The organism is Alteribacter salitolerans, assembly GCF_016901055.1.
Taxonomy (GTDB): Bacteria; Bacillota; Bacilli; order Bacillales; family Salisediminibacteriaceae; genus Alteribacter; species Alteribacter keqinensis.
The window spans coordinates 1-57,671 of record NZ_JAFEUX010000016.1 but is presented as its reverse complement, the minus strand read 5'-3'; the positions used below and the strand labels follow the sequence as shown (position 1 = coordinate 57,671).

Genomic DNA, 57,671 nt, shown 5'->3' with positions numbered 1-57,671 from the left:
GAAATCCCCTGGTCAATATAGCGCTGACGTGCGGCGTTCTGCCGGATGCTCCAATGCTGATCGATCTCGTGTGCCGCTTTATAAAACCACGTCGTTTCACTGGACAAATCCGGTGCCGTAACGGGAATACGGTAGTTTTTCTTTTCCTCGGCGTATTCTTTCCGGTAGATCGGGTCGATCGATGCAGTCGTACCAGCAAGAATTGCTGTTGACGAGTTGGGGGCAACGGCCATTAAATAGCCGTTTCTCAGGCCCCACTGTTTCACCGTGTTCATTGTGCTTTTCCAGTGCCGGCCAAGGCCGCGTTTGGTAAAGTACAGCCCGTTTTCCCAATCAGATCCATTGTAAGCCGGGTAGCTCCCTTTTTCTTTGGCAAGCTCTGCACTTGCCTGAACGGTAAGGCGAGCAATGTTTTCATAAAGTTCATCTGCAAAGGCAACAGCCTCATCACTTTCCCAGCGGATCCCCTTCAGGGCGAGAAGGTGATGCCAACCGTAGGTGCCGAGACCGATTCCACGGTACTTCTCGTTTGTGAGCTTCGCCTGGGGCACTTCCAGCCTGTTCACATCAATGACGTTATCGAGCATGCGAACCTGAATCGGGATGAGGCGCTTCAGAACATCGTCAGGGATTGCTTTGGCAAGATTAATCGAGCTTAAATTGCAGACCACATAGTCACCGGCCGTTTTTGTAATAAGGATTGTGCCGTCTTCCGTTTTTTCTTCCGTAACGGTGGTTTCACTCATGTTCTGCATGATTTCGGTACAAAGGTTCGAGCCGTAAATCATCCCTCTGTGGCTGTTCGGGTTCATCCGGTTGGCTTCATCCCGGTAAAACATGTAAGGTGTGCCGGTCTCCAGCTGGGAGATCATGATCCGCTTCATAATATCGATGGCTGGTACTTCCTCCCGGGAAAGCTGAGGATTATTTATACAGGCCTCGTATTTCTCCCTGAAGCTGCCTGCCCCTTTTTCCTCGTCGTAGCAGTCCTCCAGTGAAAAGCCCATCGTCTGTCTGACTTCATGTGGATCGAACAAGCACCAGGCTTCTCTTGCTTCGACTTTTTCCATAAACAGATCAGGCAGGCTGACTCCCGTAAAAAGGTCGTGAGTCCGTTTTCGCTCGTCACCGTTGTTCAGCTTTGCATCGAGAAAAGAAAAGATATCTTTATGCCATACGTCCAGGTAAACAGCGATGGCTCCCTGCCTCTGGCCGAGCTGATCGACGCTTACCGCAGTGTTGTTAAGCTGTTTCATCCACGGAAGAACACCGGATGAATTTCCTTTGAATCCTTTGATCGATGATCCTTTTGAACGGACCTTTCCAAGATAAATACCGATTCCTCCTCCGTTTTTGCTTAGAGTTGCCGCGTCGGTTGTGGAGTCAAAAATGCCTCGCAGGCTGTCATCCATCGTGTCAATAAAACAGCTGGACAGCTGGCCGTGGGTTTTCCCCGCATTAGCGAGGGTTGGCGTTGCTACAGTCATATACAGATTAGCCATGGCCCAATAGGCTTCTTTTACAAGGGTCAGGCGGACATTCTTTGGCTCATGCTGCATAAGAACCATGGCGATGATCATAAAACGTTCCTGGGGCAGTTCTACCGTTTTATTGTCATGGCTTTTAGCCAGATAGCGGTCGATGAACGTATGTAACCCCAGGAAGGTAAATTGTTTATCGAGGTCCGGGTCCAGTGTTTTCGCCAGCTCACGCTGTTCTTCCTCGCTGTAGCCTGCTTCGAGTTCATGGGAGTAAATGTTCTCGTTCGTAAGATATCTGAGCGTTTCCGGAAAACGTTCATAGGCCTCTCGAACCTCGCAAAAACGTTCTGCTGCAATGGTTTCATAGAGTTCCTTAAGGCGGTATCTTCCTGCCACATAGGTCCAGTCGGGCTCCTCGGGATGCATCCGGTCCAGTGCCTGCTGCTGCAGGTCCTTCAACGTTGCTGTTGTGTTCCCTGTTTCTTGCGGCCAGTTTGTCCACGTAAGGTTTGGAAACTCAGCGATAAGCTGGTATGTCAGTTCGGAATGGCGGGTGATTGTTTTTGTCATTGATGGAACCCCTCTCTTTTTGGCAAAATAAAAAGCTCTTTCCACGAGGGGAAAGAGCTGGTTTTAATGGTAGACGGCAGGTAACGGTTGAGGCTGAGGTAAATAACGGTCTCATCTCCATTTGAAAAATTAAGTACCTTTTTCAAAAAGGTGAGTTTACCTGATCCTCTATTGACCTGCCGCTCCATACACTCAATCCCCGAAGGTATGAAACTGTCGAAATTCAGGCAGGTCTCCTGACTCATGCGTCGTCCTACTTTGAGCCTTCCCATACCTCTCGCGCTCAATCGAGCGGCTGCTGGTACAGTGGATCTCATTTCGTCGGCATTCACAGTTGCGGGGACAGTTCCGGTTTCGGACCGGATTCCCTATTAAGTCTGCATGACACCTGAATTTCAGCGTTAATACTATATATTGTGTTTTAGTGATGATCGCTGTTGCTTATTTAGTATTTTAGTAGACGGTGATCATGTTTGCAAGGAATATTTTTATAGGGAGGGATATTTGAGTCTTTTGTGCCAAAAAAGAGGACAGCCTTTCCGGAACGGCCCGTTGTGCGGAAAGGCTTGGTTTACTGGCTTGTGGTGTGGGAGGGTTTTGATTGTAGAACGAGCGCTTAATCCTGAAGACCCGCTCCTGCCTTACGAGAGTGACTCCTACGTCAACTCTCCAAACGACTGCTGGCGGAGCGCCTCATAGACGAGGATGGCTGCAGTGTTGGACAGGTTCAGGGACCTGACTTTATCCGTCTGCGGTATTCGGAAACAGCGGTCGGCATACTTTTCTGTAATGCTTTCAGGCAGGCCCGTTGTCTCGCGGCCGAAAACAAAGAAATAGTCTTTGTCTGTTTCACTGTAGTCAAATTCGTGATAGTACTTCTTCCCGATCGTTTCAATAAAGAAGAATTCCCCTTCTTCATAGGAGTCGATCAGCTCTTCCAATGAATCATAATAATGAATCTTAACGCTTGGCCAGTAGTCACACCCGGCACGTTTCAGCATCCGGTCGTCTGTTGAAAATCCGAGCGGACGGATCAGGTGGAGCGATGTATTCGTACCTGCACACGTTCGGGCAATATTCCCCGTGTTTGCAGGGATTTCCGGTTGATACAAAACAACATGAATTCCCATAACTGATTCTTCACCTCAAAAAAATCTCTGCTTTCCACCAAGTATTATACCACGAAAAAGTTCAGGGGTCTGTCCCCGCACAATATCCGGTTTTCCATTGACAGAAGCTCTCGCATCTGACGTGCGCCGTGTTCACGGCTGGTGGTCCTGTCAATAGGATAAGCAAAAAGTTCAGGGGACAGACCCCTGAATTTTTCCCGAGCTTTTTTGTGACTTCAAAAGGTGTCCGGCAATGGCTCCGCTCGCTACTCGCCCAACACGAGAAACCCGTTCGTGCCGGGCTTTTAAAAGAGGGTAGCGGCTTGCCTCATTGCTTCAGAGGGGGAGCCATAAGGTATAATGCCACCTTATGGCTCCCCCTCTTTTAGTCTTTGACGTGGAAGAATTTATATTTGATGTTTGGGGTCCAGGCAGTGGAGTCTTCGTATGCCCAGTAGCGCATCCGGCTGTTCGTGGTGTTGGCGTTTACAAGGGGCATGTTTTTATCATCCTTGGCTACAACAATGGTGGTGTGCTGCCAGTGACCGTCACCGGTGAAATCGTAGCAGATCACATCTCCTCTTATGAGGTCTTCCGGTGAAGACACTTCTCTTGCACGGATGGTGGATTTCACTCCGCTCATGTACCACCTGAAGGCATTGGCCACGGTCCAGCTGTAGCTCCACGATTTGCCGCTGTACCACCACCCTTTTGAACGGTTCCCGGCCCCTGTCATGGGGATCCCCCCGGCCTTCAGGCACTGCGAAAGATAATTCGTACAGTTATTCTCAAATTTCTTATAGGCCGGGTTTGACGTATTCCAGTATCGTTCTGCGTATTTGACAACCTCAAGCCTGTTATATCCTCTGTATGAGGCAGGCTCCTCAGTTTCCACACCGAAACTCTGATTTTCCCGGTCGCCTTTTTCTTCCATCCCGTCCCCCTCTTCCATTAGCAGATAATCATCAGCAAGATCATCGTCAATGATCACAGCGCGGCGGTACTGAACCTGCTCTTCAAAATAGAAGCGCTTCCCGTGACGAACGAGATGCTGGAAAACGAGAACGTAATCGATCATTTCATGATCTCCGTAGTTTTGCTGGCTGATCACCTGACCGTCTACGATGTTTTTCACAATCTCGGCACCACGCTTATGGTACTGATCCATTTTCCTTTCGTAGGCTTCGCTCTCGTGATTTCTCAGATAAGGCGGGTCTTTATGGCTTGATACATAGCATTCATGACAATGCTTCACATATTCCTTTAATCGTCTGAGTCCCCTGTTCATCGCTACGCCCCCTTGTAATGCTCTACCACCATCCTATGCATTAACCTGCGTCACTCATGCTAAAGCCGGAGCTGAATGGTAAAGGGACAAGGCTGTCGGTGAAAAGGAAGACGGGCTCTGATTCTGATTTTACGCCTTTCAAACAAAAAGAGCCCCTGCATGATGCAGAAGGCCCGAAAGTCATTATGATATTTTCTCTATGGCACCTTCCATCCTAAGAAGGTGTTCTTTTTTATCCAGTCCGCCTCCGTATCCGACCATGGATCCGTTATTTCCGATCACACGGTGACAGGGTACGATAATGGGAACGGGATTTTTGTTGTTGGACCCTCCGATTGCACGAACGGCCTTTGGTGCACCAATCTCCATCGCAATCTGCTTATAGGACTTCGTCTGCCCGTAAGGAATTTGATTGACCTGTTGCCAGACGAGGCATTGGAATTTCGTGCCTACCAGGTCCAGTTCGACATCAAATGTGGTACGTGTGCCGGCAAAGTATTCATTTAACTGCTCTACAACCGGCGCAAGCTTTTCTCTGTTTTCTTTCAGCTCGGTATTCATGTAATGTTTCTTTGTCCATGTAGTAATGCTTGAACACGTTTCTTTTACCGGACCGAATTCGATTAAGCATACACCAATATCTGTGCTTGCAATCGTTAAGGCTCCGATCGGACTATCCATTTCCGTATAGTAAATGAATGACCGTTTCGACATAACTAACCCCTCATTTCAGTCCTATCTAATCATTCTTTCCAATGCCACTCAGAAAGTGATATCCCTATCCTACTGGACAAGGCCACTACTTTCCAAGGTTATAATTGCTCATTTAACAGGATCTCAAGCCCTTTATGAATCTCAGCTTGCACATCCGTGTCCTTTTCTCTTTCTTTCGCCTGTTTAAGGGCATTTTCTGACTGTTCACCGCCGCCTATCGTTCCGATGGCCCACGCTGCTGTTCCACGGATAACCGGACGCGGATCCTCTTTCAGAAGAGCATAGAGTGCCGGCAGTGACGATTCTTCTTTAAAGTGGGCTAAAGCAATAATCGCATTGCGCTGAATCGGCTTCTTCCCTCTCCATGAACCGGAAATGCGGCCGTACGTGTTCTTAAACTCACGGTTACTGATTGTAAGGAGAGGTTCGAGCTTCGGTTTTACCACCTCCGGGTCCGGCTCCATTTCATCGTGATGGTGGAAATCCTTCCCTTTGTTCTCCGGGCAGACAACCTGGCACGTATCGCACCCATACAGACGATTCCCCAGCTTTTTACGAAAGCGGTCAGGAAGAAATCCCTTGGTCTGTGTCAGGTAGGCAATGCATTTGCCGGAATCAAGCTGTCCTCCTTGAACAAGAGCGCCTGTCGGGCAGGCGTCCACACATTTGTTGCATGTGCCGCACTGGTCTTCAATGGGTTGATCCGGTTCCAATGACACTGTTGTAACCATCTCACCTAAATACATATACGACCCGAACTCCGGAGATATGATAGCACAATTCTTTCCGCTCCAGCCGATTCCCGCCCGTTCAGCTACAGCCCTGTCAGACAGCTCTCCCGTGTCTACCATTGATACACTTTTGGCATCAGGGACCTTTTCCCCAATAAACGCTTCCAGCTTCTCAAGCTTCCGGCGAAGGATATGGTGGTAATCCTCTCCCCAGGATGCTCTGCAGAAAATACCGCGCCGGTCCCCTTTTTTGGAAACCGGGGCGTTTTTCATTTTTGATGGATAGGCCAGCGCGATGGCAATAATGGTTTTTGCTTCAGGCAGAAGTCGTGATGGTTCGGTGCGCTTATCAAGATCCGGCTCTTCAAACCCGGATTCGTAGCCCAGCTCTCTGTGAGTAATGAGTCGTTCTTTGAGCGTCAGAAAAGGATCGGTTGACGCAAATCCGATTTGATCAATGCCTATGGTCTTACTATATGCAATGATTTCTTCCTTTAAATGGGCTGATGTCACTGTTTCCACCACCTTCCTGAAAAATAAACCTTTTTGCCCGCGCCTGCAGACTTTAGTCTTTTTATTTTTTTTACACAAGGAAAAAGCAGTATTTCATTTAAAAACGAAATACTACTTTGAATTAACATCGTATTTGGAGCGGGTGATGGGAATCGAACCCACATCATCAGCTTGGAAGGCTGAGGTTTTACCACTAAACTACACCCGCATATTCGTGACTTGTTACGTATTTTACTACCTGCCATCCTCAATGTCAAATTTATGGGTGACAGGTTTAATGGGGGGAAAAGAAGGTAATATTCTCCATGAACCCAAATACATAGGGAGGTATGAAAATGAGTTTTGATTTCACTGTAAAATCGGAAAAGAGTCCTGTGCAGCTCGTCAATGACCTTGAAATGACCTTGAAAGATGAATCATTCGGTGTTCTCTGGTCTTTTAATGTAAAAGAAAAACTGGAAGAGAAGGGGCTTGGATATGAGGATGATTACTTCATCCTTGAAGTCTGCAACCCGAAAGATGCCAAGCAGGTACTGGAGCTTTCAAAAATGACCGGCTATTTCCTCCCGTGTAAAGTCGTTGTTTATACGGAAAACGGCGAGACATATGCGGGAATGCCTAAACCGACGACCCTCATGGATCATGTCGACCATTCTGAAGTAAGACACGTGGCCAATGATGTTGAACAGAGAATGATGGCCTGCATTGAAAAAGCAGTATAGGGTCTGTTCCTTATATTAAAGGAAGCTGGGTCAAACGTGTTTTAGTCAACGAGAATCCGAACGAATAACATGCAGTGCAAATCGCTCCTGAAATATACTCCGCTATGTTATCACATCGTTCAGATTCTCACCTACACACTTTCTTTATGTCCCAGCTTCTTTATTTTCAATTCGATCTATTCAGCAAAAGAAACGCTCTTCACAAACAAAGCTTTTAAAGAGGCAGCCCCCAAAATGGGAGGCTGCCTCGTTTACATATGATGCCTTTATCTATAAGTCTTTTCATCCACAATGTCGTTGTGATGGTTGTAGATAATCAGGCGCGCGGGACGATTGTCGTCCGCTGCTTTTTCCGCATGACGGATCGCTTCATCCATCTTCGGATAGGACTTTTCGGGGGAAACGTCTTCGATTTTCACAAACCATTCATCCGCATCTTTGTTTGGTCTAACCGTATATTCTTTCATTTATGCCGACCTCCTTCTAGACGAGTTGTCCTTGTTGCCAACGAGCTCGTACTGTGCTATTTCCGTAAAAGTGAAACATTAAACCTGATTACTCAAAAGAGGCCCAAAGAAGGAGAAAATCAATAGCCGGTTTATGATTTGGGAAAACTGGAAATGGAAAAAGAATACTGACTTAATAAGGAGAGTGACAGAATATGAAATATGAAGAAGTAAAAAACATGCAGGCAAAAGGCCAGCCCAAACAGATGCAGCAAAAGCAGCCCGGAATTGAATCGGAAATGGATCCAATGCCGATTTTCGATGATCCTGACTATATTGGCAGCGGCAAGCTGAAGGATAAAGCGGTCCTTATTACCGGTGGCGACAGCGGAATTGGCAGAGCAGTGGCTATTGCCTTTGCAAAAGAAGGAGCAAATGTAGCCATCGTTTATAAGGACGAGCATGACGATGCAGAAACAACAAAAAAGCTCGTGGAAGATAAAGGTGTCAGATGCGTACTTTACGCTGGCGATATCGGTGATGAACAGTTTTGCCGGGACGCTGTTGAAAAAACTGCAGGTGAATTCGGGAAGCTGGACTGCCTTATCAACAATGCCGCAGAGCAGCATTATGCGGAGGATCTCCGTGATATTTCCAGCGATCAGCTGCACCGGACGTTTCAGACGAACATTTTCTCGGCCTTTTACTTCACCCAGGCTGCTTTAGACCATTTAAAAGAAGGAAGCACTATTATCAATTCCGTTTCCGTCGTAGCCTACCGGGGCCAGCCGGTACTTATGGATTACGCCGCAACAAAAGGCGCACTCGTTGCCCTTACCCGCTCTCTTTCAGAGAATCTCGTATCAAAAGGGATCCGAGTGAACGGTGTTGCACCTGGACCAATCTGGACACCTCTTATTCCTGCTTCCTTCCCCGAAGAACAGGTGGCCAAATTCGGTACAGACAGTCCGATGGGACGCCCGGGACAGCCGGCAGAGCTGGCACCAAGCTATGTGTATCTCGCTTCAGGGGATTCCACATACGTTTCCGGTCAGGTGATTCACGTAAACGGCGGGGATGTTGTTAACGGATAGGTGACTATGTAGTATTCCAGTTTAATGGAAGCAGGTCTCCATTTTTAACTACCACACCGCAACCTTAATCATCACGTCTTTTCTCAAGCAGCCAAATAGAAACGTTCTTTTTGTACAGGTTGTTGTTTTGACATAAACACAGGTATTGCAGATGAAGCCTGTATACCCTTCGCGTTGCGGGGTCTCACCCTGGTTCCCACTCCCGCATGAGTCTTCGGGTACTCCCGCTTCTTCATACGTTTACGAAAAGCCACAATTTTTCCCCAAAGCAGCTAACAAAAAAACGCTCCCAATAAAAAGAGCCCGGAGGAATTATTCCCCCGGGCTCTTCTTACACTCTAAGACGCTACATCAATTACTTCAGCATCTTTCTTTTTCTTTCTCGTAAACAAACGTTTTACTCCTCTGCCAACATCTTCAAACAGAAGATACACGGACGGAATCAAAACGAGGGTAATGAAGGTGGCAAACAACAGGCCGCCGATGATCACAGTTGCCAGCGGTGCCTGATACGCGCTTGCACTTCCGGTAGCAAGGGCAAGAGGAAGCATGCCTCCTACTGTGGTGAGCGTGGTCATAAAGATCGGACGGATACGGTTTTTTCCTGCTTCTTTAACCGCTTCATGCACCTCAAGCCCTTCCGTCCGCAGCTGCTTCGTGCGGTCAATCAGAAGAATCGCATTGTTTAAAACAACCCCGATAAGCATGAGAAGACCGAGAGCCGAGAGTACGCTTAGTTCCCTTTGCGTAATGAGAAGAGCCAGAATCGATCCAATGACCGTCATCGGGATCACACTCATTACAATAATCGGGTGAACAAGACTGTTAAACTGAACAGCCATCACAAGGTACACAAGAAAAATGGAGATGGCAATTACCACAAGAAGCTCCATCATCATTTCCTGCTGGGTTTCCAGATCTCCGGCAGTTGAAACCGTGTAACCGACAGGCGTTTCAAAGTCACCCACAACCTGCTGTACGTCTCTTGAAACAGACCCGAGATCCCTTCCCTCAATTTCAGCTGAGACTGTCACGTACCGGTCACCGTTATCCCGGCTGATCATCAACGGTGAGTCGATGGTTTCCAGACTCACGTATGAAGATAACGGTTCAACTCCGGCTGCTGTAACGAGTTCATACTCGTTCAGGGCTTCCTGGTTGTCTATGACAATATCGGATTTTGCCATCACCGGAATCGTCACACCATTTTCCGTCATTTCACCAACAGGTGTACTGGAGAACGACCCCTGAAGCTGCCCGAAAATCTCGGTAGTAGTCAGTCCGCCTTCTTCAAGGGCTTCCTCATCAAAAACAAACTGTAGTTCTTCACTCGTTTTTTCCATGGAAGCAGACACGTTTACGAGGCCATCGATCCCTTCAAGTTCACCCGAAAGACGGTTGCCGATTTCCTGAATCTGATCCAGACTGTCCCCTTTGATCATGAGCTGGATCGGTGCGCCTCCCATCGGGCCTGTGATCATCCCTACACTTTTCACCGGATACTCCTCTTCCAGTTCACGCAGTGCCTCATTGATGGCTGTGTTCACTTCATCCTGCGGGGTCGTGATTTCATCCCCTCTTGTCATATTAATAAGAGTAAACAGGTACTGGGGGTCATCAATAATGACGTTCGATACCACATCCGGCACCTGAGACAGCTTTTCATTTGCAGCCTGGACAATCTCATCACGCTCAGACGGCGTCAGCCCGCTTTCAAGCTCAACCCCGATTTCCGCGTATCTGTCGTACACGTCAGGTATTAAGGTAAGGGGAACCTTCGTTGTGAGTGCAATTGAGCCTGCAAACACAAGGAAAAACACAAAGATCAATGAATAACGGCGGCGCTTTTTACCGCTCAGCCAGCTGATCATATTTCCGTAACCTTCAATAATACGACTGTCTTTTTTCTTTTTCCGGTCCCTATCCCTCAGCTTCAGGAAGTTCTCCGCCAGGGCCGGAATGAGGGTAAACGACACGACGACCGAACTCACCAGGGTGATTACGACAACCACACTGAGAATAAGGATAAATGCGCCCATTTCCCCGCCGAACAATCCGACCGGAACAAATACAACGACGGTCGTCAGCATGGAGGCGATAACGGCGGTAGCCACTTCACGAACACCTTTGGTTACAGCTTCCATCCCCTGATATCCATGCTCTTTCTTCCGGTAAATGGACTCCAGAATAACAATGGACGCATCCACCATCATACCGATTCCAAGCCCGAGACCGACAAGGGTCAGGATATTCAGGCTGTAGTCAAACATCCACATCGTGGCAAAGGTCAGTAATATTGAAACCGGAATCGTAAGACCGATGATCACTGTCGCCCGGAGGTTTCGTAAAAACAGCATGAGAATAACGAGGGCAAGCATCCCTCCAATAAGAATGTTCTGGGTCACCCCATCGAGAGCGCTGCTCACATAGTCAGCCTGTGTAACCAGTTCGCTGAAAGAAAAGCCGATCCCCGCTTCATGGATACGGTCCACTTCCGCCCGGACTGCTTCTGCCATATCAAGCTGGGTGTACCCGCTCGCCCTCCCGATTTCAACAAGAATGAAATCCCGGCTCCCGTCTTTCCAGGCAATCGAAGATTGCTGATTGTTCTGAACCGCAACCTCAGCCAGATCACTGAGAACAACGGGACCATTCATCGTTGGTACTGCTGTATTTTCAATATCTTCAATGGATTTAAACGCAGTATCCCAGCGGATCGACGGTTCGTTCTCTTCCTGAACCAGCTCTCCGAGAGACATATTCATGTTTGTCTGCTGAAGGATCCCTACGACCTGCCCCATATCAAGCCCGTTTTCCATGAGCGCATCCCGGTCAAATTCGATCACATATTCGTTCTCTTCCAATCCGCTCAGCCGGACTTCCCTAACGGACGACAACCCTTCAAGGCGCGGCTTTACTTCATTTCTTGCAAAGGCACTCATCTCTTCCATTGATCCGCCTGAGATTTCCATGTAAAACTCAAAGCCCTGATCCGTACTTATGGGGAAAACATCAATGAAATTTACTCCGCTCACCTGCGATTCAAGGCTGCTCAGGCTGGCCTCTATTTCCCGGGTCGCTTCTTTCATCCGGTCTTCTTCAAACTCAACAAAAATCGAACTGCTTCCCACAGTCGAAGAGGACTGGTAGGACTTAACCCCGTCCGTGGCGCTTAACACCTGCTCAATCGGTTTCGTGAGCCTTTCCTCCACGTCCAGCACCGGCATATCACCGGCATTGGCTGTCACGAGCGCCATATCAAAATCAATGGATGGTATCAGCTCCCGATCAAGCTTATTAATCGAATACAGCCCTACCATCAAAACCAGTACAACCATAAGTCCAATCACAATTTTTCGTTCCAGCAGTTTTTGCAGCAACCCCATCTTAATCCCTCTCTCTATTCAGTTTTACTTCCTTTTTTACGTACGATTTACCTCCGGCACAGGTTTCCATAAAATGTTTAATTTTCACAATTATAGTGTACTTCATAGAAAAGACCTACACGACATGCTGAAGGCTGTTTTTATCTCAGCCCCAGGACTGATATGAGTAGCACCTCCCGCCATTCCATGGTTAAATAAAAAGAGTAGTCTCACATACATACAATAAGGAGTGCTGATGATGGAACGCATTACATTAACAAATGACCTTTCCTTTTCCCGCATCGTCCACGGTGCGTGGCGGTTAAATGACTGGAATTATACAACGGAGCAGACCACTTCTTTAATTGAACACTGTATCGAGCAGGGAATTACAACCTTTGATCACGCCGACATTTACGGCGGCTATACGTGTGAGGAGCTGTTCGGCCGCGCCCTTCAGGCAAAGCCCGGACTCCGTGATAAAATGGAGCTCGTCACAAAGTGCGGCATTGTCCTTGAATCACCAAACCGTCCCGAGCACAAATCCCACCATTACAATACGTCTAAAGAACATATCATCCGCTCTGTGGAAAACTCATTGAGCTCCCTGAAAACCGATTACATTGATACGCTCCTCATTCATCGTCCCGATCCGATGATGAATCCCGAAGAAGTGGCAGAGGCGTTCTCGGAATTGAAGGATTCGGGAAAAGTACGGACTTTTGGGGTGAGCAACTTCAAGCGTCATCAGCTGAATATGCTCCAGTCCTATTTAGATGATAAGCTCATCACCAATCAGGTGGAGGTGTCTGCCTACGAGCTTGAAAACATCCATGACGGCACACTTGATTTATGTATGGAACACCGGATGCCTGTGATGGCCTGGTCACCGCTTGCAGGAGGGGCTGTTTTCTCGGGCAACGGCGAAAAAGCCGTACGTTTAAGAGATACGCTTACTAAAGTCGGTGCAGAACTCGGTACTGAAGATATTTCCGAGGTGTTGTATGCGTGGATTCTGAAGCATCCGGCAACCATCATGCCGATCGTCGGGTCCGGTAAAACAGCCCGTATTGATTCCGCTGTCCGGGCACTAGGTCATAAGCTTTCGTTGGACCAATGGTTTGAAATTCTGCACGCATCAATGGGGCATGACGTCCCTTAAGTTTTTTCAGGCTCTTTGAAGGATAAATCCTTTGAAGGGCTTTTTTAATGGAGTGGTTTTCCATGTGAGGATATTGGAGTTCTTCGAAACAACCGAGGGTGACGGAAGAGGATTATTCTATCAAAAACCAACTTAATTCTATCAATAATGAATTTTATTCTGTCAAAAAAGCAATTTATTCTATCAATAGCCCAATTTATTCTGCCCAAAAGAAGTGCAGCATGCCAGCGGGAAGATATTATATTAAATACCAACTTCATTAAGGAATTCTTAACATTCAGGCGGTCATTATTCATATAAAAGCGTCAATCCTTAACAATACCAGGTGAATTTTTAACACAAATCCGAAAATCACTTTCACCTGCGGCCTTAAAAGCTTGTAACTTTTTCCAACCCTCCTCGTCTCATAGGTAAAAGACCATAGGGGGTCAAAAAATGAATAGAAAAATTGTGGTACTGCTAGGCGCACTTCTTCTCCTCTTTACCGCGTGCAGCAACAGGGCTCAGGATGAAAGCATGGACAGCTACACTGAGTCAGATATGGCGGCTCAGGATGACAGTGCAGGATTCTCAGGTGAAGCCGGCTATGATGGTGCTGAAGAAATGGACATGGAAGAGATGGAAACCGCCCAGAACAGCGAATCATCTCAGATGATTATTTACAACGGGGACCTTTCCATTGAAGTAAGCAACTTCGACACTGCCCAGGCAGCCATCCAGGAGGAAGCAGAAAGCCTCGGGGGATTTGTGGTTCAGTCTTCCGTTCATCAGCGGGGAACGACGGATGACCGCTCAGGAAACATGACGATCCGCATTCCCCAGGAACATTTCTTTCCGTTTATGAACAACATCGAATCTTCAAGTACACGTGTGCTGGAAAAAACGTCAAACGGAAATGACGTCACAGAAGAGTTCGTGGACCTCGAATCACGTCTTCGCTCTCAGGAAATTCTTGAAGAACGCCTCCTTTCCTTTCTGGATGGGGCGGAAAACACAGAGGATCTTCTTGAAATCTCGAGAGACCTGTCTGAGGTCCAGGCTGAAATTGAACACCTGCAGGGACGGATCAACTACCTGGAAAACCACGTGGCACTTTCTTCCGTGTACATTCACATTCAGGAACGGGCCGTCCCTTCCATTCAGGACCGTGAAACACTGAATACATTCGAGCGGGCGCAGAGTCTGTTTATGGATACCGTCAATGTGATCATTTCCATCTTTTCCGGCCTGATTGTGTTTCTTATCGGTCTCTCACCGGTCATTGTTCCCCTTGTTATCGGAGCCGGCGCAATTTACCTCTTCATCATAAAAAAATCATCAGATACTTCGGCATAACCAAACTTACCAGGCATGAACCTCATGCCTGGTATTTTTAGAATATTCTTTTATTTCAAATTCTGGAAAGCGGACAACCAGCCCCTCATATAGTTTATTAATTTTCAAATTATGGGGGAATGTCATCATGAGGAAACTGCTTCTGTGCTACATACTGGTCGGGCTGGTTTTTCTGGCATGGCAAGTGCCATCAGCTTCCGCTTCCAGTAGTGCCGACCAATTAATTATTATTAACAAGTCGAACAATCAGCTCGCATTCTATGAAAACAACAAACACGTCAAAACGTTCAGTGTGGCAACGGGAAGATCAGCCAGCATGACACCTGAAGGAACATTTAAGGTTGTTAATAAAATTACCAACCGCCCTTATTATACCGGCAATATTCCAGGCGGTGACCCAAGAAATCCTCTCGGCAACCGGTGGATCGGCTTAAATGCCAATGGAACATGGGGAACGACCTATGCGATCCACGGAAACAATAACCCTTCTTCAATCGGCACCTATGCAAGCGCCGGCTGTATTCGCATGCACAACGAAGAAGTAAAGTGGCTTTATGACAAAGTGAAAGTCAATACACCGGTTGTTATCGTCTCATCCAGCAGCTCTTTCAATACGATTGCAAAAGCAAACGGCTACAACCTTGACGGCAAAAATGTCTCCGTTCCTGTGAACAGTTCCACTCCTACTCTCCAGCGGGGAAGCCGAGGTGCCGCAGTAACCGACCTTCAAAGACAGCTTACACAAAAAGGCTACGACACAAAAGGAGTAGACGGGATATTCGGACCTCTCACAGAGTCTGCCGTTAAAAAGTTCCAGAAAGACAATAAAATCACCTCTAACGGTGTAGTGGGATCCCAGACATGGAACGCCTTGAAAAACGCCAAAGCGACCGCTCCATCCAATTCAACAGCACCCAAAAAAACAACGTCCACCACAGCCCCTGCTACGAGCCAGGCTACAGTCAGACAAGGGAGCCGTGGATCCGCTGTCACTAACCTGCAGACCAAGCTCAGACAGCAAGGCTACAGCATCTCTGTTGACGGTGTATTCGGGCCCCAGACACGCAGCGCCGTCATCAGCTTCCAGCGTAAAAAAGGCCTGACCCAGGACGGCATCGTCGGACCAAAGACATGGGGAGTGTTGAACTAGAACGGATTAACATGGTGTTATAATGCTTCTGGTAAAATTTCTTTCATTAAGAAAACCCATTCCTTTTTAGAACAGGAATGGGTTTTCTATGATTTGCTCTTTGTAAATATGCTCTGTGAAACTCGGATGTTGATTTCCGCTCATTGCACTCTCTTTCCGCGGGGGCGCCGGTGAGCCACCAAGAGGTTTATGCCTGCTTCTTCCTCTACTAGTAACGCTACGCAGATACGTATGTCGAAGCAACTCGCAGCTTATTCGTGGTGTGACCGCTCGCTGCTCCCGCAGGAGTGTCGCGCATTCGCTGCAATCAACATTTCTTTCTAAATCAAAAATGATATTTTACACAGCCAATAAATAAAGGCCTCAAACCTAAATTGTGTTAATAAGAAGGTTACCTATCATTAAACCTTAGTTTGCCTGGACCCAAAAAGCGATATTTCCAAATAGAAACAATATGCTTAAACAGCCCACACTCCGTCCCCGACTTCCACGTCTTTCTTATCTACAAATTTGCGCTTATGTTTTCTCATCTTACAGACTCCTTTTTGGTGTGGAGCTATAGAACAAGGGAAAAAGGTAAATAAAGGTTTTCAAACAAAAGAAAAGTCGAATGTGGTGAAATGTTAGAAGGCATATAACCCGTTCATCTGTTCTATTAAGTATAGGCTCACACCGTTTAAAAAGATTCTACAAAAACAGAGAGGCCATCAAACTATTGTATGTTTGATGGCCCCTTGCTATTTTACGTTAACATAAACATCTATACTATTTTGTCCATCTGTCAGACACTTATCCAGCAATGTTTTATCAACCTTGAACCCACCTGTCCGGTAACGGTTTGATAAACCCTCTGTACTTGTTGCTTCTCCATTAATGAATACTTCTTCTGTTCCTTTATTTATATGATAAATAAAGGTAACCGGCAGTTCTTTAAATGTGTAGTCAAACCTCAATCCATCAAGGTGTGCCGGCAATACCGGGTCAATGATCAAATCACCTGATTCAACACGCACTCCTAAACAGTTGGAGATTAATTGATTCATGTAAATGCCGGGGCCGCTGGAGTATATACGCCACCCGCCTTTAACCTGAACATCTCCATCACGGAGTTCACTGAACCTCTCTTCTGCTTCATAGCGAGTCTTAAAATCTCCATCCGAACTGCTGAAATAAGCATTACTTTGACGCCGCTTTGCATTCGGTACAGCTTTTTGAATTTGAACCGGATTAATAACCTCAAGTCCGCGCCACACTTCATCATTTTTCCCCAGCTTTGCCATTGCTTCTATAAACCGAATGTGAGCATGAACATATTGCAGACCTATTTCTCTTCCAAAGTTCGCAGCCTGTTCTGCTCTCTTAAAGTGTCTGCTTACTCCCCCGGAGTAATTTGCAGGTTTATTCATCAGACGAACACCATCAGGACAATACAGATTTTCTTTAATGATCTTAAAATGGGATTCTGCTTGTTCTTTTGAAAGAAGTTCACTTATCATACTTCTTGTCATCGGCAGCAGTCTGTATTTAATCCCCGTTTTTTTGTCCTCTGGGTGGACCATTAATTCCGGCTTTTCCTGGTCCTCCATATAAACAAATCCAGGGATCACATCTGTATTGAGCATATAACGATTAAAATCCCTCTCAATACCATTGACCAATTGTGATAATTCACTGGCATCACTTTTCGATACATTTTCCAAAGCTGATGAAAACTGCTTAAGAACCTGATAGGTCAATGACACTGTCCAGCTGCTGACCATGTACTGTTTTAAGCGGGCATTGGCAGGCTGAAGCGTATCATCCCAGTCCCCATCACCATAGGAAGACAGATGAGTATCATGGAGGAAATGTTCTTTAATGTAGTTAATCTGTTTCTTTACATGTTCATGGAGTGAAACTGTTTCTTCAGTCAGAGTAAAGTCGCAGCGCCTTGTATATGGAACCTGCTCCTGCAGAATGCTGTAATCACTTGTTACAGAAAGATAGTCTCCAAGTACTTTCAGCGGCCAGACTATGATATCACCGTGGCTTTCACCGGACTGAATTTGTGAATACTTATCGAACATAAACCACTGCGGCCAATTGCCGTCATCGTCAAATTGATGTGTATAGACTTTTTTAATAATCTGTTTCACAGAATCATAGTTTTGGGTGGCCATAAAGAATTCTGCCGGACCCTGGCAAACGTCCCGTGTTCCCCATGCTGCCCCGCCATACTGCTCAAGTCCGTGGGGGGCGGAGAAATGGACAAGCATATTGTGGGTGTACCACCAAGCCAGTGTATTGACTTTAGTCAATTCCTTTGTTTCATGATTACCATTCGATAATTTAAAGCCATTCATTACTTTTCTCAGGTAATCACGGTAACGAGTTACTTCTGTTTTTTCTTCTTTATTTAAAAACGGGGCGTGTTCACCATCCAGGGATCCTTTAACAAGCATCGTCCACTTGTCTGAAGGAGTAAATTCTAAAACGATAAGGGAAGCAGAGCCAGGTTCCACACCGGAAACAAGCTTGCTTTCATTATGGATATCATAGGATACACCTTCTACTTTAAGCTGATAGTTCAACTTTGGGTAAACCTGAGCACTGTCAGATGACGGATCTGCGAAGAATGATAACTTCTCACCATCTGTCTTTACAGAATAGGCGACGTCCATTTCGTGATTGTTCAATGCCACTTGATTGGTAATAAGACACCTGTAGGATTTCCCGTTTTCTGAGCGGAAATTAAGCTGTACATCCTGATCATCGACAGTTGTAAAGTTTGTAATGATCACAACGTCATCGTCCAGTTTGTAGTACCATCGTGTATAGTTAAATCCGATTTCATAAAGAGATGGGAGTGTTAAAAGGCGATAGCTGCCCCCATTTTCTATATAAATACGCTGACCGGAGGTTTTCATCACATTCAAAGCGTTTCTGGCATTTGTGAGCATTTTATTAAATGATGTATTGCCCACTACCAGCTGAGAATTGAATATCCCGTACATAAATGATGTAGTTGACAGTGTTTGATCAGTAAGTTTATCATTTTGCCCGCTCATTAAAATATGACCGTGAGGACGTTCGGTAACGAGCTCTTTTTCCTTCAAAACCACATGCTCGTAAGTGTCGGTAAAGAACGATAATAACGTATTTCCATCCCACTCCTCCTGGTGGCGTTCAGGAAAATAGGCATCAATCTCTTCTTTTGTCATAGCAGAACCCAAAAGCGGATCACCTATTTCAGAAGATCTCCTGACTTTATCAACTTTTTCAACATCACTTTTTTCCTCGGCCTGCACTTCCTCCCAAGCCTCAAGCACGTTTACCTTGCCTTTTAGCTCAGTCAGCGCTTCTTCTTGATTTTCGCTGACAAAACCATAAAATACGAGACGCTCTTGTTTTTTTAACACTACCTGCCCTGTTTGAAGTCCTGTATAAGCAAACTCATATTGATAGATATCATTTGGCAAACTCTTCTCGGTAAGTGCTTCCGGGCGGTTGGATTCCTTATAGGAGGTTCCAAAAAATTGAAAACCGTCTGTTGAATATCCTCTGCTTCCCGTGAGTGATCCTTGCTGTATATATGGGTAACCTCCGGGCTGAGGCTGATTTTGACGGGAACAGACTACGTATCCGAAATCCTCATCCTCAAATACGGAATGGTCAATATATTGAGCAACGTAGGCTTCATTATTTCTTACAAAGCCTTTGCTTCCAAGTCCGAGATCCTGGCCGTAAATCACATCTACCGTTTCACCATTTCCATTGATCAAAATGTCCCAAAACCAAATATTCTCCTCAGAAAGGTGGAAGGTCACTTCGTAAGAAACACCTTCTGCTGTCCCCTTCCAGACAACCTTTGTCTGTGAATAATAAACCTCACTGTCAGATTGAATACCGAGTAACGGGAAGGAACTGATTTCTTCTTCATGATGGATCCGCAGATACAGGTTATTCAAACTTCCATCAACAGGGTTTGCCACCCACTGGTTTATCATGATGTTTTTAAATTTCGCTTCAAGTATATCGCCGCTTGATAAGAATCTGAATTCAGAATCTCCATTTTTTATGGAAAACGGCGCTTGCATTGCTACTTCATTCATATATGCAACCTCTTTTCGTTATATTTCACTGCTGTCATTCGTCTTAATTAAGACAATGCGTATGAATCTATCCTGACTTTCCTCACCTGACACTTCTCCACATTATCAAACACGCTGGAAGGAAGACGTCAAAGAAAAGTTCAGCGGTTCACCAGTATTACTGTCAGGGCCTATAAATGCCACAAATTCTCCCGGATCACTTTTAAATGTTAAGTCCGAATGATGATACCTGAGCATTTCTTCCGAAACCGTAAAGCTGACTTTCTCTGATTGTCCCGGCTCTAAATACATCTTCTTAAATCCTTTTAATTCCTTTAACGGCCTTACCACTTCTCCTGTTACATCCCTTACGTAAAACTGGACAACTTCCTCACCGGGAACATCCCCTGTATTGGTCACTGTTACGGATGCAGACAGCGTTTCCTGACTATTGAATGCGTCAGCAGAAATCTGAGGCTCATTATAGGAAAAAGTTGTGTAGCTCAGGCCAAAACCAAACGGCAAAAGAGGCTCATTTGGAATATCAAGATACTTGGACACATATTCCGTAACAGGCTCCAGTTTAGGGCGTCCGGTATTATAGGCATTGTAATAAACCGGCACCTGCCCTACGGAATACGGAAATGACATGGATAATTTACCTGAAGGGTTTTTATCACCATAAACGAGATCCGCAATGGCATGTCCCCCTTCTGTTCCCGGATACCATGCTTCAAGAACGGCATCAGCTTCATCAATGACACCGTGCAGGTCAAGAGGGCGTCCGTTAAACAAAATCACCGAGACGGGTTTGCCGAGTTCCTTCAGCTTTTTAATCAATTCAAGCTGTACTTCAGGCAGACGGATATCTGCCCGGCACTTTGCCTCGCCGCTCATTTTTGAATGTTCTCCCAGTGCAAGTACAATGACGTCAGCTTTTCGGGCTGTCTCTACTGCCTCTTCAAATTCTCCTTCAAGAGCCGTTACGATATCACAGCCACGGGAAATAAACAGGTTCTCACCTTTTGTTTTTGTTTTGAATCCATCAGACAGCTTCACTGCGTCCTCTTTCGATCCCTGCCATGACCAGGGCCCGAGTAGATCTCCGCTTTCTGCAAAAGGTCCGATTAACGCCACCTTCTGCTCTTTATGTAACGGCAATACGCTTTCATTTTTAAGCAATACACACGATTTCACCGCAAGTTCACGTGCACTTTGGCGATGGCTCTCACAAAGTATCAGTTCTTTTTCCTTCTCTTCATCTGCTCCACGGTAAGGGTTTTCAAACAGACCGAGCTTTTCTTTCAGTTTCAGAATGCGGAGAACGGAATCGTCTAGAAGGTGCTCATCCACCTTTCCTTCTTCCACAAGACGTTTCAGATGTTTTACATAACAGGTTGTCATCATCTCAATGTCGACACCGGCTTCGATCGCTTTTTGCGCCGCTTCTGCTTCATCAGCTGCCACTCCATGAGCAATCGTTTCTTTCACTGCGCCCCAGTCGGAAATGATGACTCCGTCAAATCCCCATTCATCACGGAGCAAATGTCTCATTAATTTTTTGTTTGCTGATGCCGGAATGCTGTCAACTGTATTAAAAGCGGTCATGACCATTTCGCAGCCTTCATCCAAAGCCGCCTTGTAAGCAGGCAGAAAGGATTCGCGAAGCTCCCTTTCTGACATGTCAACAGTATTATAATCCCGTCCGCCTGCCGGGGCACCGTAAGCAGCAAAATGTTTTACACAAGCTGCCACCCGGTCCATGTCCGTTTCCAGGTTCTCCCCTTGAAATCCTCTGACAAAAGCCTTTGCAAATGATGCATTTAAAAAGGAGTCTTCACCAGTTGACTCCATTACCCGCCCCCACCTTGGGTCACGAACCAAATCAACCATCGGAGCAAAGGTTACATGTACTCCTGAGACAGATGCCTCTTTTGCAGCAATTTCTGCACTCATTTCGGCAAGATCTGTATCCCATGAACAGCCAATCGCTAACGGAACGGGAAAAATTGTCTTAAATCCATGAATAATATCTGCCATCATTAACAGAGGAATGCCGAGCCGGTTCTTTTCCAAGTGTGCTTTTTGAATACTTTTTACTTCTTCAGCACCAGCGCCACCCAGAACTGAGCCACTGTTATGAACGGTATTCAATTCAATGCCCATCTCTTCCATCGGACCTGTGATTTTCCCCTTTTGTCTGGAGCCTTCATAAAATAAGGTCGCTAACTGCATTAGCTGATCCACTTTTTCTTCCCGAGTCATTTCTTCAAGAATGGCTTCCACTTTATTTTTAGTCACTTAGCTTCCTCCTCTGTATTTTCACATGTGTATCTTTATTGAAACGTTACAATAAAAGAACAAAAAAAGAGTTTTGTCTTTCCGGTAGTTAAGACCACACCTTTATTGAAACGTTTCAATACATTTATTATATGCTTCATTGTAAACGATTTCAATATTATTTTGATAATTCTTGAAATAGTTATCCTAGAGGGTTGGCGGCAACCTGTCCGCCGCCAACGTCAAGGTAGTAAAAACGGATTTCTCTACTTTACTTCTTTCTGCTTATAACGTTGTTCCAGTCTGTCTGCAGCCGCAAGTCTGTTTTCTTTACGCAGCTTTTTTAGGTAAGATTCAAGAGTCATATCATCCCTTGTATGGAAAGGGCCGCCTTCGTGTATGACGTTCCACATCGGGTCAACCGGTAAATCGGATACTTCCATCTGACGGGCATACCATTGGTCAAGTAAATACAGCCCTTTGCCTGTAACCTCCGGCTTTTCCTCTGCCAGGTTTGTTGTTTCATGTGGGTCATTTTCAATGTCAAACAACATGTACTCAGGGAATTCCTTTAAGCCGTCATGGTAGGTTCGAATGAACATCCAATTATCAAACCGTACGCCTCTCTGGCAGCTCCAGGCACACTGACTTACGACAAGATAGGGACGTCCAGCTGACTTTCCTTCTGTAAGTGACGGAAGAAAGCTGACGCCATCCCACTTTTTACGCCTTTTCTCTCCCAATAACTCTACTAATGTAGGGCCTAAGTCAATCTGGTAGTGAAAATCCTCGTCTACGTGGCCTTCCTGCACTCCCGGACCTGCTATTATACAGGGAATCCGGCAGGTGATATGGTCTGCTGTCTGGTGATCACCATAGACATTCAGCTCACCTTGATTTTCCCCGTGATCAGATGACAGGATAATGATGGTCTCTTCAAGAATTCCCTGTTCTTCAAGAGTTTCGATGATCTTCCCAACGTGATCATCCACATAACGGATTGCGGTATCGTAGCCATCAACCCATTTTTTAAAATCTTCCCGGCTTTTTATTTCATCCGGCAGATCACCCCATTGCTTGACCCGGGGGATGTCCCTCGCACTGTATGGTCCGTAACTTTCCCCGTGTTCAGTAATCATTTCATCCGTCAGCCATTCCGGGGCAGGATCGTGTTTGAACGGATTTCCGAATTCTTCCGGGGTCCGGTATGGGGTATGCGGGTCCCAAAAATTTAAGTACAGGAACCAGTCATTCTTTTCTGTTCCACGGTCTTTAATCCATCGTAAAGCCTCTTTTGATACATCATCAGCTGTTTCAGCCGCGTGTTTTCCTGTATCCTGTACTTCAAGGAATCCTTGCAGTACGTGCCAGGCTCCATGTCTGTCCGGGAAGGGACTGATAATGGCTGTATGATGCTTCTTTGACCGGAATACATCCACCCAAGCCTGATGCTCCGTATGATGAAAATTAAACGGACGCCCCTGTCCTACCGGTCTTTTATCAGCCTGCAGACCTCCGTGATTGACCACGCCATTATGAATTCCGTATTGTGAACTGAACATCGCTGTTCTGGATGGGGCACATGGTACGTCAGAGGCATAGTAATTCGTAAAACGCGTGCCTCTCTCAGCAATACTGTCGATATTGGGTGACGTGTTCCGGTGATATCCATAGCATCCAAGATGGTCAGGTCGTAACGCATCAATATCAATATAAAGTATTTTCATAGACGATCATTCCTTTCTATAATTCTACTGTCGAAATAACAGGGTAGTGATCGGAAGGATAGATACCATCAATTGAAGACCTGTCTACTTCTGTTTTTATCACTCTTGCATTCTTACCACTGAAGATATAATCAATCGGTTTACCTGAGCTGCCCCCTTCAAAGTTGTGTAGGGTTGTTCCGGGTTCGCTTCCCATTTCGGTAAAGCAATCAACCATTTCCGCCGTTTCACCATAGAGAAGCTCCTCGCCCCGTAAAAACCGGATAACCGGATTATCAGGCCTACTGTTAAAATCACCAGTCAAAACAAAAGGAATGTTCCTTTGAACCGCTGCTTCATTTATCTTTTTAACGATTAACTGAATCCCTCTCTGTCTGGCTTCCTGACTGATATGGTCGAGATGGGTATTATATACCGCAAACACCGAGCCGCTGCTTTTAACACGAAGTACGGCCCAGGTACATATCCTCGGGTAGTCGCTTTCCCAGCTGACACTGTTTGGCTTTTTTGGAGTCTCAGACAGCCAGAATTGACCTGATTCGGCCACTTCAAGCGTGTGGTGATTATAAAAGATAGCACAGAACTCGTCCTTTTCCCCGCCCTGTCTGCCTTGTCCGATCCAGCTGTAATCAGACAGCTGCCCCGCTATATCCTCAACCATTCTCTTTAGGCCTTCCTGGGTACCTATGACTGCCGGCTGATGTTTCCCGATGATGTGCGGTACTACGGGTGCACGCGAGGACCAGGCGTTTTTTCCGTCCTGGGGAATATCCACCCGCAAATTAAATGACATCACTTTTACTTCCATCGTTACGCCTCCAATACGAAGGTATCTTTATTTGTTAACTACCACTGCCTCAGGCATTCCTGCTGCTTCTCTTCAGACGGTCAGTAAAGAAAGACATCCCCCGTTTAAAAGCTGTGAGGCCGTAAAGCATCGAGCTCCAGTCAATAAGCGTAACCTTTGTGGGATACCAGCGTTCAGGCTGTTCCAAGTGCCACCATGAATACCTGTGAAGTCCGTACCGGTAAGCAGCACGGAACTTGTTTTCATCCTTTACGTCACCTCTGTTTACATAGGTATCATAAGGAATTTGGAGACGATACAAGGCGTACAGGTCGTGAATACCTGCCGGGTAAACCGGGAGAAATCCAGCAACAATGTAAGCGGATGCAACATTTCCCGGAGATTGATTAATTTTATCCGCATGATATCCTCCGTGGAGACCGTCATTTGGTCCTGCCCCATATCCCCATACGTAGGAAGGAACATCATTTAATTCCTTCCATTTATACCTGTCTGCCATGCAGGCATTTTCATAGAATGTGCGGTAAACGTCACTCTCTGCGTATTCAGGTACTAAATAGAACGGAAATTGATGGACAAATGAAGATAAGAAATGTTCTGCCTCCCCATCTGTTAAAACCTGGATATTCCGGTATTGAATTTGCGGGAGCTCAGTAATCTTGTCTATAGAAAATGTGTTTTCCCACAATTCCTGAACTTCTTTATTTTCCGGGTTGCCAACCTTTGCAAGCCAGGCTGTAAGGACATATTCATTGTACGCAGTTAGAGGGAGGGCCCCCTTTCCATCCTTGATGACCATATTAATGATTCCTTTGTCCTTGTCAGCTACCACCTGGCTCCAGTCAATTTCTGATAACAGCTGATTTGCCATTTCACTGATCTCCGGAGCAGTAGCTTTAAAGTGTTCCCCTGCAAACATGGCGCCTGCAACCACAAGAGACGTATCAATCGTTGACATTTCAGAGTTTAGATTCGCCCCGGTATCCATATCAACAAAGTGGGCAAAAAATCCTGTATTCTCTTCTCTCGCCGGACGGCAGCCATCAATCTTTCCCGTCAATGCTTCCAAAGTTACGACCGCCTTCTCTTGTGCATCAGGATCCCATCCTTCCAAATCTGCGGAACAGAGTCCGATAAGTCCCACACCTGTAGCAGCTATCGAACACCGTTGATCCGGATTGTCACCCAAAGTCATATAGGCATCAGCATACAACCCTGTACGAGGATGACGCGATGCATCCAGAAGCCTGTAGGAATCTTCGTACTGCCTATCAAAAAAAGCCTTTACATTCTCTGGTAAACCCTTGTATAAATCAGTGGTTTGTCCCATATTGTGAAACATCCCTTTCCCAATCATTATTTTCAGCTGAACATTGAATCTACTTGTTGTGCCTTTTCTTGCTGATCAGCCACTTGTACAGCTCCGGGCTGCTGTACGCCTGCACCCAGGAATCATGACCAACATTCTCGTAGACCGTTATTGCTGCCTTCCCCCCTTCTTTTTGCAGAAAAGCAATCATATTGACAGATTCATTCATTGGTATAACATCATCTTTTTCACCGTGAAAAGCCCAGACAGACGTGGATGTAAGAACGGACAACCGTCTGAACAATTCATTTGAATCAAACGTTAGACCTAATTGTTCCCTTCTGAAGCCGGGTACGGAAAGCCCGCCGCAGACCGGGACAATCGCTGCAAATCGGTCCGGGTTTTCCAAAGCAAGGTGCCAAGCTCCGATTCCTCCCATACTCAGTCCTGTCAGATATACGCGGTCGGGATCAACCGGATATTTTACTTCCAGATCATCCAAAAGTGCTGATAATCCATCGATCTCTTTCACCCAGTAAGATTGTTCGCTGCATTGAGGAGCCACGATGATGAAATCCTCAGCCATATCCAGGTTTTGAAAGATGCCGTGGGTTCTGACGGGGTTAATATCCGTCCCCCGTTCTCCTGCCCCGTGAAGAAAAAGGATGAGCGGGAGCTTTTCATCCGTTTCTTGGACATCATCCGGCAAATGAAGCAAGTAAGGCAGCTTGTAACCGGCTTTCTGAAAAGTGCGAGTCAGTTCCATCCTAATACCTTCTCCTTCCTTCATCTGTATCGTTACTCTTCCTGCACACTCCTCAAAAAGACAAGGATATTAATAGAAGGAAATTGTAAGCTTATCGTCTACTTTTGCGTGCTTGTTAGAAGTCACAATTGTTTTGTCCCCTTTTTTTTCGATTCGGTAGTCCTTACTTGGGACAACCTCCCGTTTCGTAATAAAAGCAATCCGATCTTCAGACTGGGTCAGACGGAACTCAAAAGAACCAGGTCCGGCTTTCATCACTTCCGCAGTCGAATAGGCAATCGTTACCTCATCAAAAGCAACATTTACCGGAAGCATGACGCCGTCTTTACTCTGAAGCTGAAGCTTATACCCACCAAACAGTGCATTTCCGTTTTCATAAACATGGAACTCTTTATCAAAGCCGTCCAGGTTAAGAATATGAATAAATTTTTCCCCATCATGTGCTGTAGAGGTCATGAATAATCCATGGTAGTTGCAGTCGTGGGATAAAGATACACGTGCGCCAAGCTTCTCCAGTGCTTTTTTGAAAAAGTCAGGGTCACATGTATAAGCACAGGAAACAATAACGACTCTTCCTTTTCCTGTACTTTTTTCAAAACCGCAGACCTCGTCGGTTCCATATACTTTAAACAACGGCTCTGCATCTCTAACATCCATTGTCTGTGCTTTATGCAGGCGTATTTCCGGTCTTGGCTTCGCCCACCCATCGGCATAAACCGACAGTTTATATTCGTGGTCTGCATTAGTGTTCTTGGTTGATTGAATCCCAATTGCATCGGCGAGGATTGTACATGGGTTTCCTTCCATATCATAAGTCGGAACCTCTCCATAAAGGAGCAGTCCGCCACCATTTTGAATGTAGTCCACTACTTTTTTCTGAACTGAAGCATGTAAATAACGAGCTGAAGCCAAAGCCAGGACAGGGGTATCTCCAGGTGTGATGGATTTATTCTGAATATCCACTGAACCAAATCTGTATCCAGAGATCAGCATAGCCCGGGCCATGTTTTCCCACGCCCCGGCTGCCCGGTTTGCCTGTATGTTCTGGTATATGGCAGCCATTTTATCACTGTTGTCATACCGCGATTCAGTCATGTAATAATCAGGAATAAAGGCAAAAGCAACGTCGTCGCGCTCCTCATTCATAACCGCAACCTTATCGGAAACGGCCATCATTGTCTGAATGGACCTGGCCATTCTCGGGAACGTGTAATTCAATTCTCCTTCAGGGCTGACCGGTGCGGCAAAGCCATGACGTTCTCCGGTGTGGGCAATTCTGTCATTTCCATCGTTATACGATTTTTCCATCCGGTAGTTTCTTCCTCCGGTAAAGAGGTAGTAGTTTAAAAGACGGTTACCCTGAGCAATGCACATTCTCGTTTTAAAATCTGAAGCAGAAGGATCCATCCGTCCGCTGAAGTTGTTCCCGAAGTTTCCGTCCCCACAGTTAAACTCAACAGATGTAAGGGGCTGGTCCTTATTGTGAACAGCATCCATAAACCCGTTTATAAGGTACAAATCCTGGAACGTTTCCATCGTAAGGTCACCAAAGTAGATATCCGATCCTGAGATGTAGCCCGGAGCCTGGGTGTAAGACTCATATAACTGACTGATGCCGATTGGGAACATGAGGCCTCTTCCCCCGCCGGTTCCGTGGATGTTTACCACAAATGGAATATCAGATACACCAAATTCCTCCGAAAACTCTCTGAGGATAGCGACATAACGGGCAAAGCGGAACCTCATAAAGTAACCAAGATCAAAATGAAGCTCGGCACTGTAAGATTCATCCGGTGAACGGATGCCTGCTTTTCTTTCTTCTTCATCGTCCAGGTCGAAAGGATAACGTACCAGTATCTCCTCAGGGGTGTACCGTTCTTTCAGCCAGCCTGAAAAATCCTGAAGTACGTTGTCTGTCAAATCCGGACTGTTACTCACCCAGGAAAGCATGCCAATTTCATTGTCAAGCTGAACAGCTATAATGTTACCGCCATTGGTATGTAACCGTGGTGCAGCCACTTTCATAACGGCAGCATACCATTTCTTCGTTTCCAGTAAAAAAGCGGGAGCTGTGTAATCCAGTGTTTTCGCTCTGGTCTTTCCGCCATTCCAAGTAAGAGGAACAATTTCAGGATGCTTATCAATCACCCACTGGGGAATGCCTTCGTTTTTCATTTCAGCCATAATAAAGGGACCAGGTCTTAAAAAGAAGTAAAGATCATTCTCAGCACAGAGATCAATAAACCCTGTTAAATCAAGTTCAGGCCGTGTTTTTCCTTCGAGATCGATACGGCCTTCCTCTGGCTCATGACAGAGCCAGGGTACGTAAGTTGCGACTGCGTTACATCCAGCTGCTTTCAACTTATCAATTCGATCCTGCCACTCTTCCCGGTCAAGGCGGAAATAATGTATTTCGCCGCACATAAGAAGTTCCGGTTTCCCATCAATGATAATTTGTTTGTTTTTAATCTCGATCATTATTCATTCACCTCTCGAATTGTCAGGATGATTAACTAAAGTGGTTTTCAATGTTCAGCTCTGCAGGCCGTGCTTGGCTGACTGGTAACCGATACAGTACTATCTATCTGTTCATAATGATTGTTTCTTTAAAACAATCGTCACTGGTTTATCAACAGACGTAATTTTGATTGTATCCGCATCTGTTGCTTCATTATGCTCTGTATTCCATTGACCGTCTGTTTTCAGTTTTACCATACCGCCCCTTCCGACCGGGTTTAACGAAATGGTGACTTGATCTTTTGTTTGCTCAAGTTTTGTCCATTCTAATGTTGAGAAAACAACTGACAACCCTTTTGCAATCTCATAATCTCTTATAACCATCACAGATGACATTGGTGGAAGAATAATTTCTTCTCCATCCAGAGCAGGTCTGCCTTCTTCATAAATAACCGTTCCTTGTTCCACTTCATCATAATTGCTGACAAACAGGAATGATTCCCTCCCATTGGACCGCTCCACTAAAGAGATATTTTCGTTCTCTGCATGAAGATGACCCTTAATCCCCAGCGTTTCAGCAAGCTCTTTTATGACGTCCAGCTGATACGCATAATCATGTCCCATCGTCAGTCCAAGGACGAGAACTTCACCTTTTTCGTACTGTTTTACATAAGCTGCTACTTCCTCGTTCCCGGTTCTGCTGAATCGAGCCAGAGGCTTCCCATCAAAGCTTTGGAAGTGAAGCCGCTGCCTGATATTCACCGCATCCATCGACATTACATCCGCATAATCCGGACGCCCTCCTATTACCTCCCAAGTCCCGAGTTCAAGTTCATCTGCCAGAAGACGGCACAGATTTCCGTTTTCATCCTTATAAGGAATCTCGGGGTAAAGAACAAGCTTTCCACCTTCCTTTACATACTCACTAAGGTTCCTTTGAAGTTCTTCTTTCATGATGGCCGTTGAAAAAACCCAGAGAGAAGGAATGTTAACTGGATTGAGTTTTGCTTTGAGGTTCACCGCTTCAAAATGGATATTGGCAGCCGTGAGAAGTCTCAACACACCATCAAATGACGCCTGCTCACGTTTACCAACGATGTCACCAATGAATGCCTCATCTCGCTTATCCACCACTTCTGTCATATAATCATCAGGATTAAATCCTGCATACGTGTGCACTTTCTTAGTAGAATCCAGCAGTCTTGAACCTATTGTGCGGAACATCTCACCTAAGTGGCGGGCCTTCTCATAGTTTGGTCTCAGGTTTCCTTTTGAATCAATCGGGGCCTGCCATTCATGCCGTCTGCCGAAAAGTCCGATATTTTCATAATTTTCACCACCAGCAAACATGTAATAGTTCAAGGCATTCATCCCGTGAGCGACGCACGTACGTGTGTTTAAATCCAGGTCCTGAGGGTAAAGGCGGGGTCTGTCAGCTAAACGGCCTGACTGAAACTCAGCAGAAAAGACAGGCTGGTTTTTCCGGGAAATGGCTCTCGTAAACGTTGTTGCCAGAACGAGATCATGATAGTTATCATATCCGATATGACCTGGATAAAAGTCTCCTGCAATAACGACATCATCAAACTCAGAGGTTAAATATAACTGTGACAGTCCGATCGGGTAATCAACGCCGCGGCTGTAAATGGAATAATCTTTAAAGCCGTGCACATTAATAATGAACGGAACCGTGATGCCCGTGTCTTTGGCAAAGGATCTTAAATCCCCTGCATAGTCCCGGATGTAAACTCTTCGAAATTCACTCCACTCGAAATGGAAAGACGGATATTCAGATGGAAGCCCCTCTTTGAAAACGGATACAAAACCAGAGAAGGAATCTTCATTTATGTTGTATTTTTGGTTAAAGGATTCGATCGAGCCGTACCGGCCTGTCAGATAGTCAGTGAACTTGTTCAGCACTTCTTCATTAAAGTCTGACGTGTTTGTCACCCAGTGAAACATCCCGATTTCATTGCATAGTTGATACATAATAACAGGTCCGCCATACTCAATCTGCTGAGGAGCGATGACTTCATTCACCGCTTCATACCATTTTTTCGTTTTTTCTAAAAACACAGGATGCCTGTACGACACAACACGTGTGGGATGTTCTTTTCCCTCACGGTTTTTTGCAACGACTTCAGGATAATTATCAAGGAGCCAGGCAGGAATTCCGTGATAGCGTACTTCAGCCATTACATAGGGCCCGGGGCGGACGATACAATAAAGCCCCATTTCCCTGACCAGGGCAAGAAAGCCTTTCAGATCCCGCTCCCCTCTGGTACTGCCTGTCAGGTCGACTTCTCCCTCCCGTGGTTCGTGCCATACCCATGGAACATATGTGCTCACAAGGTTGCAGCCGGATTCCTTAATTTTTATAAGCCTGTCCTTCCATTCGTCTTTAGGAACACGAAAGTAATGCAATTCGCCTCCATAAAGGAAAACGTCCTCTCCATTAATAACAAACTTCTGGTTTTCCATTTTCACCTGCACCTTCATTACCTCCTCTTTCTATTAACTGATTCTATCTTTCTCTCCTGTCTGCTTAATGGTCAGGAGGACTGCTGTACTTCAGATCGGATTGAAACGTTTCATCCCATTTTGAAAAAAACAGCAATCGATTTGGCAAAAATGAAGCGATTGCTGTTTTTTAAGGCCGCTATTCTCCGGTAATTCCCGACCGATCCACACCTTCGACGAACCATTTCTGGGTAAGGAAGTATACAAGAAGAAGAGGTAAAATGGATAGTACCGTTCCTGCCATTCTCACACCTTCGTTTATGGAATTTGCTCCGCTATCGTTTCCTGAATAGAGCTGATTAAAAGTAGCTACAAACCTCTGAAGTTCAAGGGGCAGCGTTGACAGCTGGTTTCCAAAATAAAGAGAGGCCAGATAGGTTTCATTCCAATACCAGACAAATGAAAACAAGAAGGAAATAATAATTGCCGGAACCGCCATCGGGATAGCAATTGTTGTGAAAACGCGTACCACACCTGCCCCATCAAGCTGGGCAGCTTCCTCAAGAGATTTAGGTATCATTTTAAAGAATTGATAAAAAATCAATATAAAGATGGCACTGTTTAAGCCTTGGCCGAGAACTGCAGGGATCAGAAAGGCTTGAATATTACCAAGGAGTCCAAGCTCATTGAAGAATACATATCTGGGAATCATCGTTACCTGAGGGGGAACGACAAATGTGGCGAGTACCAGAACAAACAACGTCCGCTTTAACGGAAAGTCAAACCTTGCAAACCCATATCCGATTACTCCGGCAACGGCCGTCTGCGCGAGAGCTGGCAGTACAGTTACATAAAAGGATTGCATTAACGTTGGCAGAAAGCTTAAGACATTAGTTGCCCGCAAATAATTATCAAAGTAAAACTGAGAGGGAATCCAGTTTACGAGTGGACTTAACAGATCCTCCAGTGATTTAAAACTGAATGAGACCATGTAAATCAAAGGATACAGGTAGACAAAACCGATACAAATCAGTAAAACATAGACAAACGTTTTTAACAGCACGCCTTCCTTCCCCTGCATTCCGAACAAAAACCGCTTTGATTTATTCACACGTGCCTTCAGCTTTTTCTTTTGTTCAATTGATAGACGCCCTTCCATATACAAGCCCTCCTTTTATGCATATTTTTTACTTCCCCTTAGTGTCATAAGACCGACGCTTACTGTTAGTGCCAGAGCAATAATCAGGAAATAAATCCACGATAGTGCCGATGCGTAGCCAAGCCCGGTACTGATATCAAACATATTGCTTTGAATATGGTCGATGACCGGATTTAACGCAAAGATGGAGAACATCACGATGGTGTAAATCGTATTGACCACGACCATCGGAAACAGGCTCGGCAGTGTTACTTTCCAAAAACATTCCCAATTTGATGCACCATCAATTTTGGCTGCTTCATAGACCTGCTTATCGATTTTCTGCAACGCAGCCAGAAAAATTAAGATCTGTACACCCGAAAACCACAGAATGACAATCAAATTATTCATCAGGTAAATAAGGAACGTATTAACAAAGCTGTCTGTGCTGGTCATGATCGCCTGGAAAAGAGCATACTGCTCAATGGAGGGAATCGACGTCACCCCTTGCTCCATCAGCTCATTAATAACAGGGCCGCTGGCAATGATAACCGGCAGGAAAAAAATGGTCCTGAAAAAACCTTTAAACCTGATTTGCTGGTTCAGTAAAAGAGCAATAATTAACGAGAATACAATAATTATCGGAACAGACAGTACCAGCTCCTGGATAAACGTCAGCAGGTACTGTGTAAAAAGAGTATCTACACCAAAGGCAATCTCGTAGTTGTTAAAACCTACAAAATCAGTTTGAATGCCACTCGTTGTTACCCTTACATCCTGAAAGCTCAAAAACAAAGAATAGAGCAAAGGGAAGGCTGTCAGCAGAACAAAGCCGATGATCCATGGTGATATAAAAGCGTAGCCGATCAATTGGTTTTTTCTCTTCATCGTTAGCTTCATCTTAAGCTACTCCCCTCTGTCCAAAACTTTAAATGCCGTGGCTTCAACTTCGTGACCGTCTACTGTGTAAGCTTCACTTGTATAATTGACGAGGATGGAAATTCCGTTTGAATACGTTACTTCCACTACTCCGTAATCATGGACATCCCGGCTGACAATTGTCTCACCTTCAACACGTCCCAGACTCTCCTGAACAAGCTCATACTGTCTGACAATCTCACTTTCCCAAACGGAAAATTCTGAAGTATATAAGTCTCTTGAAGGTGTATCCCTCAATAAATGAGACGGCTCTTTTGTTAAGTAAAAGGAAGGATAGGCACCGTATTCAATCATTCTCAGCACTTCTTCATCCTGGTTATAGAAAAAGTTTGAATAAGGAGCATAATAAGGAATGTATCCTCTCAGGACAATCTGGATAAATGGAACTGTATCAGTCACAAAGCTGTAGTTTGACGAATACATAGGTACATCAAGATACCTGTCCATATGCGACCACATATAATCATTAGGCTGGTAGAAAGAAAGCGAATCGAGATTACTGCCCAATTCTCCAAATATGTCATCGTATTCTACGGCCATACCTTCCCGATTCATAGTCCGGTTCGTATTGAAATCAGAAAAAAGTGTACCGGCGCTTGTCCCTACAGCCAGATGTGAAATCTGGTGATCTGCAAAATCGGCTGCATCCTGTTGGGCGTGTTCTCTTGAAACCGCTGGACTTAAAAAGTAGAAGTCGCGGTCAAATGTGGATCCTCCCATGGTTTCAGCATTTACCTTCCTCGCCACATCTGACCTTCCACCATAGCCTGAAGCCCCATCATAGGCTTTCGTATAATCTGTATGGAAGTACAACGGAAGACCCTGGTCCTGAAAATGCTGAATGGTCTCTTCGAAGTCTGAACCACTCCCTACTTTGCTTTCAAACGGAAACTTCCGGGGGAGAGACCCGGTCAGGCCGCCTTTGGACCATCCACGAAGGACTACTTGCATATTGTCCACGCTCTGCTGATTAAGACTTTCGATCATCCCCGGCAGTTCGCTGACCTCTGTCATTGGAACAACGGAATCCCATAAAAGACCGCGTTTCACTTCTCCGCCTAAAAATTCAAGGCGGATGTCTGCCTGCTGATCCGCTATCGAAAGATCACCTTTATCTGCCAGAAAATCCTGGTAATAATTGGCCATTCCTACGTAATCGGCTTCTTCCTCTATCAAAAAGACCGTTTTTTCATGAATATCAAACGTGTTTTTTTCTTCCTGATACGTGTTGTAGCCACTCATAGCCTGACTCGTTGGCTGATAATACTGATACCTGTAATTGTACTGAGTCGTCATCCAGTTAAAATCAGTAGAGACGCCTGAAGGATAGGCGATAATATCACTGTTGTATTTTCCTTCTTCAATGATGGTAAAGATAGCGTTTTGATTTGCTTCGTGAACAATGCCGTAAACGGGAAGAGTTACGTTTTGCACTGGATTGGTTTCTGTTTCTGTATCTTCGTACGTACGTTTAAACCCTTCATCTTCACCATAAATCGAAGCCTGGTATGAAGATCTCGCCCCTCTGTTTCCTTCATTAAACCTGACAAGCGCACCGCTTCCATCAGGAATAAACATGTACCCGTCGATATCATTTCCCTCGACAGCCCCAAGGAATGGATAGAGCCTGAGTGAAACAAGCCTGCCTGTTTCACTTTCAGTAATTCCGCTTTCCGGTATATGAACATCGATGGAATCTTCTCCTAGACGAACACTCAATTCCAGTGAAATCCCGATCTCACTAAAGTCAACCTCAGCAGTGAATCCGTCCTCCTGGCTTTGTATATCAATTGACGCTTCATCTGAAAGGATGTTTGTTGTACTTGAATTCTCATTCTGATCGAGGTAGTCTATTGTAATGGCTGACTGAGCCATGTTCATCCATGTATCATTCAGGTTGTACTCTTTGTTACTGTCAAGACCTGAGTTCCACATATAACCCGTACGGTTATCCATAATTTTTAACGCAAGAGATTCTTCGTTAACAAACAGGGACAGATTTTCATTTTCAGCGACTTGATCAAACCCATCAGCAGATGTATCCACTTCGGCACTTTCTCCTTCACCGGCTTCAGGCTGAGTGAACTGGTTGCTTCTGTATTTGAATGACTGTTCTGCAAGCTCTGCTTGAATTTCAGTCAATTCAGTGTCAGGGTCGGCTTCATCATCGGAAAGAGCTGTTGCAATGACCGGGACTGGAAGAATCATGACGAGTAAAAAGACCAGCCATTTCTTATACACGATGAATCACCTCCTGAGTTATTGTAATGATAAATTCAAGCACCTGGTCCAGCAGGATATACAGGACAAAGAACACCAGAATCATAATAAACATGCCAAACAGTGTCACAAGAATATTTCTAATCGTCCCGAAAAACGTAAAGTCATGAACTTCCCTGATCATCATAAACAGGATGACTAAGGACCAGACAATCATAATCTGAGTCGAAAATGTATAAACAAATGCTTCATTATAGGTTAGGACATTTGAGATAAGGGTAATTGGAACAAGCAGGACAAGGACCGGGGCCAAAGAATAAATGGTCCCAATATAAATATCTCTCAACCTTCCCTCACCATCATTAATCGTACTCACCAGATAGTTTGTTACAATAAACAGAAAAATTGGAAGGAACACTGTTCCCATTTCCAAAAACAGGTTGAGTTCCGTTACTCTCTGCTCCGAGAAAATAAACCCGGTCCAGTAAAGCATGAACATGTATTGTAAAAAGAGCACAGCATAGAGAATAGTAGCTGATAAAACAGAGACTCTCTCGTATTCTTTTAAATAATAAAAGCTGTCGATCGGGTGACGGAGAAACCTGAACAAAAAGAGCAGCTCTCTTACAAGCTTTCTGGCCTTTATCTTCGTCCAGCTTTCTCTTACCGGCTGGAGAATATTTCTCTTTTTATCTGCATAATTGACTGCCATTTTTACACCAAATACAGCCAGCAGAAGGGCAAATACTGCAGCCAGGTTGCTTTGCATCCATTCATGACGGATCTCCCAAAATGCCAGAGAATACCCTTCCCTGTTTTCTGCAAGCCTGAACTCCTCAACAGCTTCATTATAATGCTGCTGCTTAAAGTAAACCTCTCCCATAGCCGAGTGTGCCAGTCCGAATGACGAGTTCAGCTTTAAAATGTCATTCCAGTACTCTTCACTCTCCACATAGAACCCTTCTGCATACAGGGCCAAACCTTGATGCAGCATGGAAGTGAATTCTGTCGGCTCCAGAATCTGAATATCCCCCTGCTCTCGGTCACTCACATACAGCCTTCCTACATTATCTACTGCAATACTTGTCGGCTGCATAAATAATCCGTTCCGGCTTGTACCGTCGTCTCTCCCGCCAAACATAAACAGGAGGTTACCATACCGGTCATATTCGTATATTTTTCCGTCGTTGCCTACTGTGTAGATATTACCGATAGGGCCTACGTCTATATCTCTCAGATTAGTAATTGTTGAAACTTCCGGCGGCAGCATATTGGCTCCGGCAATGTTCAGCTTTCGGATGACTTCAAAATCTGTACCAGAAGTAACTGTATAAACAAGTCCCTGCTCATCAATGGAGATATTCGTAGGTGCAGGAGGCACCCTGCTGAAAAGTCTTTCCCTCTGCCTTTCGGTTGTTACAAGGTCCTGAAAGAAGTTCAGAACCGTTTGACGTGAGTGGTTCACCCCGTAAAACCCCAGGAAAGCACCGTCCTGGTTGAGTTGAATAATTCCGTTCGTTGACCCTTCTCCTACAATGTAGATGTTCCCGCGCCGGTCAACCGATACCTTTTGCGGCTTATATGGGGAACGTGCTCCAAAGAGAGGGGATTCCGGTCTCCCGTACTCCTCGAGTAAGTCACCGTCTTCACTGAATCGATACACCATTTCCTGAGCGTAGTCGGCTACATAGACATCTTGTTCATGATCGACATAGACACTGAGCGGCTGTTGAAGGATTCCTTCGCCAAAGCTTTGCTGCACATTTCCCTGCTGATCGAATTTCACAACGGTCTGTGTACCCGAATCAGCAACAAAGATGTGATCATCCTCATCTATAAACAAATCTTCCGGACTAACGATATCAATGTCATTTTGAAAGATTCCAAGGGGAACATAAGCGGTTTGTGTTTCAATGATATCTCCGTCAGCCGACAAGGTTTCTGTCTTGTACGGGACAGAAACGGATGCAGAGGAATGTGCGGGAAGCAATACGAAAAAACTAAGGCAGAACATGATGATGAAGGCTTTCCTCATTTCCCTTTCCCCCTTGCGTTACTTAATACCTGAGTGTGCCATTGTATTCATCACTTTACTCTGTAAAATCATGAAAATAATAAGGTTCGGAATAAACATAATCAGTGCTGCAGCTGCCGCCATCCCTTGTCCCGCTACAGTATTTCCTTCTGACTGTACTGCCAGCGTAGACATATAAAAGGCAAAAGTTTTAAGGTTTTCATTGTCCACATACAAGGTGGAGGTTTCCGCATTATTCCATACCATCTGGAAAGACAGAATAGCGATTGTGGCAATCGCTGGTTTTACCAGAGGAATAATAATTTGTAAGAAAATACGATAATCAGATGCTCCGTCGATCTGTGCGGCTTCAATCAGTTCATTTGGTATTTGATCTATGAACTGCTTTACCAGAAACAGGCCGACGGGCATCGCCAGAAGCGGGAAGATGTGAGCCCAGAATGTATCTAACAGTCCCACTTCATCGATAAGAAGATAACGGGGAATCGCAACCGCTGCCGGTACGAACATCAGGGCAAGGGTGTTGATTTCAAACATCGTTTTCTTTAATTTAAACTTTTTCTTTGACAGTACATAGCCTGCCATTGTACTGATCAATACTGTAAGCAATACAACAGTGACGGTAATCACAATACTGTTAAACAAATATCTCGACATGGGCACGCCTGTTGCATTTGTGTTATTGACCAGATCTATGAAATTTTGAAAGGTTGGTTTTTGAACGAAAAACCGGGGCGGATAAGCAAATAATTCATCGATCGGCTTAAATGCATGAAAGACAATATAAACAATAGGCATAGCCATAAAAGAGGCTAATGGGATCAGAAACAGATAGAACTTTAATTGACTCCAATGAAATTTATCCGGATTTATTCTCGTTCCATGAAAGGATGCCATCATCAATCCTCCTTTTTTTTCATAACTGCAATAAGATGTACCTAATCTTTCTCACCGAACAATCTCCAGGCAATCTTGGAGAAAAGGTAAATGAAAAGAAGAAGCAGTACTGATATTGCCGCTGCATAACCCATCTCATAACGTATAAACCCGAAATCTTCAAGGTGGTTTACCATAAGCTGCCCGGAATATTGAGGCGTTGGATTGGCTCCGGAAAGTTCAACACCAATGGCTCCGGCCTGAAATGTTCCTACAACCGCCATTACCGCCCCAAAAAGCATTTGCGGTTTCATTGAAGGGATTGTGATGTAAATGATCTCTTGAAAACGATTGCTGATCCCATCAATATAGCCCGCTTCATATATTTCCTTGTTAATGTTCAGAACCCCTGACAGCATGGCCAGGAACCCTACACCCATGCTGCCCCAGAGGGTAACCAGAATCATGATCGTCATTAAATGTTCCGGTGACTGGAGGAACTGGATTGGCTCCAGAATCACGCCAAGTGTAATGAGCATGTTATTTAAATAACCGACCTGGTCTCCGCTGAAGATAATCTTCCAGACTACTGCCATGGCAATCCCTGCTGTCATGGAAGGAGAATAAATGATTAACGCAAGAATCGTCCTTGGCACCTTTGAAATCTGGGCAAGCATCCATGCTAGGAGAAAAGACAGGATATATCCTCCCGGGCCGACAATAAACGCGAAGGTCAGGGTGTTGGGCAGGACGTAGCGCATAAATACGCCATCCTGCGTAATCACATTTACATAGTTAGCGAGACCGATGAATGTCGGCATTTCTATTGCATTAAAATAAGTGAATGATAAGGTAACTGCCGCTGCTACCGGCAGTATGATAAAGGTAAAGAACATAATATAATAAGGTGCCAGAAATACGCTCGTACTCAAATGCTGTTTGTTGTTAGCCATCTGATTCCAGCCACCCTTCCACTATGTCAATTGTCGGAATCGTATAGGGTCTGACAACCCTTCCGTTTTCCATATATCCGAATTCCTCAAGTTTCCTGCGCATTTCCCTGTCAATGGTGACCATTGAATCATCTACGGCTGAACGGGCATTCTCACCCTCAAAGACCACTTTATTCCAAACATTACTAATCTCCCGCTCTACCATATAAGCATAAGGCGTTTTTGGAACTTCTCTTAAGTGCTCCCATTGTTCCAAAATGGTTTCTTTATGCTCCTCAGGCCATGGTAATTGTGCAAAAGAATCAAGGTTGGCTGTGTTCCACATGTATTCAGGACCGTACAGGGTTAACAGGCTGTTAGCAAATTCTGTCTGTGTTTCTGTGTCCATCCACCATTTCAGTACTTCCCATGCTTCATCTGTTTTTCCGCTTCCATCAAACACCATTGATGTCTGGGCAGAGCCTGTAGACCAGCGTGTAACCGATCCATCTTCCTCCTCCACTCCCGGGTGAGGTGAGATATCCCACCATCCGGAAATTTCTGGGGCTGCAGCCGTCAGCTGAACATATTCCGAGAATGACCCGATTCCGATAGGCAGAGTCGAATACCTGAAATGATTGTAAAAGTTCGGCACCTGCAACGGTGCACTGTAGATGGTATTTAAATCTGTCATAAACTGAATCCCTCTTAAAGCATCCTCGCTATCTATGGCTGCGCCAATACCGTCTTCCTGATACAGATCTCCTCCGAACTGATAAATATAGGGAGCGGTAGTCTGAAAAGGTTTGAATGCAACCGCACCGGCAATCGGAGTATAGTAGTTCAGCCCGTATCGCTGAAGCTCCGGTAAGATGCTTACGACATCATTCCAGGTATCAGGAATGGGGATGTCAAGGTAATTCATAATGTCTCTCCGATAATACTGAACAAAGAAGTCCTGCGTTTCCGGGAGTCCGTAGATTCCGTCATCTACAATCAAAGGCAGAAAAGCACCAGGTGCAAACTGGTTTCCTACTTCATTGAAATCATCAAACTCTCTTAAATCGACGGCAGCTCCCCGGATGGCCAGTTCATACGGCAACCAGTTACTGATCCCCAGAGCGAGATCCGGTTGTGTATTCGCAGCGCTTGCTAAGACGAGCTTCTGCTCTTCAGGCATAATCGACAGCTTTACCTCAATGCCCGTTTCCGGGGTGAAGTTCTGGTCAAGCATATTTTGTAATAAATCCACATATTGTCTTGGACGGTTGATCCAAACGTCTACGACATCATCCTCTACATTGGTTGTGGCCAGGTTCTCGCTTGTGAAAGATTGAAAGAATCGTGTCACGGAGCTAGTAAACTTTGTCCACATTCCTGCTTCAGGATCAGGCAGAGTCTCTTCTCCGTGAACATAAATCCGGTCCAAAAGAAGCGGCTGTTCCTGCACTTCCATAATTAAATTTCCCAGAAGCTGTGCTACAGAGTTCGAACCTTCTGAAAGTTCTGTCAATCTCCCTGGTATTTCATCAGGGTTTTTTGCAAGCGTCCGCAATCTGTCAGCTGCGATTTGAAGGGTGACAATGTCCGTTGAATCATCACCTGTAGTCAGCCCCCCAAGGTAATCTGCTTCATCCTCCAGCATATCCGCCCATTCGAGGAGAAGGTCATCCACACCTTCAATGTACTCACTCAAATTCCAGTCTCTGTTCACATCCAGCTGGTTACCTGTTAATTTTCGAATGGACAGTGAAAGCTCTTCCATCCCGCTCATAACTTCATCAATAGTAAACAGGACTCTTTCAACCGGTGAGGCATCCGCAATCAGCGTTACCGTGTTTGTCCCCTCATCTAAATAAAACAAGTACGGCTCTCCAGCTTCATCACCTATCGTCTCGTTGTACCAGCTTGAGCTGTTTTTGAACCTGTACTGCTCTGCTTCTTCAAACGGTAACGAACCGTTTATGTAAATGGTGCGAAAAACCGGTGCTCCGGACGAGTGGTTTTGGAGTGCTTTTAATGACAAGTAGTAAAAGCCTGACTCCTCCACTGTAATTTCCCATGTAGCAGACTGCCCCGATTCCGTCCAGGACTCACCACCGAATGTATTAAGAAGAAGATTTCTCGAATCATATGGAACTGCAGAAGGGTCATGAGTGGCAACAGGTCTCACATATGAACTGTTTTTGTAGGAAGGATACTCGGCTTCATAAACATGGAGGCTGTCAATCACTTCACTGCCACCAGTCTGACTGATATATTCCTCATATTCCAATACCTCTTCCGGGGAAGTGATATAGGCATTCCCAATTAGAAGTTCCCCTCTTAAGTTACTCAGGGAAATCGTATTCGTGCCTTCTTCCAAGTAATATTGCAGAGACCGTGAATGCAGGTGGTTTGAATCTTCCACTTTTAATTGCTCCCAGCTTTGAATCGGATCCTGCCCGGGAATAATATCATTACCGAAACGGTCTGCTTCAAATTCATCTGATTCATTTTCCCAGTTTACAGGAAAAACAATACGCCTGCTTTCAAAAAATGGGAATTCGCCATTTACCTGGATTGCACCCTCTATTGGCATAATCATCTCACCAAGGGGATAGTAATCAAAGCCAATTTCATACAGCCCCGTCTGGTCCACCTCTACCTCAAACTCTACTGTCTCATTATTATGCCAATAGAGAACACGATCGTCGTACCCGAAACTATCTGATTCAGGCAGGAGCTGAAGGTCATCAGCTTGTTCAAAAGAAGAAGGAGGGACAGCACGCTCAAAAGGAGCAGTGCCATCCAGATCCATATTCTCCCACTCGTTGAGGACAATACGATAACGAGGTTCTATGACTTGTTCGGTCGATTGAGTTAAAAGATCCTCATCAGTATCAGCTTCAATAATCGTGTGTGGCAGCAATAGAAGTAAAAGCAGCGACCCAAACAAAATCTTAGATTTCATACCATTACCTCCTCAACCTCAAATCAATATTAGTCAATCGAGTCTATGCCTTCCTGGATTTGCTGATTCGCCAGATCGTTCAACTGGGAACTGTAGTTTTCAATGTTGACTTCGCCGTTGACAGCTGCGTCAATCAACTGCCCGATTGTTGCATTGGACTCATCACCTACAGAGACTCCTGTTGGGGCATTCCATCTGGCTGCAGTATATCCTGGTACTATTTTTGGCAGGTTAGCCACGCCATTTTCAATATCTTCATAGGCTTCTAAAATACCAGGCACGTCCAACCTTTCAAAGAATGCATCAAGGATTTCCTGATCTGTTGTGATCGGCAGGGTATTTAGTGTGAAGTCCTTCTCATCTACGAGATCTAATCGCTTTAAAAATCCTTCCTTACCAAACGTCATGTATTTTGTGAATAAGTACGCTTCCTCAGGATGCTCGGTTGATTGAGAGATTCCCATGAAATCGTTTACAGAAAATGCCTTTCCCCCTGGGATCCCTACAAAGTCCCAATCAAAATCAGATTCATCAAAGAAAGATAACACCCATGTTCCATCCCATCTGAGTCCCATTTCGCTTTGGAACCATACTTCATTGCCATCTTCGCCGTTAAAGTTTCCTTTTTGTTCCTCTGTTAACGATTCGTATACATAATTGTTTGTTACAAGACTGTTTGCCAGATTAACACCGCTGATGAACTCATTACTGTCAAGGTTCAGCTCTCCGTCCTGATAGGTAAACACACCCATGTCATCATTTGCCGATACCGGATACCACTCAATAATGGAAAATGGTTGATTTAAGCCGACCTGTCCGCTGTTAATGTCAGTGACATCACGCACGGCATTTGAGAAATCATCAATAGACATCCCGTATTCAGGCACATTCAGATTTCCCTCCTCGTACAGATCTTTATTTACAAAGTAGCCGAGAAGGTGCTGGCCTGAAGGCAGTGAATAAACAGTATCTTCATAATAGAGCTGTTCTTTTACTGCTTCGTTGATGTTATCAAAGTCTTCGTCTCCTTCAACTACCTCATCCAGTGAAAGAAGCCAGTCATTTGCAAGAGCGATCGGAACCTCACTCAGTTCAAACACATCCGGCATATCACTTGCACTTGCTGCTGCAGAAAGAGAATCATTCCACGGATCACCAATCGACTCATCAATTTCAACGGTAATATGAGGGTAGTCTTCCATAAACGCTTCAACCATTGACCGTTCAAGGGTTTCTTCACCTTCATTACCAAATCTCCAGCTTGCAACACTTATTGTTACTTCTTCCTGATTCTCACTCGCTTCGTCCCCGTCATTTCCTTCTTCATCGGTCCCTGCATCATTATTGCAGGCAGCCAGAATCAACCCTAACGAACATACAGATAACATTGTGCTCCATTTCTTCAACCTAAACACTCCCCTGTAAAATCAAATTTTTAACTTTTGAACTCATTAAACTGATTAAGCATTTAAACCGTTTTCTGACAACAAGCATCCCCTCAACTTTTGACTACTCTATCGGTCCATGCCGGCACCTGTTCATCATTTAGTCCCCTCTCTGATCAATTAATTTATATAAACAATGAAGGTAAAAAACATCGGCTTACATTTTATTGAATCGTTTCAATAAAACACTGTAGTGAACCGTCTCCTCTCTGTTTAAATGAACAGAGAAGCAGACGTCTTAATCTCATAACCAGGTTTGGCTGCAGCATTCTCCCTGCGCTTTTATCATGTAGAAGGAGAGTTATTAACTTGAAGAGCGGGAAATCAGTTCAACTGTAATTTCTGTTGTTTCAGATTCTGTTTCTTGGTTCAGCATTTTAAACAGCACATCTGCTGCTGTTTTCCCCCAGGTTTTTTTGTGTACACGGACCGTAGATAGAGGCGGTGTAAAAAATTTGGCAACTTCGATATCATCGAAACCGATGATGGCAACATCTTCAGGTACGTTCAGCCCTGAGTTTTGAAGTGCTCTAATCGCTCCCATTGCCATTTCATCGTTGGCACAGATAAAGGCTGTCGGAATATCTTTTTGAAAATGACTGAGGTATTTATCCATGACGTCATATCCACTCTCTTCAGTAAACAGCCCCCGGAGGATATCTCTCTCATTAACAGGCAGGGTATGACTGACAAGAGATTTAAGGTATCCCTTCATCCGTTTTTCCCCGTCATAGGAGTCTTCGGGTCCTCCTATAAAACCGATACGTTTATGGCCTTTTTCCATAAGATGGCTTACTGCAAGTTCCATACCCATTTCATTCTGAAGTACGATGTTCTTAATAAAAGGGTTATCAATTTCACGATCCAGAACGACCATCGGCATTTTCGCCCCGGCCAAAGAATCAATTAACTCATTACTCAGGTGATAATTTAAAATAATGGCACCATCTACATAGTGTTCAACCAACAACCGGTGCTTTTCATTGGAAGCACAAACCACCATCTCGTACCCTCTTTTAACGACTTCATCCTGAACCCCTTCCAGCATTTCGTTAAAGAAAGGTCCTTTAAAGCCACTCAAAAAGACGCCAATAAGCTCGCTTTTGCTTTTTTTCAGATTTTTGGCAATTCCATTTGGGCGGTATCCTATTTCTTTTGCAGCAGTCAGTACTTTATCCCTGGTCTCTTTTGGAATAAGTTCATTCCCATTAATAGCGTAAGACGCCGTTGTAACGCTTACATTCGCCTTTTTTGCGACATCTTTTAACGTTGGCAATTTTTCTTCATTCCTCTTTTATCAGGTTACGTTACAAAAAATCTAATCATTGAAACGTTTCAATGATTAGATTATAATGTATTTTGAAAACGATTACAATACAGTTTTACGAAAAATCAGAAAAAAGACCTTAAACACTTCCCGATATCATACAAAAAACGACGAATACCCAGTGTCGTTTTTTTCCTATGACAGATCAACTGCACATCGAAAACCTATATTTCCTGTTGAACTATCCGGGGTATTCGATGTTCTTGCAGCAACCCGGTACCGGTTACAGTAAGAATCATGGCAAAGGTAAGAACCACCTTTCATTACTTTTGAATATCCTCTTACCGGGCCCTTTGGATTATCATGAGCCGGCTTTCGTTTATGCTTGTTTGTAAACCAGTCACCGCACCATTCCCATACGTTGCCGACTGTATTGTAGAGCCCGTATCCGTTAGGGAAAAAAGCGCTGACAGGAGCTGTGGATACAAAACCATCCTCAGCAGTATTGACAGAAGGGAAATTACCCTGCCAAATGTTACACTGATGCTCACCTTCTATGAGAAGCTCGTTCCCCCATGGGTAGATGGAATCTGCCAAACCGCCTTTTGCAGCATACTCCCATTCTGCTTCTGTAGGAAGCCGCTTTCCTGACCAATTACAGTAAGCAATTGCATCGTTCCATGATACATGGATGACGGGGTGATCCATACGATCGGAAATGGAGGAGTCGGGTCCTTCAGGGCAATTCCATTTTGCCCCGTTCACGACAAACCACCAAGGGGTTTGGGCAACGCTATCGGTGACACAACGTTTATCTTTTTCAGAAACAAGCATGTGAAAAACGAACGACCACCCATAATGCTCGGCCTCTGTAACGTATGATGTTTCCTCAACAAACTCTTGGAACTGCGCATTGGTAACCGCATACCTGTCGATGGCAAAAGGCTTTAGTCGGACAGGTCTTGAAGGTCCTTCTCCGTCTCCAGGGTACCTCCCATCTTCGTCTGTTCCCATAATAAACTCTCCACCATCCAGCCTGATAAGGTGCTCTGTATGTCTCATACCGGTTTTATGTTTGATTATCGTTTCAGCGCTCACACTGTTTGCTCTGCCCTCTCTTGATGCTGCACAGCACGATTTTCTATTCACAAACGCTCACCTCAATTTGTTGATTTCATATCATTATAAACCCTCAATTATACGATTTAGATTGCTTAAGCTTACCGCCAGACTTTCCAGCGGGTTGCCTGGACAGGTGTCCTGCTCTACGGCAAACCATTCGATTCCATTTTGCTCTCCCCACCGCAGAATTGGTGCAAAATCAATAATACCGTTTCCTATTTCGGTGAATGACTGCTCTGTATTGTCTGCCATATCTTTAAGGTGGATTATAGGCATTCGATCCTTGAATTGCGTTACGTATTCCAGCGGATCAAGCCCACTCTTTTTTACCCAGTACACATCAATTTCTGCCAAGATTTTATTACCCTCAGCCGGATTAAGCAGAAAATCGAGTGCATGCTTCCCATCAACCTGTGTCTGCACTTCAAAGTCATGGTTATGGTAGCTGATCCGATACCCATTTTTTTCTAATTTACCTGCAATTGTATTCAAATCATCTTTTAATTCCCTGTAACCTGCTTCATGACGTAAATCCTCAGGAACAAAAGGACAGATGATGTCTTTTGTTTGAAAGGTGTCTGCTTCTTCTACTACAGCTTGTAAATCGTTTCTGATCCGGTCAATTCCTGCGTGTAGACCAGCTGTTTTTAACCCTGTTTCATATAGAACAGCAGCAATCTCTTCTTTGGAATAGTCAAAGAGGCCGCCAATTTGTACACCTGCCCACCCCATATCTTTCAATTCCCGTAACACGCCAGGAAAGTCTTCTCTCAACAGGTCTCTCACCGTAAACAATTGTGCAGCCAGTTTTTGTTTCATCATACTCTCCTTTTTATATATATTGTCAGTTCAAAAGACAAAGACAGATACCCTTGTGAATTAGTATCAAATTCTTTTGTACACAGACGTTTTCATTCTATCCCGGAGATTTTTTAAGTACAGCTCTTCATCGATCGGAAATGTTACCCAATCGTCAGTCCATTCAGATAAATGCATGGCGTTGGACAGCGCCAATCCGTTGATACCTTCTTCACCGGGGGCAATAAGCGGAACACCATATTGAATCGCTTCCACCCAGTTCTCAATAATCCCTCTGTGACCGCTTTCATTTCCGGTTACAGGAATGTCGCATTTCCAGTTTTCCGGCGTACCAAAGCCACCCCTCCACTCTCTGTTAAACTGCCTTTCCGGAATTCTGTTTCGATAGAACGTAATCTGGTTATTTTCTACTACAAGCTTGCCTCTATCGGCATAAATTTCGAATCGATTCGTCTCCGGTGCTATACCGGTGGAGCTCACAAACAGCCCTGTTGCACCATTATCAAACTCGGTATAAGCCGTCACCTCATCTTCTACCTCAATATTATAGTGCTTGCCAAAACCGCAAAAAGCCCTTACCCTCACAGGCGTCAATGAAGTCATCCACTGCCAAAGATCGAGCTGATGGGGGTCCTGATTGAGTAAAACACCTCCACCTTCCCCGGCCCATGTCCCTCTCCATGAACCCATATCGTGATAGCTCTGTGAACGGTACCAGTCAATAATCCAAATCGTCCGCTTAATCTCCCCAAGCTCTCCTGCAGTTACTAATTCTCTTACTTTCCTGTAAACAGGGTTTGTCCGCTGGTTATACATTATTGAAAACACAGCTCTGGTCTTTGCAGCTGCCTCATTCATCTGTCTGACTTGTTTAGTATAGACACCAGCGGGCTTTTCACAAAGGACATGAAGGTCTTTTTCAAAGGCTTTTACAGCCAATTGGGCATGTTCAAAATGTGGTGTCGCTATGATTACCCCATCAACCCTTTCGCTTTTCAGCAGCATTTCCGGGCTGTCGAATACATCAATCCCTTCACCAAAAGCACCTTTTGCCCACTGACGCTTCTCTTCTTGTTGATCGGTAACAGCTGTCAGTTCTGCTCCTTTTATTTCTCTGTTTAATAGCATTTTTGCATAGACTGTCCCCATCATCCCAATGCCGATAACCCCTATACGAACCTTGTCCATCAGATGTTCCCTCCGATTTCGCAAACACATCCCCCAGATGAAACGATGCTGCAGATTTTTTGCTCTTGGTTTATTTCAGAATATTGAAACGTTTCAATCACGAGTATACAGAGGAGGAAAGTAATTTTCAATTGTTTTATTTTTAATCATTACTTTCATTAAGGTTTATTACTTAAAAAGAAGCTGAAGTCAGGGCATTTACCCAATATTTCAGCTCCCTATTTTTATCATTTCATATTAAACAAGTTCAAAATTGAGTTCTGTCCCTTCCCTGCTGTTTGGACCGATGAAGGCTGTAAATTTGTACTCTCTCCCTCTATGATTGCTTTCTTCATAAAAGATGCCCGCCAGTTGAATAAGCTGATCCACCTTTTCTTTCAATGTCATTATCTTGTAACAGGGATGATAATTTGTATGTCATTCCCCTCGTAACCTCCATTATTTATTACTTTAATCCAGACATCGTAAATCCTTGAATGATATATTTCTGAAAAAAGGCAAAGACAATTAATATCGGAACTACCATGAAGGCAGCACCTGCCATTTGAAGACCAAAGTTGCTTGAATGCTGCCCCTGTAAAAGTGCCAGCCCTACAGAAAGTGTGTAAAGGTTCTGATCACTTGCGATAATGAGTGGCCATAAAAAGCTGTTCCATGCACCGATAAAAGTAAGTATGGCTTGTACGGCAAAAACAGGTTTCGCTATTGGAATGATCAGCCTGAAGAAAATTCTGAACTCACCAGCACCATCAAGGCGAGCAGCTTCAATTAAATCAAAAGGAATTGTAGACATAAACTGACGGAAAAGAAAAATGCTAAAGGCTGCAGCCAGTCCGGGGAGAACGATACCAGCCATCGTATTCGTTAACCCTACTTGATTTAAAATAAGGTAAACAGGAATCATCGTGACTTGAGCCGGAATCATCATAGTAGCTAACACCATATAAAAAATCGGTTCTTTCCCTTTAAAATTAAATTTTGCAAATGCATATCCTGCCATTCCATTAAACAAGAGACCAACAAAGGAAAAAAAGACAATAACCAGGGTATTTCTCAAGTAAATACCAAAATTCATGTTAGTAAATAAGTTTACGTAATGTTCAATTGTTGGATTTGATGGTAAAAATGTAGGTGGCATAGACAACACTTCATTTGCTGGTTTAAACGAACTTAGGATCATCCATATAAACGGGATGGAAACGACGATTCCACCAAATACAAGAAGAGCAGTGACGAATGTTTTTTCTATTTTACTGTTTTTATATCTCGGAGAGGGCATTTTTTTACCTCCTGTATTAATACTCGGTCTCTGCTTTTCTTAATTTAAACTGTAAAAGTGTGACGACGATGATAACGAAAAACAGAATGAATGAACCCGCAGCTGCATAGCCCATTTCACTTAATTGAAATCCGTTTCTGTAGATAAACAGGGCCATGGAGAGTGTCCCATCCAATGGTCCTCCATTTGTCATAACATAAGGTTCTTCAAAAAATTGAAGCCAGCCGATCAGGGTTGTTATTGTTACAAAGAAAGTAGCAAAGCTTAAAAGTGGAATGGTTATATGGCGAAGCATCTGCCACCTGTTAGCACCGTCGATTTCTGCAGCTTCATAATATTCTCTGGGTATACCTTGAAGAGCAGCAAGAAAGATAATCATATTAATTCCGATCCCTTTCCATACAGCAAGTAGAATTAATGACAATTTTGCGATTGTCGGCTGCTCCAGCCAGGGAATTGCATCAATATTCGCTAATGAAAGAAAGTAATTGAAGAGGCCATAATGGGTGTTATACAAAAAGCCCCAGATTACTGCAATAGCTACGATGTTCGTAATGGACGGCATGTAGTAAACGGTTCTAAACATTGTATACAGTTTGTTTTTACCGTAATTCAACAAAAGAGCGATTCCAAGTGAACAAATAATAACGAGTGGTACACCAATAGCCACATAAAAAACTGTGTTGTATATGGAAATTAGAAATACCTCATCAGTAAAGAGACTTATGTAATTATCAAGTCCTACAAAATTAATTCTCGACCAGTCAGCTAATGACCTCAAATTAATATCTGTAAAGCTTATCCCGAAAGCGACAAAAATCGGCAGAATACTAAAGCATATTAAAATAAATAAGGCCGGAGCAATAAAAAGATAGGGATGCCGGTTTTTATAGGCATACCTTATAAAACCTCCCAAATTAATCACACCTTTCCAACGCTGCTGTAAAAACAAAAAGGGAGTGATAAACATCCATTGTTTATATGTTTTAACACTCCCCTCTGTTTGTGAAGTTATCTTATTTATTCTTCTGCCATAATGTCACTTACTTTATCTTGGAAATTGGAAATCTCTTCGTCAAAGTCAGCTCCACCAACAATGATTCGTTCAAGACTTCTCAGCAGTTCCCCGCTCAGTGAGTCCCATTTCTGAATTTGAGGAGATGCTTTTGCTTCTGTGAGCTGCTGGCCAAATGTTTCTAAAAACGGGTTGTCGCTTAATGATTCATCTTCCCAAGCTTCTACATTTGAAGGAAGTGCACTTACTATATCAAACCACTCCAATTGTGTTTCTTCCTGGGAAAGATATGAAATTAAGCGTAACGACTCATCAACGTTTTCAGAGTTATGAAAGATACTAAGGTTTGATCCGCCCATAACAGACGCATTAGTGTCCTGGCCTGGAAGCATTGCAATATCCCAATCTCCTTCAATTTCAGGGGCTTGTTCATTAATTAGATTAATCATCCAAGGACCACTTTGAAACATCGGCAGGACGCCATTTCTAAACCCTTCAATCGTATCCATTTGTCCTGATGTTGATGATATCCCTTCTTCAAAAAAACTAACATAAAATTCCAAACCTTCAACAAATGCCTCATCCCGAACATCAACATTTCCATTTTCATCTACAAATTCTGCTCCATTCTGCCAGCCCAAAATCACAGGCACAATTGGATCATTCAAATCAATGCTGAACCCATACACACCGTCTTCCTCTGATAAAGCAGCAGCGGCTGATTTTAACTCATCCCAATTCTGAGGCGCTTGATCAAAACCCGCTTCTGCCAGGAGGTCAGTACGGTAATATAATGCTCTTGTTTCTACATACCAAGGAATTCCGATAGTCTCTCCATCAAACTGTGTAGATTCTACTGCCCCGTCAAAAAAGTTTTCAGGGGCAAACTCAGGATATTCATCCATATACTCATCCAAAGGTAATAAGATGCCTGCATCCGCAAATTCAGGAACCCTTGTTGTACCAAGTTGCAGAACATCCGGACCATTTCCGGAAGCTACAGCAGTAAGAAGTTTTTCATGAGATTGATCCCAGGGGATTGCTTGTACATCTATATTGATATCAGGGTTGTCTTCTGTGAAACCTTCTAAAAGCTTTGGCAGGTTATTCCCTTCTTCCCCCATCGCCCATACTTCAAGAGTTGTCTGTTCTTCCCCACCGGTCTCATTGGAGCATGCTCCCAGTAATGATGCAGCACCTACCAAACCTATAACCGATAATCCCAGAATTTTTTTCATCTCGTTTCCCCCTATTGTAAATTCTGTACATTAGAGCCCCGTCCTTTTTAAAGGTCTTTTACTGATTCACGTTCCAATAGCTCTGTAAACAGTCTGGAAGATTGAGTACGCTCCTTATTTTCCAGCACTTTAAATATCAAATGTGCGGCAAGTGCACCAAGTTCATATTTAGGTTGTTTAATTGTTGTCAACTGAGGGTTTGTGTACTTTGCTTCAAGAATGTCATCAAAGCCGATCACCGACATCTCGTCAGGAAGTTTCATCCCTGCTTTTTTCATTGCATACATTCCACCAATTGCCATTTCATCATTTCCGTAAAAAACGGCTGTTGGCTTTTCCTGTTGTGCCAGCAATAATTTTGTTGCCAGCTCCCCTCCTTCTTTCGTGAATTTTCCATTAATTACCCATATATCCCGAAAAGGAATATGATGTTTTTTCAATGCTTCCCTGTAACCTTCAAAACGCTGCTGACTATTATAAGATTCTTTTGGACCACTGATATAAGCGATATCCTTATGCCCTTTACTTATCAAATATTCAACAGCACCACTGGCTCCGCCTCGGTTATCCACTTCAACTTTGATCGTGGAAGTGCAGTCAAGGTTTCGATCCAGCAGCACCATTGGATAATTTCGTTGCGTGACGTTTTTTATCAGGTCATCTGAAATGTTATTTGCAAAAACAATACACCCATCTGCTCTACGTTCTTTTAAGTACTTTACCGCAGTCGAACGATCTCCTCCTATGGCACTGCAGGCTACCAGACCATATCCATGCTCGGTTACAATGTCCTGTACGCCTTTTACCAGTACAGAATAGAAAGGACCAGCCAAATCATCCAAAAGAAGTGCAATCGTATTAGTTTTGGTTTTCTTCAAATCAACTGCAAATCCGTTTTTTTGATAATTAAGCTCTTGAGCAGCTTTTAATACTCTGGCTTTTGTTTTCGGACTTACCTTATCTATACCGTTAAGAACATAAGAAGCTGTTGAAATAGCAACCTTTGCTTTTTCAGCTACATCTTTAATTGTTGTCATACTCATACACTCCATTACTAATTTGAACCTGATTAAATACTCGCCTGATTAATTATGGAGAACAACAACTCCTCCCGTTTGTGATAATTTTAAATCAACAAGAATATCGAAACGTTTCGACTTAATTATAGAACAAGTTTGTATGCGCTTACAATATAAATTTTTCGAAAAATCAGAATATATTATTGTTTAACAAATAATACTGTTTCATATTCCTGGGAGGAAGAGATCGACACTTTGAATGAATGGCGTAATTCTCCCTCTACTATCGTCAAATCGTTTTGTTGCAAAGGGATATAGTTTTTTGATTCAAACACAAAAATTTCCTCTTTTTGAACAACTTTAACTGTAATGGTTAGCCATTCATTCCCTTGTTGCATTTTCACAATTTCCCCTGTTCCATATTTAATTAGCAACTCGTCTGATAAAGGAATATTTACTGGCAGCATCAGACCTCCCCGAAAAGGTACCTTGATTTCATTTCCTTCAAATAGTAGTTCTCCCAAGTAGCTTACGGTGGTCTTTTTTTCATATTCATCAAAGTTATTTAAGAATACAAAAAGGCCTTTATGACTAACTGAACGTACTGACACGTCTAATTCATCGCTTAATAAAAAGGAACTTTTTACATTAGTTTTTGCTGCCATTTGACGGTAAATCTCATTTTTATATTCATAATCGTTTTCCATACTGACTCCAACCATCATTACTTTCCCTTTTGCTATAGGTTTTTCGAAAGCTATTACTTGCTTATCATCACTTTCTTCCCAGCCCAGAACCCCTTCTGATACATCATAAAACTCCATCCCGTCTACTTTTACATTGTCTACTCCGAAAACATCTACGAACCCTCCTTCTTTTGTTCCGGTAACCCTAACTCCAATAAAATCTTTCAACAGTGAACAAGGTTCATTGTTCATCGTTTTTACAGGCATCACCGGGAACAAAACCAGGTGACCGCCATTTTCTAAATAGGTTATTAATTTTCGCTGAACTGATTCATCCATCCACTTCGTTGCGAACATCCACAATACTGGAATATCATCCACATCAATTTCATTCTCATCCATCATATCTATCGCATCAAAAGTAATATTGTTCAAGCGAAGCCCTCTGGCAGCGCCATTATAAAGGTTAATATCTCTTTCCTTTTCTATTTCCTTTATCATTGGTTCAGTATGCTTATCATAAAATTCGGTCATATAATAATCAGGGTAAAAACCAAGATGAGTATTTACTTGCTGCTTGGCGCTTGCGAGCTGCTTTTCAAATACACGGAACATTTCACCCAGGTGTTGAATTTTTTGAAAGTGTGGCTTTTTTTCGCCGTGCATTGTCAATGGTGCCTGCCAACCATGACGACGTCCCAGAATGCCTATCCCTTCATAATTTTCTCCGCCCACAAACATGTAATAATTTGCAGCATTCATCCCGTTTGCAAAGCATAGTCGAGTCGTTAAATCATACGTAGTTGGCTGCAGTCTTGGTTTATCAGGGATAGTGCCTCCTTGAAATTCTGCAGAGAACAATGGCTGCTGCTTCCACTGAATGGCTTTTGTAAAAGCATTAGCCAGTACAATATCTATAAAACTATCATACTCAATGTTTCCAATGTAGTAATCTCCTGCTACCATCACTCCTTCTAATTTAGCTGCTTCAAGAAGCTGGGAAATTCCAATTGGATACAATGATCCTCGTTTCAAAAGGTCGATGGTATGAAAACCATGAATATTTACAATGAACGGAACAGTAATCCCTTTATCTTTCGCAAGATCCCTTACATATTTAAGGTAATTCCGGTAGTGATTTCTCATAAACAAGCTATAATCATATCTCAGCCTGTGGCTATGAATCTTCTGCGGCTCACGAATATTTTCTTTTAGAAATTCCCATACCGACGTGTGTGTTGTATTAAACTTCTCCTGAAAAGTTGACAATGTATATTTATTATTAAGGAAATGTTCAAACTGATGCAGCGTAACGTCATTGTAATCTCCTGTATTTGTGACCCAATGAAACATACCAACTTCATTATCAATCTGGAACAGGATCACAGGCCCCCCCTGGTCTGCCTGAAATGGACTAATGACTTCACATACTTTGTCATACCAGAGGTTTACCTTCTCCAGGTAATTCTCATGCAAGTAGCTGACAACCCTAGTTGGATGAATTTCTCCGTCTTTCGTTTTCGCAACTGCCTGCGGATAGTTTTCGATAAACCATGTAGGTACACCGTGATCCACAATCTCAGCCATAACATAGGGACCTGGCCTGACAAGGCAGTACAATCCTTCCTCTTTAATTAATTCTAAAAAGGATACTAGATCTCTCTCCGGCAGTGTTTCCCCTGTCAGATCCGTATTCCCTTCCTCATACTCATGGAAAATCCATGGTACATAGGTACTCACCATATTTATCCCTGCTTCTTTAACCTGCCGGATACGTTCCCTCCAAAGGTCTCTAGGTACTCTGAAATAATGCAGCTCAGCTCCGTAAAGAATCACTTCTTCACCATTAATCATTATACATTCATCCTTAACTTCAATCATTTGCAGCCTCCTTAAAAGTAATCTGAAAATTGAAACGTTTCGATAAGTATACTGGTAATTTCAATCTATTACAATTAGAATTCAATTTTTTTCTGACATTCTGAAATTAATATGTCTCTTCTATTACTCATGGAAAAACAACAAAAAAGACCTCTCACTATGGTGAGAAGCCTTGATATTACTGTATGTATGGTACCGGTGGCCGGGGTCGAACCGGCACTCCGTGAGGAACACGATTTTGAGTCGTGCGCGTCTGCCTATTCCGCCACACCGGCATATAGTTAAGGCATATCATAAGCTTGTCTGGTGCCGAGGGCCGGACTTGAACCGGCACGGTAATCACTTACCGCAGGATTTTAAGTCCTGTGTGTCTGCCCATTCCACCACCCCGGCGTGACATTAAAAGACAAAGTTAAGTATATAATTGGAGGCGGCACCCGGATTCGAACCGGGGAATCAGGGTTTTGCAGACCCATGCCTTACCACTTGGCTATGCCGCCTTAAAAAATGGAGCGGAAGACGAGATTCGAACTCGCGACCCCCACCTTGGCAAGGTGGTGTTCTACCACTGAACTACTCCCGCAAAATGGCAGGGCTAGCAGGATTCGAACCTGCGCATGACGGAATCAAAATCCGTTGCCTTACCGCTTGGCTATAGCCCTAAAATTACGTCCATTTTTATTTAAATTAAAGGTTATGGGGCGATCAATGGGATTCGAACCCATGCATGCCGGAACCACAATCCGGTGCGTTAACCTGCTTCGCCATGACCGCCATAATATTGGTTACTAATGGCAGGGGCAGTAGGAGTTGAACCCACACCGGAGGTTTTGGAGACCTCTGTTCTACCATTAAACTATGCCCCTACACGAGACATTGTTCCAGTTAAATTAAATGGTGGAGGGGGACGGATTCGAACCGCCGAACCCTGAGGGAGCGGATTTACAGTCCGCCGCGTTTAGCCACTTCGCTACCCCTCCGAAAGAGACAATTATCATTTTACAAAAAAATGAATAACCCGTCAAGGATTATTAGTGGTGCTGGCCAGAGGACTTGAACCCCCAACCTACTGATTACAAGTCAGTTGCTCTACCAATTGAGCTAGGCCAGCAGAAAAAATGGTGGCTCGAGACGGAATCGAACCGCCGACACGAGGATTTTCAGTCCTCTGCTCTACCGACTGAGCTATCGAGCCAAACATTTTAATGGCGGTCCCGACCGGGATCGAACCGGCGATCTCCTGCGTGACAGGCAGGCATGTTAACCGCTACACCACGGGACCTTTTTTGGTTGCGGGAGGAGGATTTGAACCTCCGACCTTCGGGTTATGAGCCCGACGAGCTACCAGACTGCTCCATCCCGCGCCGTTACACAGCATACAGACGATGCTGATCAATGATGCTGCCTCTTCCTCTGCAAGCTTATGCTACGCAGTTTATGCGTCGAGGCAACTCGCAGCTGTTACAACGATGTATTGCTCGTTGCTCCATCCCGCGACGATAAAATGTTAATGGTGGAGGATGACGGGCTCGAACCGCCGACCCCCTGCTTGTAAGGCAGGTGCTCTCCCAACTGAGCTAATCCTCCGTATTTTCACTTTTATGGAAGCCTTTCGCATACTTTCATATGCTGCATGCTTCGTTTGAGTGGTTTATGTAAGTAATGGTGACCCGTACGGGATTCGAACCCGTGTTACCGCCGTGAAAGGGCGGTGTCTTAACCACTTGACCAACGGGCCATATATGGCGGAGAGCGAGGGATTCGAACCCTCGAGACGGTTCTACACCGCCTACACGATTTCCAATCGTGCTCCTTCGACCTCTCGGACAGCTCTCCATATGGCTCCACAGGTAGGACTCGAACCTACGACCGATCGGTTAACAGCCGATTGCTCTACCACTGAGCTACTGTGGAATAATATGATCTGCCCAGCGACGTCCTACTCTCACAGGGGGAGAGCCCCCAACTACCATCGGCGCTGAAGAGCTTAACTTCCGTGTTCGGCATGGGAACGGGTGTGACCTCTTCGCTATCGTCACTGGACAAATCATGAAATTGAGAA

37 protein-coding genes, 17 tRNA genes, 1 rRNA gene and 1 riboswitch (1 of these 56 running past the window's edge) are annotated in these 57,671 nt (G+C 44.4%); of the genes, 5 read left to right on the top strand and 50 right to left on the bottom strand.

The genetic code is table 11. The annotated features are described in order from the left end of the window. From JSY36_RS19570 to JSY36_RS19545, 6 genes are all read right to left on the bottom strand, one after another. Positions 1–2,051, bottom strand: the 5' portion of a protein-coding gene (locus tag JSY36_RS19570) for a ribonucleoside-diphosphate reductase subunit alpha (protein ID WP_205167656.1). 145 nt of this gene lie to the left of the window's left edge; only the first 2,051 of its 2,196 coding nucleotides appear in the window; it begins with the start codon at positions 2,049–2,051; its stop codon lies beyond the left edge, outside the window. A gap of 209 nt (positions 2,052–2,260) precedes the next feature. After that, a riboswitch (cobalamin riboswitch) is annotated at positions 2,261–2,458 on the bottom strand. 249 nt (positions 2,459–2,707) lie between these two features. Continuing rightward, a complete protein-coding gene (gene trmL, locus JSY36_RS19565) occupies positions 2,708–3,181 on the bottom strand; it encodes a tRNA (uridine(34)/cytosine(34)/5-carboxymethylaminomethyluridine(34)-2'-O)-methyltransferase TrmL (RefSeq protein WP_205167655.1) in 474 nt (157 codons plus the stop codon). A gap of 364 nt (positions 3,182–3,545) precedes the next feature. Further along, a complete protein-coding gene (locus JSY36_RS19560) occupies positions 3,546–4,448 on the bottom strand; it encodes an amidase domain-containing protein (protein WP_205167654.1) in 903 nt (300 codons plus the stop codon). 183 nt (positions 4,449–4,631) lie between these two features. Continuing rightward, complete coding sequence (locus JSY36_RS19555; RefSeq protein WP_122895974.1) at positions 4,632–5,162, bottom strand: methylated-DNA--[protein]-cysteine S-methyltransferase; 531 nt, start codon at positions 5,160–5,162, stop codon at positions 4,632–4,634. Between the two features lie 98 nt (positions 5,163–5,260). After that, the gene (gene queG / locus JSY36_RS19550; RefSeq protein ID WP_205167653.1) at positions 5,261–6,406 is read right to left on the bottom strand and encodes a tRNA epoxyqueuosine(34) reductase QueG; all 1,146 of its coding nucleotides are present in this window, start codon (positions 6,404–6,406) and stop codon (positions 5,261–5,263) included. Between the two features lie 134 nt (positions 6,407–6,540). Then, positions 6,541–6,614, bottom strand: a tRNA-Gly gene (locus JSY36_RS19545). Between the two features lie 127 nt (positions 6,615–6,741). Between JSY36_RS19545 and JSY36_RS19540 the strand changes: the two genes are divergently transcribed. After that, positions 6,742–7,128 carry a DUF302 domain-containing protein gene (locus tag JSY36_RS19540; protein WP_205167652.1) on the top strand — a complete coding sequence of 129 codons (387 nt, stop codon included), beginning with the start codon at positions 6,742–6,744 and terminating at the stop codon, positions 7,126–7,128. Between the two features lie 266 nt (positions 7,129–7,394). Here the strand turns inward: JSY36_RS19540 and JSY36_RS19535 are convergent, their stop codons facing one another. Next, the gene (locus JSY36_RS19535; RefSeq protein WP_122895971.1) at positions 7,395–7,595 is read right to left on the bottom strand and encodes a DUF2188 domain-containing protein; all 201 of its coding nucleotides are present in this window, start codon (positions 7,593–7,595) and stop codon (positions 7,395–7,397) included. Positions 7,596–7,789: 194 nt separating this feature from the next. Between JSY36_RS19535 and JSY36_RS19530 the strand changes: the two genes are divergently transcribed. Further along, positions 7,790–8,668 (top strand): SDR family oxidoreductase, encoded by an 879-nt coding sequence (locus tag JSY36_RS19530; protein ID WP_205167651.1) that lies wholly within the window; start codon positions 7,790–7,792, stop codon positions 8,666–8,668. A 338-nt stretch (positions 8,669–9,006) separates the two neighbouring features. Here the strand turns inward: JSY36_RS19530 and JSY36_RS19525 are convergent, their stop codons facing one another. Further along, positions 9,007–12,054, bottom strand: coding sequence for an efflux RND transporter permease subunit (locus JSY36_RS19525; RefSeq protein WP_205167650.1), 3,048 nt, complete (start codon positions 12,052–12,054; stop codon positions 9,007–9,009). Positions 12,055–12,292: 238 nt separating this feature from the next. Here JSY36_RS19525 and JSY36_RS19520 point away from each other — a divergent pair, with 238 nt between their 5' ends. From JSY36_RS19520 to JSY36_RS19510, 3 genes are all read left to right on the top strand, one after another. After that, the gene (locus JSY36_RS19520) at positions 12,293–13,195 is read left to right on the top strand and encodes an aldo/keto reductase (RefSeq protein WP_205167662.1); all 903 of its coding nucleotides are present in this window, start codon (positions 12,293–12,295) and stop codon (positions 13,193–13,195) included. 435 nt (positions 13,196–13,630) lie between these two features. Then, positions 13,631–14,530: a DUF4349 domain-containing protein gene (locus JSY36_RS19515; RefSeq protein ID WP_205167649.1), complete on the top strand. Its 900-nt coding sequence runs from the start codon at positions 13,631–13,633 to the stop codon at positions 14,528–14,530. A gap of 127 nt (positions 14,531–14,657) precedes the next feature. Continuing rightward, entirely contained in the window at positions 14,658–15,680 is a 1,023-nt protein-coding gene (locus JSY36_RS19510; protein ID WP_205167648.1) for a L,D-transpeptidase family protein, read from the top strand. Positions 15,681–16,417: 737 nt separating this feature from the next. Here JSY36_RS19510 and JSY36_RS19505 read toward each other — a convergent pair. The 42 genes from JSY36_RS19505 to rrf all read right to left on the bottom strand — a co-directional run bounded on the left by JSY36_RS19505 (position 16,418) and on the right by rrf (position 57,652). Further along, complete coding sequence (locus tag JSY36_RS19505; RefSeq protein WP_205167647.1) at positions 16,418–19,771, bottom strand: GH36-type glycosyl hydrolase domain-containing protein; 3,354 nt, start codon at positions 19,769–19,771, stop codon at positions 16,418–16,420. A gap of 105 nt (positions 19,772–19,876) precedes the next feature. Beyond that, the gene (locus tag JSY36_RS19500; RefSeq protein WP_336511549.1) at positions 19,877–22,051 is read right to left on the bottom strand and encodes a glycoside hydrolase family 3 N-terminal domain-containing protein; all 2,175 of its coding nucleotides are present in this window, start codon (positions 22,049–22,051) and stop codon (positions 19,877–19,879) included. Between the two features lie 245 nt (positions 22,052–22,296). Next, the gene (locus tag JSY36_RS19495; protein ID WP_205167646.1) at positions 22,297–23,757 is read right to left on the bottom strand and encodes a sulfatase family protein; all 1,461 of its coding nucleotides are present in this window, start codon (positions 23,755–23,757) and stop codon (positions 22,297–22,299) included. A gap of 16 nt (positions 23,758–23,773) precedes the next feature. Beyond that, positions 23,774–24,565, bottom strand: a complete 792-nt coding sequence (locus JSY36_RS19490; RefSeq protein ID WP_205167645.1) for an endonuclease/exonuclease/phosphatase family protein — start codon at positions 24,563–24,565, stop codon at positions 23,774–23,776. 49 nt (positions 24,566–24,614) lie between these two features. Further along, the gene (locus JSY36_RS19485) at positions 24,615–25,895 is read right to left on the bottom strand and encodes a hypothetical protein (protein WP_205167644.1); all 1,281 of its coding nucleotides are present in this window, start codon (positions 25,893–25,895) and stop codon (positions 24,615–24,617) included. 49 nt (positions 25,896–25,944) lie between these two features. Then, entirely contained in the window at positions 25,945–26,640 is a 696-nt protein-coding gene (locus JSY36_RS19480) for a carboxylesterase family protein (protein ID WP_205167643.1), read from the bottom strand. A gap of 69 nt (positions 26,641–26,709) precedes the next feature. Further along, positions 26,710–29,118 (bottom strand): beta-galactosidase, encoded by a 2,409-nt coding sequence (locus JSY36_RS19475; protein ID WP_205167642.1) that lies wholly within the window; start codon positions 29,116–29,118, stop codon positions 26,710–26,712. Positions 29,119–29,229: 111 nt separating this feature from the next. Then, positions 29,230–31,590: a beta-galactosidase gene (locus tag JSY36_RS19470; protein ID WP_205167641.1), complete on the bottom strand. Its 2,361-nt coding sequence runs from the start codon at positions 31,588–31,590 to the stop codon at positions 29,230–29,232. A gap of 166 nt (positions 31,591–31,756) precedes the next feature. Next, a complete protein-coding gene (locus JSY36_RS19465; RefSeq protein WP_205167640.1) occupies positions 31,757–32,716 on the bottom strand; it encodes a carbohydrate ABC transporter permease in 960 nt (319 codons plus the stop codon). Positions 32,717–32,731: 15 nt separating this feature from the next. Then, a complete protein-coding gene (locus tag JSY36_RS19460) occupies positions 32,732–33,595 on the bottom strand; it encodes a carbohydrate ABC transporter permease (protein WP_205167639.1) in 864 nt (287 codons plus the stop codon). 6 nt (positions 33,596–33,601) lie between these two features. Continuing rightward, positions 33,602–35,875, bottom strand: coding sequence for a DUF5696 domain-containing protein (locus tag JSY36_RS19455; RefSeq protein WP_205167638.1), 2,274 nt, complete (start codon positions 35,873–35,875; stop codon positions 33,602–33,604). Then, a complete protein-coding gene (locus JSY36_RS19450) occupies positions 35,868–37,889 on the bottom strand; it encodes a YIP1 family protein (RefSeq protein WP_205167637.1) in 2,022 nt (673 codons plus the stop codon). Before JSY36_RS19450 ends, JSY36_RS19455 begins: the two co-directional genes overlap by 8 nt. A gap of 18 nt (positions 37,890–37,907) precedes the next feature. Beyond that, positions 37,908–38,786 carry a carbohydrate ABC transporter permease gene (locus tag JSY36_RS19445; RefSeq protein ID WP_205167636.1) on the bottom strand — a complete coding sequence of 293 codons (879 nt, stop codon included), beginning with the start codon at positions 38,784–38,786 and terminating at the stop codon, positions 37,908–37,910. 41 nt (positions 38,787–38,827) lie between these two features. Continuing rightward, positions 38,828–39,718, bottom strand: a complete 891-nt coding sequence (locus JSY36_RS19440) for a carbohydrate ABC transporter permease (protein WP_205167635.1) — start codon at positions 39,716–39,718, stop codon at positions 38,828–38,830. Continuing rightward, positions 39,711–42,650, bottom strand: coding sequence for an extracellular solute-binding protein (locus JSY36_RS19435; RefSeq protein ID WP_236785200.1), 2,940 nt, complete (start codon positions 42,648–42,650; stop codon positions 39,711–39,713). The genes JSY36_RS19440 and JSY36_RS19435 overlap by 8 nt, the downstream gene beginning before the upstream one ends. 29 nt (positions 42,651–42,679) lie before the next feature. Next, complete coding sequence (locus tag JSY36_RS19430; RefSeq protein WP_205167634.1) at positions 42,680–44,056, bottom strand: ABC transporter substrate-binding protein; 1,377 nt, start codon at positions 44,054–44,056, stop codon at positions 42,680–42,682. 343 nt (positions 44,057–44,399) lie between these two features. Then, a complete protein-coding gene (locus tag JSY36_RS19425; RefSeq protein WP_205167633.1) occupies positions 44,400–45,371 on the bottom strand; it encodes a LacI family DNA-binding transcriptional regulator in 972 nt (323 codons plus the stop codon). Positions 45,372–45,557: 186 nt separating this feature from the next. After that, positions 45,558–46,511: a formylglycine-generating enzyme family protein gene (locus JSY36_RS19420; RefSeq protein ID WP_419466054.1), complete on the bottom strand. Its 954-nt coding sequence runs from the start codon at positions 46,509–46,511 to the stop codon at positions 45,558–45,560. Between the two features lie 33 nt (positions 46,512–46,544). Further along, on the bottom strand, positions 46,545–47,306 hold the full coding sequence (locus tag JSY36_RS19415) for a sugar phosphate isomerase/epimerase family protein (protein WP_236785198.1): 762 nt from the start codon (positions 47,304–47,306) through the stop codon (positions 46,545–46,547). A gap of 63 nt (positions 47,307–47,369) precedes the next feature. Next, a complete protein-coding gene (locus JSY36_RS19410; RefSeq protein ID WP_205167632.1) occupies positions 47,370–48,491 on the bottom strand; it encodes a Gfo/Idh/MocA family protein in 1,122 nt (373 codons plus the stop codon). 445 nt (positions 48,492–48,936) lie between these two features. Next, entirely contained in the window at positions 48,937–49,770 is an 834-nt protein-coding gene (locus tag JSY36_RS19405) for a carbohydrate ABC transporter permease (protein WP_122895946.1), read from the bottom strand. Positions 49,771–49,786: 16 nt separating this feature from the next. After that, positions 49,787–50,674: a carbohydrate ABC transporter permease gene (locus tag JSY36_RS19400; RefSeq protein ID WP_419466055.1), complete on the bottom strand. Its 888-nt coding sequence runs from the start codon at positions 50,672–50,674 to the stop codon at positions 49,787–49,789. Positions 50,675–50,790: 116 nt separating this feature from the next. Beyond that, complete coding sequence (locus tag JSY36_RS19395; RefSeq protein ID WP_205167630.1) at positions 50,791–52,023, bottom strand: sugar ABC transporter substrate-binding protein; 1,233 nt, start codon at positions 52,021–52,023, stop codon at positions 50,791–50,793. A 47-nt stretch (positions 52,024–52,070) separates the two neighbouring features. Beyond that, positions 52,071–53,060 carry a LacI family DNA-binding transcriptional regulator gene (locus tag JSY36_RS19390; RefSeq protein WP_205167629.1) on the bottom strand — a complete coding sequence of 330 codons (990 nt, stop codon included), beginning with the start codon at positions 53,058–53,060 and terminating at the stop codon, positions 52,071–52,073. A 182-nt stretch (positions 53,061–53,242) separates the two neighbouring features. Then, positions 53,243–55,609, bottom strand: coding sequence for a beta-galactosidase (locus JSY36_RS19385; protein ID WP_205167628.1), 2,367 nt, complete (start codon positions 55,607–55,609; stop codon positions 53,243–53,245). A gap of 190 nt (positions 55,610–55,799) precedes the next feature. Continuing rightward, positions 55,800–55,884 (bottom strand) — tRNA-Leu (locus tag JSY36_RS19380). A gap of 29 nt (positions 55,885–55,913) precedes the next feature. Continuing rightward, a tRNA-Leu gene (locus tag JSY36_RS19375) sits at positions 55,914–56,002 on the bottom strand. A 32-nt stretch (positions 56,003–56,034) separates the two neighbouring features. Beyond that, positions 56,035–56,109: transfer RNA gene (locus tag JSY36_RS19370), tRNA-Cys, on the bottom strand. A gap of 8 nt (positions 56,110–56,117) precedes the next feature. Next, positions 56,118–56,192, bottom strand: a tRNA-Gly gene (locus tag JSY36_RS19365). A 4-nt stretch (positions 56,193–56,196) separates the two neighbouring features. Then, positions 56,197–56,271 (bottom strand) — tRNA-Gln (locus JSY36_RS19360). 35 nt (positions 56,272–56,306) lie between these two features. After that, a tRNA-His gene (locus JSY36_RS19355) sits at positions 56,307–56,383 on the bottom strand. An 18-nt stretch (positions 56,384–56,401) separates the two neighbouring features. Further along, positions 56,402–56,475: transfer RNA gene (locus tag JSY36_RS19350), tRNA-Trp, on the bottom strand. A gap of 29 nt (positions 56,476–56,504) precedes the next feature. Next, a tRNA-Tyr gene (locus JSY36_RS19345) sits at positions 56,505–56,589 on the bottom strand. Positions 56,590–56,644: 55 nt separating this feature from the next. Further along, a tRNA-Thr gene (locus JSY36_RS19340) sits at positions 56,645–56,720 on the bottom strand. 8 nt (positions 56,721–56,728) lie between these two features. Then, positions 56,729–56,804: transfer RNA gene (locus JSY36_RS19335), tRNA-Phe, on the bottom strand. Positions 56,805–56,815: 11 nt separating this feature from the next. Next, positions 56,816–56,891 (bottom strand) — tRNA-Asp (locus JSY36_RS19330). A gap of 5 nt (positions 56,892–56,896) precedes the next feature. After that, positions 56,897–56,973, bottom strand: a tRNA-Met gene (locus JSY36_RS19325). Between the two features lie 147 nt (positions 56,974–57,120). Beyond that, positions 57,121–57,196: transfer RNA gene (locus JSY36_RS19320), tRNA-Val, on the bottom strand. A gap of 76 nt (positions 57,197–57,272) precedes the next feature. Continuing rightward, positions 57,273–57,347: transfer RNA gene (locus JSY36_RS19315), tRNA-Glu, on the bottom strand. Positions 57,348–57,352: 5 nt separating this feature from the next. Beyond that, positions 57,353–57,445: transfer RNA gene (locus JSY36_RS19310), tRNA-Ser, on the bottom strand. 3 nt (positions 57,446–57,448) lie between these two features. Beyond that, positions 57,449–57,523: transfer RNA gene (locus JSY36_RS19305), tRNA-Asn, on the bottom strand. 12 nt (positions 57,524–57,535) lie between these two features. After that, a 5S ribosomal RNA gene (rrf, locus tag JSY36_RS19300) occupies positions 57,536–57,652 on the bottom strand. Positions 57,653–57,671: the final 19 nt, after the last annotated feature.

Bases quoted from the DNA above. Each gene is read 5' to 3' on its own strand.
- JSY36_RS19435 (WP_236785200.1), bottom strand. From the start codon at position 42,650: ATGAAATCTAAGATTTTGTTTGGGTCGCTGCTTTTACTTCTATTGCTG.
- JSY36_RS19540 (WP_205167652.1), top strand. From the start codon at position 6,742: ATGAGTTTTGATTTCACTGTAAAATCGGAAAAGAGTCCTGTGCAGCTC.
- JSY36_RS19445 (WP_205167636.1), bottom strand. From the start codon at position 38,786: ATGGCATCCTTTCATGGAACGAGAATAAATCCGGATAAATTTCATTGG.
- JSY36_RS19520 (WP_205167662.1), top strand. From the start codon at position 12,293: ATGGAACGCATTACATTAACAAATGACCTTTCCTTTTCCCGCATCGTC.
- JSY36_RS19485 (WP_205167644.1), bottom strand. From the start codon at position 25,895: ATGGGACAAACCACTGATTTATACAAGGGTTTACCAGAGAATGTAAAG.
- JSY36_RS19475 (WP_205167642.1), bottom strand. From the start codon at position 29,118: ATGATCGAGATTAAAAACAAACAAATTATCATTGATGGGAAACCGGAA.
- JSY36_RS19490 (WP_205167645.1), bottom strand. From the start codon at position 24,565: ATGGAAGTAAAAGTGATGTCATTTAATTTGCGGGTGGATATTCCCCAG.
- JSY36_RS19560 (WP_205167654.1), bottom strand. From the start codon at position 4,448: ATGAACAGGGGACTCAGACGATTAAAGGAATATGTGAAGCATTGTCAT.
- JSY36_RS19495 (WP_205167646.1), bottom strand. From the start codon at position 23,757: ATGAAAATACTTTATATTGATATTGATGCGTTACGACCTGACCATCTT.
- JSY36_RS19440 (WP_205167635.1), bottom strand. From the start codon at position 39,718: ATGGCTAACAACAAACAGCATTTGAGTACGAGCGTATTTCTGGCACCT.
- JSY36_RS19465 (WP_205167640.1), bottom strand. From the start codon at position 32,716: ATGGAAGGGCGTCTATCAATTGAACAAAAGAAAAAGCTGAAGGCACGT.
- JSY36_RS19505 (WP_205167647.1), bottom strand. From the start codon at position 19,771: ATGAATGAAGTAGCAATGCAAGCGCCGTTTTCCATAAAAAATGGAGAT.
- JSY36_RS19515 (WP_205167649.1), top strand. From the start codon at position 13,631: ATGAATAGAAAAATTGTGGTACTGCTAGGCGCACTTCTTCTCCTCTTT.
- JSY36_RS19415 (WP_236785198.1), bottom strand. From the start codon at position 47,306: ATGATGAAACAAAAACTGGCTGCACAATTGTTTACGGTGAGAGACCTG.
- trmL (WP_205167655.1), bottom strand. From the start codon at position 3,181: ATGGGAATTCATGTTGTTTTGTATCAACCGGAAATCCCTGCAAACACG.
- JSY36_RS19385 (WP_205167628.1), bottom strand. From the start codon at position 55,609: ATGATTGAAGTTAAGGATGAATGTATAATGATTAATGGTGAAGAAGTG.
- JSY36_RS19410 (WP_205167632.1), bottom strand. From the start codon at position 48,491: ATGGACAAGGTTCGTATAGGGGTTATCGGCATTGGGATGATGGGGACA.
- JSY36_RS19390 (WP_205167629.1), bottom strand. From the start codon at position 53,060: ATGACAACAATTAAAGATGTAGCTGAAAAAGCAAAGGTTGCTATTTCA.
- JSY36_RS19535 (WP_122895971.1), bottom strand. From the start codon at position 7,595: ATGAAAGAATATACGGTTAGACCAAACAAAGATGCGGATGAATGGTTT.
- JSY36_RS19395 (WP_205167630.1), bottom strand. From the start codon at position 52,023: ATGAAAAAAATTCTGGGATTATCGGTTATAGGTTTGGTAGGTGCTGCA.
- JSY36_RS19510 (WP_205167648.1), top strand. From the start codon at position 14,658: ATGAGGAAACTGCTTCTGTGCTACATACTGGTCGGGCTGGTTTTTCTG.
- JSY36_RS19555 (WP_122895974.1), bottom strand. From the start codon at position 5,162: ATGTCGAAACGGTCATTCATTTACTATACGGAAATGGATAGTCCGATC.
- JSY36_RS19460 (WP_205167639.1), bottom strand. From the start codon at position 33,595: ATGAAGCTAACGATGAAGAGAAAAAACCAATTGATCGGCTACGCTTTT.
- JSY36_RS19405 (WP_122895946.1), bottom strand. From the start codon at position 49,770: ATGCCCTCTCCGAGATATAAAAACAGTAAAATAGAAAAAACATTCGTC.
- JSY36_RS19450 (WP_205167637.1), bottom strand. From the start codon at position 37,889: ATGAGGAAAGCCTTCATCATCATGTTCTGCCTTAGTTTTTTCGTATTG.
- JSY36_RS19530 (WP_205167651.1), top strand. From the start codon at position 7,790: ATGAAATATGAAGAAGTAAAAAACATGCAGGCAAAAGGCCAGCCCAAA.
- JSY36_RS19525 (WP_205167650.1), bottom strand. From the start codon at position 12,054: ATGGGGTTGCTGCAAAAACTGCTGGAACGAAAAATTGTGATTGGACTT.
- JSY36_RS19480 (WP_205167643.1), bottom strand. From the start codon at position 26,640: ATGGAACTGACTCGCACTTTTCAGAAAGCCGGTTACAAGCTGCCTTAC.